52 protein-coding genes and 1 pseudogene (1 of these 53 cut by a window edge) are annotated in these 55980 nt (G+C 63.4%); 31 read left to right on the forward strand and 22 right to left on the reverse strand.

From position 1 onward, the window contains the following. Positions 1-82, reverse strand: the start of a protein-coding gene (locus V1292_RS19670; protein WP_334374356.1) for a histidine kinase. Its footprint begins 1289 nt before the window's first position; the window shows 82 of its 1371 coding nt (coding positions 1-82); the start codon lies at positions 80-82; its stop codon lies beyond the left edge, outside the window. 204 nt (positions 83-286) lie between these two features. On the opposite strand from V1292_RS19670, the gene V1292_RS19675 reads away from it, so the two are divergent. The 5 genes from V1292_RS19675 to V1292_RS19695 all read left to right on the forward strand — a co-directional run bounded on the left by V1292_RS19675 (position 287) and on the right by V1292_RS19695 (position 5277). After that, a complete protein-coding gene (locus V1292_RS19675) occupies positions 287-1054 on the forward strand; it encodes a MotA/TolQ/ExbB proton channel family protein (protein WP_334374357.1) in 768 nt (255 codons plus the stop codon). Continuing rightward, positions 1051-1725, forward strand: a complete 675-nt coding sequence (locus V1292_RS19680; RefSeq protein ID WP_334374358.1) for a hypothetical protein — start codon at positions 1051-1053, stop codon at positions 1723-1725. Before V1292_RS19675 ends, V1292_RS19680 begins: the two co-directional genes overlap by 4 nt. Further along, positions 1718-2326, forward strand: a complete 609-nt coding sequence (locus tag V1292_RS19685; RefSeq protein WP_334374359.1) for a hypothetical protein — start codon at positions 1718-1720, stop codon at positions 2324-2326. Before V1292_RS19680 ends, V1292_RS19685 begins: the two co-directional genes overlap by 8 nt. A gap of 358 nt (positions 2327-2684) precedes the next feature. Beyond that, a complete protein-coding gene (locus V1292_RS19690) occupies positions 2685-3281 on the forward strand; it encodes a TetR family transcriptional regulator (protein WP_334374360.1) in 597 nt (198 codons plus the stop codon). A gap of 325 nt (positions 3282-3606) precedes the next feature. Then, entirely contained in the window at positions 3607-5277 is a 1671-nt protein-coding gene (locus V1292_RS19695; RefSeq protein ID WP_334374361.1) for a helix-turn-helix transcriptional regulator, read from the forward strand. Positions 5278-5322: 45 nt separating this feature from the next. Here V1292_RS19695 and V1292_RS33895 read toward each other — a convergent pair whose 3' ends face one another. Beyond that, a complete protein-coding gene (locus tag V1292_RS33895; RefSeq protein ID WP_442895537.1) occupies positions 5323-5769 on the reverse strand; it encodes a GFA family protein in 447 nt (148 codons plus the stop codon). Positions 5770-5939: 170 nt separating this feature from the next. On the opposite strand from V1292_RS33895, the gene V1292_RS19700 reads away from it, so the two are divergent. After that, complete coding sequence (locus V1292_RS19700) at positions 5940-7139, forward strand: NAD(P)/FAD-dependent oxidoreductase (RefSeq protein ID WP_334374362.1); 1200 nt, start codon at positions 5940-5942, stop codon at positions 7137-7139. Between the two features lie 37 nt (positions 7140-7176). On the opposite strand, the gene V1292_RS19705 is transcribed toward V1292_RS19700, so the two are convergent. Both V1292_RS19705 and rpe read right to left on the reverse strand, forming a co-directional pair. Further along, positions 7177-7554 (reverse strand): DNA-directed RNA polymerase subunit N, encoded by a 378-nt coding sequence (locus tag V1292_RS19705; protein ID WP_334374363.1) that lies wholly within the window; start codon positions 7552-7554, stop codon positions 7177-7179. Positions 7555-7753: 199 nt separating this feature from the next. Next, positions 7754-8455 (reverse strand): ribulose-phosphate 3-epimerase, encoded by a 702-nt coding sequence (rpe, locus tag V1292_RS19710; protein WP_334374364.1) that lies wholly within the window; start codon positions 8453-8455, stop codon positions 7754-7756. Between the two features lie 259 nt (positions 8456-8714). Between rpe and V1292_RS19715 the strand changes: the two genes are divergently transcribed. Continuing rightward, a complete protein-coding gene (locus V1292_RS19715) occupies positions 8715-9461 on the forward strand; it encodes an EF-hand domain-containing protein (RefSeq protein ID WP_334374365.1) in 747 nt (248 codons plus the stop codon). 12 nt (positions 9462-9473) lie between these two features. On the opposite strand, the gene V1292_RS19720 is transcribed toward V1292_RS19715, so the two are convergent. Both V1292_RS19720 and V1292_RS19725 read right to left on the reverse strand, forming a co-directional pair. Further along, positions 9474-10469: a P1 family peptidase gene (locus V1292_RS19720; RefSeq protein ID WP_334374366.1), complete on the reverse strand. Its 996-nt coding sequence runs from the start codon at positions 10467-10469 to the stop codon at positions 9474-9476. 215 nt (positions 10470-10684) lie between these two features. Beyond that, the gene (locus tag V1292_RS19725; RefSeq protein ID WP_334374367.1) at positions 10685-13078 is read right to left on the reverse strand and encodes an MASE4 domain-containing protein; all 2394 of its coding nucleotides are present in this window, start codon (positions 13076-13078) and stop codon (positions 10685-10687) included. A gap of 302 nt (positions 13079-13380) precedes the next feature. On the opposite strand from V1292_RS19725, the gene V1292_RS19730 reads away from it, so the two are divergent. After that, positions 13381-13779 carry a response regulator gene (locus V1292_RS19730; protein WP_334377098.1) on the forward strand — a complete coding sequence of 133 codons (399 nt, stop codon included), beginning with the start codon at positions 13381-13383 and terminating at the stop codon, positions 13777-13779. A gap of 5 nt (positions 13780-13784) precedes the next feature. Here the strand turns inward: V1292_RS19730 and V1292_RS19735 are convergent, their stop codons facing one another. The 7 genes from V1292_RS19735 to V1292_RS19765 all read right to left on the reverse strand — a co-directional run bounded on the left by V1292_RS19735 (position 13785) and on the right by V1292_RS19765 (position 27099). Beyond that, positions 13785-15278 (reverse strand): HWE histidine kinase domain-containing protein, encoded by a 1494-nt coding sequence (locus V1292_RS19735; RefSeq protein WP_334377099.1) that lies wholly within the window; start codon positions 15276-15278, stop codon positions 13785-13787. 16 nt (positions 15279-15294) lie between these two features. Beyond that, complete coding sequence (locus V1292_RS19740) at positions 15295-21585, reverse strand: HAMP domain-containing protein (protein WP_334374368.1); 6291 nt, start codon at positions 21583-21585, stop codon at positions 15295-15297. Between the two features lie 266 nt (positions 21586-21851). Then, entirely contained in the window at positions 21852-22970 is a 1119-nt protein-coding gene (locus V1292_RS19745; RefSeq protein WP_334374369.1) for a branched-chain amino acid ABC transporter substrate-binding protein, read from the reverse strand. A 307-nt stretch (positions 22971-23277) separates the two neighbouring features. Continuing rightward, on the reverse strand, positions 23278-24018 hold the full coding sequence (locus V1292_RS19750; protein WP_334377100.1) for an ABC transporter ATP-binding protein: 741 nt from the start codon (positions 24016-24018) through the stop codon (positions 23278-23280). A gap of 2 nt (positions 24019-24020) precedes the next feature. Then, a complete protein-coding gene (locus V1292_RS19755; RefSeq protein WP_334374370.1) occupies positions 24021-24854 on the reverse strand; it encodes an ABC transporter ATP-binding protein in 834 nt (277 codons plus the stop codon). Beyond that, positions 24851-26182, reverse strand: a complete 1332-nt coding sequence (gene livM / locus V1292_RS19760) for a high-affinity branched-chain amino acid ABC transporter permease LivM (protein ID WP_442895538.1) — start codon at positions 26180-26182, stop codon at positions 24851-24853. Before livM ends, V1292_RS19755 begins: the two co-directional genes overlap by 4 nt. After that, positions 26182-27099, reverse strand: a complete 918-nt coding sequence (locus V1292_RS19765; RefSeq protein ID WP_028349939.1) for an ABC transporter permease subunit — start codon at positions 27097-27099, stop codon at positions 26182-26184. Before V1292_RS19765 ends, livM begins: the two co-directional genes overlap by 1 nt. A gap of 275 nt (positions 27100-27374) precedes the next feature. On the opposite strand from V1292_RS19765, the gene V1292_RS19770 reads away from it, so the two are divergent. Continuing rightward, positions 27375-27542 (forward strand): hypothetical protein, encoded by a 168-nt coding sequence (locus V1292_RS19770; RefSeq protein WP_334374372.1) that lies wholly within the window; start codon positions 27375-27377, stop codon positions 27540-27542. A gap of 219 nt (positions 27543-27761) precedes the next feature. Here the strand turns inward: V1292_RS19770 and V1292_RS19775 are convergent, their stop codons facing one another. The 3 genes from V1292_RS19775 to V1292_RS19785 all read right to left on the reverse strand — a co-directional run bounded on the left by V1292_RS19775 (position 27762) and on the right by V1292_RS19785 (position 30439). Continuing rightward, positions 27762-28154 (reverse strand): carboxymuconolactone decarboxylase family protein, encoded by a 393-nt coding sequence (locus V1292_RS19775; protein WP_334374373.1) that lies wholly within the window; start codon positions 28152-28154, stop codon positions 27762-27764. Between the two features lie 129 nt (positions 28155-28283). After that, positions 28284-29066, reverse strand: a complete 783-nt coding sequence (pcaD, locus tag V1292_RS19780; RefSeq protein WP_334374374.1) for a 3-oxoadipate enol-lactonase — start codon at positions 29064-29066, stop codon at positions 28284-28286. A 17-nt stretch (positions 29067-29083) separates the two neighbouring features. Further along, the gene (locus V1292_RS19785) at positions 29084-30439 is read right to left on the reverse strand and encodes a 3-carboxy-cis,cis-muconate cycloisomerase (protein ID WP_334374375.1); all 1356 of its coding nucleotides are present in this window, start codon (positions 30437-30439) and stop codon (positions 29084-29086) included. A gap of 166 nt (positions 30440-30605) precedes the next feature. Here V1292_RS19785 and V1292_RS19790 point away from each other — a divergent pair, with 166 nt between their 5' ends. From V1292_RS19790 to V1292_RS19845, 12 genes and pseudogenes are all read left to right on the forward strand, one after another. Then, positions 30606-31052, forward strand: coding sequence for an SRPBCC family protein (locus V1292_RS19790; protein WP_334374377.1), 447 nt, complete (start codon positions 30606-30608; stop codon positions 31050-31052). Between the two features lie 193 nt (positions 31053-31245). Continuing rightward, a complete protein-coding gene (locus tag V1292_RS19795; protein WP_028349934.1) occupies positions 31246-31725 on the forward strand; it encodes a (2Fe-2S)-binding protein in 480 nt (159 codons plus the stop codon). A gap of 69 nt (positions 31726-31794) precedes the next feature. Continuing rightward, a complete protein-coding gene (locus V1292_RS19800; protein ID WP_334374378.1) occupies positions 31795-32598 on the forward strand; it encodes an FAD binding domain-containing protein in 804 nt (267 codons plus the stop codon). 37 nt (positions 32599-32635) lie between these two features. Continuing rightward, positions 32636-33544, forward strand: coding sequence for an AAA family ATPase (locus V1292_RS19805; protein WP_334374379.1), 909 nt, complete (start codon positions 32636-32638; stop codon positions 33542-33544). Positions 33545-33641: 97 nt separating this feature from the next. After that, entirely contained in the window at positions 33642-34847 is a 1206-nt protein-coding gene (locus V1292_RS19810; protein WP_334374380.1) for a vWA domain-containing protein, read from the forward strand. 11 nt (positions 34848-34858) lie between these two features. Beyond that, positions 34859-35188: an XdhC family protein gene (locus V1292_RS19815; protein ID WP_025589337.1), complete on the forward strand. Its 330-nt coding sequence runs from the start codon at positions 34859-34861 to the stop codon at positions 35186-35188. Next, on the forward strand, positions 35185-35889 hold the full coding sequence (locus tag V1292_RS19820) for an XdhC family protein (RefSeq protein ID WP_334374381.1): 705 nt from the start codon (positions 35185-35187) through the stop codon (positions 35887-35889). The genes V1292_RS19815 and V1292_RS19820 overlap by 4 nt, the downstream gene beginning before the upstream one ends. Next, a complete protein-coding gene (locus V1292_RS19825) occupies positions 35886-37490 on the forward strand; it encodes a molybdopterin-binding/glycosyltransferase family 2 protein (RefSeq protein WP_334374382.1) in 1605 nt (534 codons plus the stop codon). Before V1292_RS19820 ends, V1292_RS19825 begins: the two co-directional genes overlap by 4 nt. Before the next feature lie 204 nt (positions 37491-37694). After that, the gene (locus V1292_RS19830) at positions 37695-38084 is read left to right on the forward strand and encodes a DUF4189 domain-containing protein (protein WP_334377101.1); all 390 of its coding nucleotides are present in this window, start codon (positions 37695-37697) and stop codon (positions 38082-38084) included. Positions 38085-38209: 125 nt separating this feature from the next. Next, complete coding sequence (locus tag V1292_RS19835) at positions 38210-38620, forward strand: DUF2000 family protein (protein WP_334374384.1); 411 nt, start codon at positions 38210-38212, stop codon at positions 38618-38620. 217 nt (positions 38621-38837) lie between these two features. Next, on the forward strand, positions 38838-39704 hold the full coding sequence (locus V1292_RS19840) for an SMP-30/gluconolactonase/LRE family protein (RefSeq protein ID WP_334374385.1): 867 nt from the start codon (positions 38838-38840) through the stop codon (positions 39702-39704). Positions 39705-39769: 65 nt separating this feature from the next. Then, positions 39770-39903, forward strand: a pseudogene (locus V1292_RS19845) (DUF2000 family protein); the annotation flags it as partial. 63 nt (positions 39904-39966) lie between these two features. On the opposite strand, the gene V1292_RS19850 reads toward V1292_RS19845, so the two are convergent. Both V1292_RS19850 and V1292_RS19855 read right to left on the reverse strand, forming a co-directional pair. Further along, a complete protein-coding gene (locus V1292_RS19850; RefSeq protein ID WP_334374386.1) occupies positions 39967-40152 on the reverse strand; it encodes a hypothetical protein in 186 nt (61 codons plus the stop codon). A 154-nt stretch (positions 40153-40306) separates the two neighbouring features. Continuing rightward, a complete protein-coding gene (locus V1292_RS19855; RefSeq protein WP_334374388.1) occupies positions 40307-40624 on the reverse strand; it encodes a hypothetical protein in 318 nt (105 codons plus the stop codon). 375 nt (positions 40625-40999) lie between these two features. Here V1292_RS19855 and V1292_RS19860 point away from each other — a divergent pair, with 375 nt between their 5' ends. Next, complete coding sequence (locus V1292_RS19860; protein WP_334374389.1) at positions 41000-42298, forward strand: sulfite oxidase; 1299 nt, start codon at positions 41000-41002, stop codon at positions 42296-42298. Further along, positions 42295-42645 carry a hypothetical protein gene (locus tag V1292_RS19865; RefSeq protein ID WP_334374390.1) on the forward strand — a complete coding sequence of 117 codons (351 nt, stop codon included), beginning with the start codon at positions 42295-42297 and terminating at the stop codon, positions 42643-42645. Before V1292_RS19860 ends, V1292_RS19865 begins: the two co-directional genes overlap by 4 nt. Positions 42646-43390: 745 nt before the next feature. Here the strand turns inward: V1292_RS19865 and V1292_RS19870 are convergent. Beyond that, positions 43391-44344, reverse strand: a complete 954-nt coding sequence (locus tag V1292_RS19870; RefSeq protein ID WP_334374391.1) for a cyclase family protein — start codon at positions 44342-44344, stop codon at positions 43391-43393. 207 nt (positions 44345-44551) lie between these two features. Between V1292_RS19870 and V1292_RS19875 the strand changes: the two genes are divergently transcribed. Then, the gene (locus tag V1292_RS19875; protein ID WP_334374392.1) at positions 44552-45640 is read left to right on the forward strand and encodes a TRAP transporter substrate-binding protein; all 1089 of its coding nucleotides are present in this window, start codon (positions 44552-44554) and stop codon (positions 45638-45640) included. A gap of 88 nt (positions 45641-45728) precedes the next feature. On the opposite strand, the gene V1292_RS19880 is transcribed toward V1292_RS19875, so the two are convergent. After that, positions 45729-46457, reverse strand: a complete 729-nt coding sequence (locus V1292_RS19880; RefSeq protein WP_334374393.1) for a CPBP family intramembrane glutamic endopeptidase — start codon at positions 46455-46457, stop codon at positions 45729-45731. Between the two features lie 1067 nt (positions 46458-47524). Between V1292_RS19880 and V1292_RS19885 the strand changes: the two genes are divergently transcribed. The 6 genes from V1292_RS19885 (at position 47525) to V1292_RS19910 (ending at position 53464) form a co-directional block, all read left to right on the forward strand. After that, complete coding sequence (locus tag V1292_RS19885; RefSeq protein ID WP_334374394.1) at positions 47525-48232, forward strand: TetR/AcrR family transcriptional regulator; 708 nt, start codon at positions 47525-47527, stop codon at positions 48230-48232. Further along, positions 48229-49014, forward strand: a complete 786-nt coding sequence (locus tag V1292_RS19890; protein WP_334374395.1) for an HlyD family secretion protein — start codon at positions 48229-48231, stop codon at positions 49012-49014. Before V1292_RS19885 ends, V1292_RS19890 begins: the two co-directional genes overlap by 4 nt. Next, on the forward strand, positions 49011-49958 hold the full coding sequence (locus tag V1292_RS19895; protein ID WP_334374396.1) for an ABC transporter ATP-binding protein: 948 nt from the start codon (positions 49011-49013) through the stop codon (positions 49956-49958). Before V1292_RS19890 ends, V1292_RS19895 begins: the two co-directional genes overlap by 4 nt. Continuing rightward, positions 49955-51121: an ABC transporter permease gene (locus V1292_RS19900; RefSeq protein ID WP_334374397.1), complete on the forward strand. Its 1167-nt coding sequence runs from the start codon at positions 49955-49957 to the stop codon at positions 51119-51121. The genes V1292_RS19895 and V1292_RS19900 overlap by 4 nt, the downstream gene beginning before the upstream one ends. Before the next feature lie 106 nt (positions 51122-51227). Next, positions 51228-52538: an adenylate/guanylate cyclase domain-containing protein gene (locus V1292_RS19905; protein ID WP_334374398.1), complete on the forward strand. Its 1311-nt coding sequence runs from the start codon at positions 51228-51230 to the stop codon at positions 52536-52538. Between the two features lie 11 nt (positions 52539-52549). Continuing rightward, positions 52550-53464 (forward strand): PhzF family phenazine biosynthesis protein, encoded by a 915-nt coding sequence (locus tag V1292_RS19910; RefSeq protein WP_334374399.1) that lies wholly within the window; start codon positions 52550-52552, stop codon positions 53462-53464. Between the two features lie 87 nt (positions 53465-53551). On the opposite strand, the gene V1292_RS19915 is transcribed toward V1292_RS19910, so the two are convergent. Continuing rightward, entirely contained in the window at positions 53552-54016 is a 465-nt protein-coding gene (locus V1292_RS19915) for a DUF488 domain-containing protein (protein ID WP_334374400.1), read from the reverse strand. Between the two features lie 144 nt (positions 54017-54160). On the opposite strand from V1292_RS19915, the gene V1292_RS19920 reads away from it, so the two are divergent. After that, the gene (locus V1292_RS19920; protein ID WP_334374401.1) at positions 54161-55132 is read left to right on the forward strand and encodes a Bug family tripartite tricarboxylate transporter substrate binding protein; all 972 of its coding nucleotides are present in this window, start codon (positions 54161-54163) and stop codon (positions 55130-55132) included. Positions 55133-55135: 3 nt separating this feature from the next. On the opposite strand, the gene V1292_RS19925 is transcribed toward V1292_RS19920, so the two are convergent. Beyond that, a complete protein-coding gene (locus tag V1292_RS19925; protein ID WP_334374402.1) occupies positions 55136-55960 on the reverse strand; it encodes a DUF72 domain-containing protein in 825 nt (274 codons plus the stop codon). Positions 55961-55980 lie beyond the last annotated feature (20 nt).

The raw sequence follows: 55980 nt of genomic DNA on the forward strand, positions 1-55980 counted from the left end.
TCGTCGCCCAGATAGTCGCCGCTCCCAGGCACAGGATGACCACGAGAAACAAGCGGGCGACGAGCTGAAGCACGAGGCGCATGCGATCACTCCCGAACGTGCGGATAAGCGTAACAGCACCGCCAACCCGTGCCAATGCAGTGGGTTCTAATTCGGGAAAATTTCCCAACCAACCGTGGGCATATGTCTTTGGACGCGGTCGTGACCGCTGATCTATCAAAGCCAAGGGACGTGTTTGCAGGCGGCTTTCCGGCCGCAGCGCGCCATTCCAGGGAGCTGACGCAGCATGAGTGCAACGGCTGGCGGGAAGACCGCATCATCCGGCGCGGATACGTCGGAACGCAGCGTACTCCTGCTATGGATGATCTTCACCGGGCTCTCCGTTTTCGCCGTGGTCGTCCTATGGCGATACGGTCTGCTCCATCTCATGATCATTTCAGACCGCACCTACATTTCGAGCGTCATTGCCGTCCTCTATATCGTCACTTGCTTCCATTGCTTCTGGCGGACGCGCGCGATCGCGCGGGAAGGCGAGATCACGCGACGCTGCCGCGCGATCCTGTCGGTCCCGGGCGGCGCAAGGGGGCTGGACGAGGATGCACGCGCCTTGCCGGGCGGGCTGGTGACGGATCACATCCGCAGCCTGGTGCAGAAGGCCAGCGCACAGGACGCCGGGCGCATCGACCAGACGCTGCTGCTCCGCTCGCTCGCCGACCGGCTGCGTGGCTCCAACGGATTTGGCGCGTTCGTGTCCGACACGCTGATGAAGCTCGGGCTGCTCGGCACCATCATCGGCTTCATCATCATGCTGGCGCCGATCGCCACCCTCGATGCGGCCGACAAAGTCGCGATGAAATCATCGATGGGCCTGATGAGCGACGGTATGGCGGTGGCCATGTACACGACGCTGGCCGGCCTGATCGGCTCCATCCTCGTGAAGATCCAGTACTACATGCTGGATGCCGCGACCCAGCGGGTGTTTTCCGATGCCGTCATGCTGACCGAGACGCACGTCACCCCGGCGCTGGAGCGCCATCCTGGAACGCCGGCATGATGGATGATTTCGGTCTCTATCCGCGCGAGGAGGCCTTCGATCCGCTCGGCGTCATGCTGTTCAAGGCGCTGCAGGTGATTGCGTTCCTGTTCTTCCTGGCGCTGCTCGCAGTCTCGCCGGACGCGAAGGACGGCAAAATCGATTCCAAGGCCGAGTTCATCATCACGATGGACTGGCCGGACAATCATCCCGACGATCTCGACCTGTTCGTGCAGGATCCCGCCGGCAACATCGCCTGGTATCGCCACCGCGAAGCCGGTTTCCTCACGCTCGACCGCGACGACCGCGGCGGCGCCAACAATTTCATCATCGTCAACGGCAAGAAGATTGCGTCGCCGATCAGGGAAGAGATCGTCACCGTGCGCGGCATCGTCGCCGGTGAATACACCGTCAACGTCTCTCACTTTCAGGCGACGACCGGCCAGCCCGTCGCGGTGAGCGTGAAAGTCCAAAAACTCAATCCGACCGCACAGGTGATCTTCGACAACAAGCTGACGCTCGACCACACCGGCGAGGAAAAGACCGCGCTGCGTTTCTGGCTCGATGCCGAAGGCAAGGTGCTCGACGTCCAGCAGCGGCCGAAGTCGCTGATGGAGACGTTCCGTAACGTCCGCGCCAATGGCGCGGATCTCGATCCGAAAACCGGCGTCAGGGTGCCGCGTCGTGAATAGCCTGCAATCGGTCGTCCTCACGCTCTCTCTCAGTTACGCGCTGATCGGCGCGCTGTTGCTGATTGTCCTGGTCTATGCGCGCTTGCCCTGGTCAGCCAAGGCAGTCGCCGTGGTGGTGACGAGCGCGTTCTACATTGCGAGCTTCGCGGGTGTGCGCGGCCTGTTGGGGTGGGCCAGCATCGACAGGCTGCCCGCAAGCTTCAAGCTGTTGCAGGCCCGGATCGTGGAGCCGCACTCGCTGGAAGGCGACCCGGGCTCGATCTATCTTTGGGTCGAAACCCTCGACGACGGCAACCGGCCGAGCGGTGTGCCAAGGGCCTTTCGCATTCCCTATAGCGACAAGCTCGCGCAGAAGACCGACAAGGCGGCCAGTGAGATCGCCGCCGGCCGCCCGCAGGGCGGTCGCGCCGCCGATTTTGGCGATGGCGGGGGCCGCCTGCTCGAGGCCGCCCGGGAGTACATCATGCCCACGGCGATCATCGATACGTCGGGAGGCGACCCCTCCACGGGCGGGGGATTGGCCGCCGCGCCCCGCGACGGCGACGGGGTGTCGTTTGCGCCGCTGCTCCCGCCGCGGATGCCGCCCAAGGACGAGCAGTAGGCTTGGGGCGCGGGGAAGCGGCGGGCCCGGGAGGTCGGTCAATCACGGATTATTGACTGACAGATATCGAAATCTGTCAGCGAGAGATGCTATATCCATTGCTGACGCCGGTACGGGGCGTCACCCGGCTCGTTGGCCCTGAGCCGGGGACTTGCAAAGGACTACGCCATCATGACTGCCCATCTCATTCATCTCACCGCCCAACTCCAGCGCTGGCTCAATCAGAGCGTCGCCCGCCATCTGGCCGCCCAGGCCGAGCGGTTGGAACCGGTGAAACATTAATCCGCCAAAGGATTTACAACGCGGATTGCAAGGGGATTAGAATGACCACCCGTCCCATCGTTTCGCAGGTGCGCGCATGAACGAAGTCGTGGTTTTGACCCCCGAACGAATCCTGGAGGTCACCGAGGACGTCTTGCGCCGCTATGGGCTCGCCAAGGCAACGGTGGTGGACGTCGCCCGCGCGCTGGAGGTCAGCCACGGCAGCGTCTACCGCCATTTCCCCAGCAAGGCTTCGCTGCGCGAGGCGGTGGCCAAGCGCTGGCTCGACCGTCTCAGCGCGCCGCTCCTGAAGATCGCTGAAAGTTCCGGCCCGGCGCCGGCGCGGCTGGATCAGTGGCTGCGCACGATGTTTTCGATAAAGCACAAGCGGCTCGGCGACGACCCCGAGATGTTTGCGACCTACCTGACGCTGGCGCGCGAGGCCTGCAAGTCCGTGAACTGCCACAAGGACTGCCTGGTCGATCAGATTGCGCTGATCCTGACCGATGGCGTGAAGCAGGGCGAATTCCAGGTCGCCGATGTCAAGGTGACGGCACGTGCCATTTTCGACGCCACCAGCCGCTTCCACCATCCCGCACATGCCGAGGAATGGAATGAGCCGGGCGCCCCGGCACGGATCGATGCGCTGCTGGCGCTGCTGCTTAAGGGGCTTGAAGCGCCGCGCAAGCACTGACGATCCTTCTGAAACCGACTTGCAGCCCGTTTTCCCGCGAGCCGTGAGGACGCCCTCTGTTGGCGGCACTTCCATTTCAAGCCGTCAGCGATGTCGCTATTGGTGGACCCAAGGCGGAATATTCGAGCAACGGACGTTCGGCTTTGGCTGAGCGGCGCCGGACGCGCAAGAAGCTGTAATCCGACGTTTTCTGGCAGATATCTGCTCAATTCTGTTCCCATCGGAAATCCACCCGCGCGAAAGGCATCCTGCTCGTCGACTGTTCCGCATATGATGCTTTGGCAATCTCATGGGTCCGCTTATCTCTTGGGACTGGAGCAAACGCATGAAGCGGTGTCCGGGCCAGCAGAAGCGCGGAGGTGCGAACAAATCCGGCGACCTCGATCTGGCCCGTGAATATTATCGACAGCGCGCCTGGGCCGATGCTTACCAGGCGTTCTTGCGCGCCGACCAGGAAGCCTCGTTAGCTGCCGAAGCTCTCGAACTGCTGGCGATGGCCGCATACCTGGTCGGCCGGGACGAGGATTATCTCAAGGCGCTCGAACGAGCCTACAATGCGCACCGGGATACTCCCCGGCGCCTTCGCGCCATCCGTTGCGCGTTCTGGCTCGGCTTTCGCCTGCTAATGCGCGGCGAGATGGGCCGTGCGAACGGCTGGTTTTCCCGTGCACAACGTTTGCTGGAGCGTGACACGCGCGAATGCGCCGAGCGGGGCTATTTGCTGCTGCCGGTCGTCGAGCAACGTCTCGGATCTGGTGAGCACGAGGCAGCGTTCGTCGCTGCAGCCGAGGCCGCCGCAGTCGGCGAGCGCTGTGGCGATCCGGACCTCGTCGCTTGTGCCCGCCACCAGCAGGGCCGCATACGACTGCAGCAGGCGCAGCTCGGAGCCGGACTCGCGCTCTTGGATGAGACCATGGTCATGGTCACTTCTGGAGAACTGTCGCCGCTGGTGACAGGCTTGATGTATTGCAGCGTGATCGCGGCCTGTCAGCAGGTATACGCACTCGACCGAGCCCGCGAATGGACAGGCGCCCTGGCGCGTTGGTGCGAAGGCCAGCCCGATATGGTCGCCTTCGCCGGGGTTTGCCAAGTGCATCGCGCGGAGATCCTGCAGTTGCAGGGCGCCTGGCCTGAGGCGATTGAGCAAGCGCGGCGCGCCTGCGCGCGGTCGCAGGGCTTCGACCGGCGGGCTGCCGCCGGAGCGCTCTACCAGCAGGCAGAGGTCCATCGTCTGAAAGGGGAGTTTGCAGCGGCTGAAGAGGCGTATCGAGGCGCGAGCCAGCTTGGCCTGGAGCCCCAGCCGGGCTTGGCGTTGCTGCGCCTTGTGCAGGGACGGCCCGACGCGGCCGTCACCGCCATCCGCCGCGTCGCAGGCACGACGGCGAGCCGCCTGAAACGCATGGGTTTGCTGCCCGCCTATATCGAGATCACATTGGCCGCCGGTGACGTTCAGGACGCACGCAACGCCTGCCGAGAACTCGAGGACATTGCGCGGAGCTTCGATATGAGCGTCCCGGATGCAATGGCCGCGCAGGCCTGCGGAGCGGTGGACCTCGCCGAAGGGGACGCGCGGGCCGCACTCGGTTCGCTGCGCCGTGCCTTCGAGGTGTGGCAGGGGATCCCGGCGCCCTACGCGGCTGCGCGCGTGCGCGTGCTGATCGGACGGGCCTGCCGCGCCCTCGGAGACGAGGACGCTGCCGATCTGGAGTTCGACGCGGCCCGGACCGTTTTCGAGCGTTTAGGTGCCGGCCCCGATCTCACACAGATCGGCTCACTGACGAAGGGCGTCGCTTCCAGCAATGTGCATCGCCTAACCCCGCGTGAGCTTGATGTTCTTCGCCTGGTCGCCGCCGGCGAAACCAACAAGGCGATTGCTGGCAGGCTCTCCCGAAGCGAGAAGACGGTCGATCGGCACGTCAGCAACATCCTCGCCAAGCTTGATGTCCCCTCGCGGGCCGCGGCGACGGCCTTTGCGTGCCGACACAAGCTGATCTGAACACTGAGATTAAGGTCGAAGGTTTCTTCGATCAGCTTCGGACGGTCAAACAGGCGAGCCGGACGCGGCTTCCGGGTGCAACCACGGGAGCCGTTCGCCTGCAAACGCCGCTCCCGTGGGCTTGAGCTTCTCGGGTTCTTCGAACGCGCCGAGATGAAAGTGCGTCTCATTGGGCCGTCGCTGGTTCGCGCAGGTCAGGGTCGAGCCGCACCTTGCGCAGAACCCGCGCTCCACGCCCGGCGATGAATTGTATTTGCTGATCGCTCCGCTCGTTACCGTGACGGCGGAGTCGTCGAAGGCAACGAAGACGGATGCCGGCGCTCCGGTATGGCGCCGGCAACTCTCGCAGTGGCACCACAGGACCCATTTCGGGCGCCCAGCCGCATGGAAGCGTACGGCACCGCAGAGACAACGTCCCTCGAATGTATCGCTCATATCGTTTCTCCTTCCCGGCGGCTTGCCGCCGGCTTCGACATGTCGCGATCGTGCCATACCTACGGCGCCCGCGAATGGGGAAGATCACCCATACGTCTGCAAGGGCCCGATTGGGCGTTCTCCCGAAGCGCCGGCTCCCGTTTCTCTCTAGCACCAGCCATGGCACGCCGCGGACCCGCGATGCGCCGAGCCCGCGTCTGATTTGTCAGTACAAGGAGAGAGCCGCGATGACCAAGGCATTCGACGCAATCGTAGTGGGCGCCCGCTGCGCGGGATCGCCGACCGCAATGCTGCTGGCCAGGAAAGGATATCGGGTTCTCGTGGTCGACCGCGCAACTTTTCCGAGCGACACGGTCTCTACGCACATCTTGCATCCCCTTGGCGTAAGTGCCCTGTCCAGTTGGGGCCTTCTCGATCGCCTGACTGTGACCGGATGCCCGCCGATCGACAGCTATGCTTTCGACTTTGGTCCTTTCACGATTGTGGGCGCGCCAGGCACGAGTGAAGCGCCGGTTGCGTACTGTCCGCGCCGCACGATACTCGACAAGCTGCTCGTCGATGCTGCGGCTCAGTCCGGCGCGGAAGTTCGCGAAGGCTTCGCCGTGGATGAAATCTTGATCGAGGACGGGCGGGCGGTCGGCATCAAGGGCCGCTCGAAGCATGGCGGCCCTATCACCGAGCGCGCTGAAATCGTCGTCGGCGCCGACGGCAGACACTCGTTCGTGGCCGAAGCGGTCCAGCCAGAGCACTATGACGAGAAACCCATTCTGCTCGTCGCGTATTACACCTACTGGAGCGGACTGCCGATGTTCGGCAAGTTTGAGCAATATATCCGTGACGGGACCGGATTTGCCGCCGCTCCAACCCATGACGGGCTGACGATGGTGATCGCCGGTTGGCCATACGCAAGGTTCGACGATTGCAAGAAGGACATCGAAGGGAATTACCTGAAGACCATCGCGCTGGCGCCGGCGTTCGCCGACCGCCTGCGCGAAGCCAAGCGGGAAGCGCGCTTCGCCGGTGCGGCGGTGCCGAACTACTTTCGCAAGCCCTACGGCCCCGGCTGGGTGCTCGTGGGCGACGCGGGCTACAACCGGGACTTCATCACTGGACAAGGAATCATGGACGCCTTCCATGACGCCGAGCTCTGCGCGGTCGCGCTCGACAGGGCCTTCTCGGGAGCGCAGCCGTTCGACGCGGCGATGAGAGACTACCATCGCGCGCGCGATTCACGGGTGGCGGCAATGTATGAATTCACCTGCATGCTGGCGACGCTGGAACCACCGCCACCGGATCTGCAGCGCCTCCTTGGCGCGATTCACGGCAACCAGAGAGCTATGGATGCGTTCGCGCGGATGAATGCCGGAACAATATCACCCGCTGAGTTCTTCGCGCCGGAAAACGTCAATGCGATTACGGCCGCTTAGGACGACCGATGCTGCAGACGTTGCTGGGCAACGCAGCTCAATCGAGAGTTTGGACCGGAGGCAGCGTTGTGCCGGAGCGCGGCGGGTTTGGCACGGGATAGCTGGTGACGCGGCCGCTCCGTTCGGCCTGACCGGCGGAGGATGCGGGGCCTACCGCTTCCGCCCTGGCGCCTCGCACGCTGTCCCTTGAGGTATGTCTGCGGTGCCGCGACGAGCGCGAGCCTTCCAGTCCCCACGAGCGCGATATCGAAGGCCCGGCCGTATAGCCGACGAAGGCGCCGGCGACAGCCCCAATCGGGCCCAGCACGACCGCGCCGGCCACGGCGCCGAGGGCCGCGTCGCCTGCGCGCTGCGCGAGCGCGGCAGAGGGCACGAGTACCAGGAGCATTGCGGCTGTGGTGAAGGCCTTGATCATATTTCTGTCCCGTCCGTGAAAGGCGGGATGCTGGTCCGCGTTTATGGCGAGATGCGTGAAGCTTTGTGGCTACAGCATGGACTTTCGGGTTCCATGGCCCGTCGCACGTCCCCTGTGGCTTTCCTGCCAGTTGTTCCCGCGACGTGCGCGCCCGACGGCATCGCCTGCGGGTTCGGCGCATGAGGGACGGACGATCGCGTCAGACCGCTTCGCCGCGCGCCAGCGCCGCCGCGTTGCGGATCGCGGAAATGTTGGCCTTGTAGCTGTCCACGGTGCCGCCCTTGAACACCGCGGAGCCCGCGACCAGCGCGTTGGCGCCGGCGGCGGCCAAAAGGCCAGCGACATCAGGACCGACGCCGCCATCGACCTCGATGTCGATCGGACGTCCCGCGGCCATCGCCCTGACGTCGCTGACCTTGCTAAGCGCGGATTTGATGAAGGCCTGGCCGCCGAAGCCGGGATTGACCGACATCACAAGCACCAGATCGATCAGGTCGATGACATATTCGATCGTGCTCGCCGGCGTGCCCGGGTTGAGCGAGACGCCGGCTTTCTTGCCGAGCGCGCGGATCGCCTGCAGCGAGCGATGCAGATGCGGGCCGGCCTCGGCATGGACGGTGATGTGATCGCAGCCTGCCTTTGCAAAGGCCTCGAGGTAGGGGTCGCAGGGCGAGATCATCAGATGCGCGTCGAAAATCTTCTTGGTATGCGGGCGCATCGCCTTGATGACATCGGGGCCGTAGGAAATGTTCGGCACGAAATGTCCGTCCATCACATCGAGATGGATCCAGTCGGCGCCCGCCGCGTCCACAGCGCGGACTTCCTCGCCGAGCTTGGCGAAATCCGCCGCCAGGATCGACGGTGCGATGACCAGGGGACGCGACGCAAATTGCTGGGACATGTGCGCTTTCCCGAAGGGCTTGCGAGAGGGCGGAATGGCCTCGCGTAACATGCAGCACGGCCGGGGGCAATGCGCGGCGCTGCCGTCTCCTGTGGGCGGAAAAATCTGCCGCGGCGGGCAGCTATTGCCGGGTTTGCCGATCGGACGGAGTGCGGAAAGGCCCGGTTTTATTGGGTTTTCTTCATGGCACGGCGCTTGCTGAGGAAAACGGAACACGAGCTGTGGGCCGCTTTGCGCGCGGCATTGTTGGAGTTCCGCCATGTTCTTTGCTCTGAGCGCCGCGTCATCGGCCATCGATGTCCTCAAGGCGCTGACGTCGTCCAAATCGTCTGCGCCAACCACCGGCCTCAGCCAGAACTTCGCAAGCTTCGGCCAGTCGTCCCCGACTGCGCCGGCTTCGATTGGTCCAGGGTCCGGCTCGGGCAACGGCTTTTCGACGATATCGCCGGAAACCATGAGCGCGCTGCTTGACGCGCAAAGCCAGTCCTCGACGGGATCGGCCACGGCTTCCAAGAGCCGTCACGCCGCGCTGAAGGACCTGTTCGGGCAGATCGATGGCGACGGTGACGGCAAGATCAGCAAGACGGAATTCGAAGAGGCGCTCGGCGCCGGTGGCACCAACCTCGCGCAGGCCGACAGCGTGTTCGGCAAGCTCGACCAGGACGGCGACGGCTCGGTCAGTCTGAAGGAACTGGCGTCGGCGCTCCGGCCCGACAAGGGCCATCATCGCGATCGCGATGAGGCGAGCGGTAGCGACGGATCAGGCTCCGATCCAGTCTCACAGGCACGGCAGGGCGCCACCACTACGACCGTCACCAACAGCGACGGTTCGGTAACGACGTCGCTGGCCTATGCGGACGGCTCGAAGGTGACGATGACGTCGCCGGCGTCGGGAAGCTCGTCCGCATCAGCGACATCGTCCTACAATTTCATCGAGCAGATGATTCAGCGCGAAGCCAAGGCAATCTCATCGAGCGCCACCGCGTCGCTCTCGGTCAGCGCCTGAGCGGACTATGCTCTAACCGAAACGATCGCCCCACGCCGGTAGCGCGCCGGCGAAGGGCAGCGCGGTCGCAGCATGGACGCCGCGCGCGATCGCGCGCGCGACCGTGTTGGCGGCCACCATGCCGAGTTCGGTGAGGCCGAACAATGGATCGATCGGCTTCTTGCCGGTCGCGGCGGCAAACACCACGTCGCCGTCCAGCGGCGCATGCACGGGATAGATGGCGCGCGCCATGCCGGTTTGCGCGATCATCGCGAGCCGCCTGGCCTGCGGTTTGGTCAGCACCGCATCGGTGACGACGACCACCAGCGTGGTGTTCTGCGACGGAGTAGCTGACGGCGCGCCCTTGAGGCGGGCTCTCAGCATATCGGGCGTAAACGAGGGCGGCAGTCCGTGCCCGCCAAACTCGTCGTCCTTCTCGAACGGCGCAGCCCAGAACCACGGGCCGTCGCCGACCGTCACGCTGCCCACCGCATTGACCACCGCGAGCGCGCCGACGGTCACGCCGCCGTCGGTCTGTGCCGAAGCGGAGCCGAGGCCGCCCTTGAAATTGGCAGTCGTCGCGCCGAGGCCGGCGCCGACGCTGCCGAGCGCGAAATCGACAGCCGCCGCACTGGCCGCGGCGTAGCCGAGATCGCGATAGGGGGGAAAGCGTCCCCATGCCTTGTTGCCGCCGTTGAGCAGATCGAAGCAGATCGCTCCCGGAACGATCGGGATGACCGCGTCACGGATGCGAAAACCGCGCCCCTGTTCGGCAAGCCAGGCCTGCACGCCGCCCGCGGCATCCAGTCCGAGCGCCGAGCCGCCGGCAAGCGCGATGCCGTCAATTGCCTCGACGGTGCTCTCAGGGCTGAGCAGCGCTTCTTCGCGGGTGCCGGGGCCGCCGCCGCGCACGTCGATCGAAGCCACGGCGGGCGAGTCGAACACGATCGCGGTGACGCCGGAGGCGACGCTTGCGTCATCGGCGTGGCCGACGCGAACGCCGGAAATATCTGTGAGCAGGTTTTTCAAAGCGCCGGTCCGTGAGGCTGCATCCGCCTTAATTCTACTGCGTCATTAGCCCCTCATGGTGAGGAGCGCGGAACGCGCGTCTCGAACCATGAGGCCCCGCCTGTGGCCTCCATCCTTCGAGACGCCCGCTCTGCGGGCTCCTCAGGATGAGGGTCGAAAGACTATGACGCAGTAAGACTAAGGCTTCCCACGGATATATCAGGCGCAGCGCTGCTTCAACTGGCCAGCGCCAGCCGGATCATCCGGGCAAGCTCGGACTTGCGATAGGGCTTTGCGAGCAGCAGCACGCCGGAATCCAGGCGGCCGTGATGGACGATGGCGTTTTCGGTATATCCCGAGGTGTAGAGCGTCTTGAGGCCAGGCCGGCGCTTCAGTGCTTCGTCGACGAGTTGGCGGCCGTTCATGATGCCGGGCATGATCACGTCGGTAAACAGCAGATCGACGTTCGAGACATCGTCGATGATGCGCAACGCATCGGAAGCGTTGGCTGCCTCCAGGGTGGTGTAGCCCAGGCTCTCGATCTGGGTCATCACATAGCGCCGCACCAGCGCATCGTCCTCGACGACGAGGACAGTTTCGTTGCCGCCCTCGATATTTCCCGAGACCAGCGCTTCCGCCGCGGTCTGCTGCAATCCCGTTGCCCGCGGCAAATAGATCTTGACGGACGTGCCGTGGCCTTCCTCGCTGTAGATCTTGACGTGGCCGCCCGACTGCTTGACGAAGCCGAACACCATGCTCAGCCCGAGGCCGGTGCCCCTGCCGACTTCCTTGGTCGTGAAAAAGGGTTCGAATACCCGTTCGAGCAGCGCAGGCGGGATTCCGGAGCCGGTGTCGCTGACTGCGATCATGACGTAATTGCCTGATGTGACCTCGCTGTGCATGCTCGCATAGTTTTCGTCGAGGAAGACATTGCTGGTCTCGAGCGCAAGCTTGCCGCCATTGGGCATGGCGTCACGCGCGTTGATGGCCAGATTGAGGACGGCCGTGGTGAGCTGGTTCGGATCGGCCAGCGCGGTCCACGCATCCTCGGCCAGTAGCGGCGTGATTTCGATGTGTTCGCCGAGCGTGGGGTGCAGCAGCTTGGCGGCCTCCAGCACCAGCGCATTGACGTCGACTTCGACGGGCTGCAGCGGCTGCTTGCGGGCAAAGGCGAGCAGATGTTTGGTCAAATTGGCCCCGCGTTCGGCGGCCTCATCGATCAGCTTGGCGACGGCGGCGAGCTGGGGCTGATCGGCGACCGCTTCTTCCAGAATGCCGATGGTGCCGGTGATCACGGTCAGGATGTTGTTGAAGTCGTGCGCGACGCCGCCTGTGAGCTGGCCGACCGCATCCATCTTCTGCACATGCCGCAACTGGGCTTCCGCGGCCTGCTTTTCGGTCAGGTCGCGGCCGATGAAGAAGTGGCGGCGGACTGGCTCCGACCACGTCCCGGTCCAGTTCAGCGCGACTGATTTGCCCTCCTTGCTGATATAGCGCGTCTCGAAATTGCGCTTGCTTTGTCCCCGTCGCCCCACCCGCATCTCCTTGCGGGTGTGTTCGAGGTCGTCGGGGTGGATGAACTTGATCGCGTTATGTCCGACCATTTCCGACGGCTGATAGCCGAGGATGTCGGTGACGCTCGGGCTGACCTGGATCAAATTCCCGACAGAATCGCTTACCAGGATGAGGTCGTTCGAAGATTCGAATATGCGCCGCCGCTCTTCCATCTCCTGGTCAAGCGCCTGCTCCGTTCGCTTGCTTTCCGTACGCGATGTTCCGAGCAGGCGCGCGAGCTTGGCTTGCAGGCCGACATTGTCGACGAGCAGCACGGCGAGCACGAAACTCGCGGCGCAGAGGCCGTAGATGCGGCCGAGATAGAAGCCGACATCGAACCGTGCCTCGTTCAGGATCGCCGAGAGGGCGATGTCGAACAACCAGGCGCTCATCACGACCATCAGCCAGACGTCGAGAACGAAGTGCGGCCTGCGAAGCCACAGCACGATCAATGCAGCGAAGCTCTGGCACCATACGGTCGAAACCACGGCGAGCATGACGGGCGTGTAATGACCGCCGCTCAGAAGAATCGGCAGACGATCGTGCTGCGCGGTGACGAGCCAGGTGAATGCGGTCATCGCGACACTGACCGCAACGATGCTCGTAACGACGGCCGCGCCGGCCGAGCCTCGCATCTTGTCGTTGTCGGTCGCCTTCAGTAGCGCGTAACCGAGCACCAATAGCGGGAATACGCCGTGCCAGACCATATAGAGCCAAACGGTGGTCTGCGGTCCCGCGCCGAGCAGCCCGCCGGGCGCAAACAGGCCGGGAAAGGTGAGGGCGTGGACGATCGCCGCCATCGCCGTGAACAAATATCCGCTCGCCAGCAACAGCAGCCCCCGTGAGCGGGTAATCGCGAACTGTGAAAACAGCAGGACAGCGGTGATCAGGTCGTTGATCGCCAATGCGGACTGGTAGCTCGCGACGAACGCCGGGACCGGGGCAAGCGGCACGCCGGCAAACGGCACGGCGCAGGCGAACAGTATCGCCGAGATGCCGACCACGGCCAGCGCAGCCATGCGATCGCTGCGCGTTGCCTTCATCGTGGAAAGAAAGATGTTGCGCTCGTCACCCATGTCGTCTTCCGGCCAAACTGGCAGCGCACGCGCCATCACAGAAGCTATGAGACCCGCAACAACAATGCATCCGATGCGGCCGGACATCCAGCCGATACCAGCAGGAATCGCACCGCCAAGCTACGCTAGCGGCGCCGCGGCGGGAATCAACCCAAGGTCACGTATCTATCACCTGAAGGAAACAGCAGGGGAAGCCGATTGGGGTAACCACCTCTTTACCGACCGGCTGAATAAAGACTGTGGAACTGCCGAAACCCACGGAGTCTCGTCGTAAGCTCGTGCGACCGACCCGGGAGGCTTCGATGCCCCGCGTGCTTGTTGTTGACGATCAGGCCGGCGTCCGCACGATGATTTCCATCGTGCTGCGTATCCATCGTTTCGAAATCGTCGAGGCAGACAGCGCCGCATCTGCATTGAAGCTGTTCGAAGATACGAGCTTCGACCTTGCGATCGTCGACATCTTTTTGCAGGGCACCAACGGCTCCGATCTGATTGCGGCGATGCGCGCCCGCGTGCCGGGCCTGCCCGTTATTGCGATTTCGGGAATGACCGCGCTGGACTTTCTGTCCGAAACGCCAGAACTTTCCGACGTCATCTGTCTGCAGAAGCCGTTTCGTCCGCTGGATTTGATGCGTGCAATCGAATTGGCGATGGGACCGGCCCGATCGCAGCGCGCTGCCGTTGCGGGGGCAATGCGTTAGCAGTCTTACCGCTCGGCGCGTCGCAGACCATTGCCATCGACAGTAACCTCGATGAGCGAAACCGGATCGGTGGCAAACTGCCGTTGCGACAACGGAACCGACAGGCGGCAAACGAGTCCTTCCGGGCGCCAGTCGAATTCCGCGCGGCCACCAAGCTGCGACTCGATGCTGGCGATGACGCTTCTGGTTCCGAACCCTCGCGACACCGGCTTCTCGACATGTGGCCCACCAGTCTCCGACCATATGATCTTGAGAAGGCCCGCCTGGTCTTCCCAACTCACCGACAGCCGGCCCGACAGCGCAGACAGCGCGCCGTACTTCGCCGAATTGGTGACGAGCTCGTGCAGCGCCAGCGCAACCGTCTGGGCCGTCGCCGGCTCGAATTGGACCTCCGGACCGGACAAGTCGATCTGCTCGCCGGTGGAATAGGGCGCCAGCTCCTCCGCGATCAATTTCCTTATCTCGGCGCCTTGCCAGCTCGACAACGAGAGCACGGTGTGCACACGCGCAAGCGCATTGATCCGTCCTTCGACGGAACGGACGTAGCTCTTCACATTCTCGCCGCGCGTCAGCCGGACGATGGATTGCGCGAGCGCCAGCGCGTTCTTGGCGCGGTGGTCGACCTCCCGGGCCAGCAGGCTTTGCCGCTCCTCGGCCTGCTTGCGTTCGGTGATGTCGACGGTGACGCCGCTGACGCGGATGACGCGGCCGCCCTTGTCGGTGCTTGCCGCCGCCGTTCCCGCGCACCAGCGCACCTCGCCATTCGGCCGGATGATGCGGAATTCCGCTTCGTATGACTTCGCGCCCCGGGCGAAGCTGGCCCACGCCTCGTGCAATTCATGAACGTCCTCAGGGTGAAGCAGCGCCTGGATATTGGCCGGCGTCAGTTCGAACTTGCCGGGATCGACGCCGAGGATCTGATACTGGCCTTCGTCCCACATGAAGTCGCCATTGACCCAGTCCCAGTCCCAGGAGCCCATCTTTCCGGCCGCGATCGCCAGACTGCGGCGCTGCTCGCTTTCCAGAAGCCTGGCATGCGATTCCTCGAGTTCAGCGGTGCGCGCGCGAACCCGGTCCTCGAGTTCGACGTTGAGCCGTTCGAGCTGGCGCGTTTTGCGATAGAGCTCCGCGAACACCTTGATCTTGGCGCGCAACACTTCGGGCACGACAGGCACCGGAACGTAGTCGACCGCGCCCATCTCATAGCCACGCAGCCGGTCGATATCGCTAACCTGGATCGCGGAGATGAAGATCATCGCCGTCTTCTGGAAGCGGGGATGTTCGCGGATCATGGCCGCGAGCTCGAACCCGTCGAGTTCCGGCATGCAGACGTCGACCAGGATGATGGCAACATCGTTCTTGAGCAGGAATTCGAGCGCTTCGCGCCCGGACGAGGCCTTGACCAGGTTCTCGCCGAGTTCTTTCAGGATGACCTCATAGGCGAGCAGCTTCGCCGGCTGATCGTCAACCAGAAGAATGTTTACCTTCTCTTGATCCATCATCTGTTTACGCCGGTCAGCGGTGTAACCACATTCGGATGGCGAGCAGCAACTGCTCGGTATTGACGGGTTTGGCGAGATAGTCCGAAGCGCCGGCTTCGAGGCATTTCTCGCGGTCGCCCTTCATCGCCTTGGCGGTCAGCGCAATGATCGGCAGGCGATTGAAGGATGGGTTTTGCCGGATGACGCCAATGGTCTGATATCCGTCCATTTGCGGCATCATGATATCCATCAGCACGATTGCGATATTGGGGGTGGATTCGACCAGCGCGATGGCCTCATGGCCGGTCGTTGCGGTCAGCACTTTCATTCCGCGCCGTTCGAGAACGCTCGATAGTGCGAAAATGTTGCGTGCGTCGTCGTCAACCAGAAGCGCGGTCTTGCCAACAAGATCCTCATCGGAGCTATTGAGCTTTTCGAGCATTCTCTGCTTCTCGACGGGCAATTCCGTGATCACACGGTGCAAAAACAGCGACGTTTCGTCGAGCAGGCGTTCCGGCGATTCGACGCCTTTCACCACGATGCTCCTCGCCATGGTGTGAAGTTCCGCATCCTCCTCGGCCGAAAGTTCCCGCCCCGTGAACACCACGACCGGAACGTTCGATAGCGCTTCGTCGTTGCGAAGCCGGTCAAGCACCTCGAAGCCGCTCATGTCAGGCAATCGCAGATCGAGCACGACGCAGTCGCAGGGCTGGTTCCGCAACGTCGACAACGCTTCGGCGCCAGTGTCGGCGGTGAGGATCTCGATGTCGTCATGGCCGAGCAATTCGGTGATGCTCATCTGCTCGGCGGCATTGTCCTCCACGATCAGCAGGCGCTTGCGGCGGGGCTTGGCGTATTCCTTGATCTGCGACAGCGCCGCGCTGACACCCTCGGTCGTCGTCGGCTTGTTGACGAAGGAAAACGCGCCGCGCGCCAGCGCATGCTGACGGTCTTCGTCGAGCGTGATGATCTGCACCGGAATGTGCCGCGTCAGCGGACTGTGCTTGAGTTGGCTCAGCACGGTCCAGCCCAGCATGTCAGGCAGGAAGACGTCGAGCGAAACCGCTGTCGGCTGGAACTGCTTGGCGAGCTCGAGCGCTTCGGCGCCGCGGCTCGCGACCAGCACCTTGAAGCCCTTGTCGCGCGCCAGATCGATCAGGACCCGCGCATAATGCGGATCGTCCTCGACGATCAGGAGGATGTTGTCTCCCGGCGCGAGATCGCGGCGGTCGTCCGGCAATTGCTCGACGACCCGCTCCTGCGTTGAGGTGGCTTGCAGCGCCGGCGCGGGCGTGAATGGCGACGGCGCAGCGATGCGCGGCGCGATCGTGGGGCCGGAATATTTCAGCGGCAGATAAAGCACGAAGGTGCTGCCCTTGCCGGGTGCGCTGCGCAGATGGATTTCGCCGCCGAGCAGGCTCGCGAGCTCGCGGCTGATCGCAAGGCCGAGACCGGTGCCGCCGTATTTCCGGCTGGTGCCGGCGTCCGCCTGCTGGAATGCCTCGAAGATCAGTTTCTGTTTCTCCAAGGGAATGCCGATGCCGGTATCCGTCACCTCGAAGGCGACAACGGCGGGCGCGTGATTGAGGATCGGGTGTTCGGCACTCCAGCCGCCGACGGCAGCCGACACGCTCAGCTTCACGCCGCCTTCCGCGGTGAACTTGAACGCGTTCGACAGTAGGTTCTTCAGCACCTGCTGCAGCCGCTTGGAGTCGGTGACCATGCTGCGGGGAAGGTTCTCGTCGACATTGATGTTGAACCAGAGTTGGCGGTTTTCGGCCTCGTGTTTGAACGGGCGGCCGACGGTTTCCAGCAGGCTCGACGTCATGATTTCCTCGGCATCGACCGTCACCGTGCCGGATTCGATCTTCGACAGGTCGAGGATGTCGCTGATCAGGTTGAGAAGATCGGTGCCGGCGCCGTGGATGGTGCGGGCAAACTCGACCTGCTTCAGCGACAGATTGCCGTCGGGGTTTTCGGTGAGCTGCTGGCCGAGGATCAGGATGCTGTTGAGCGGCGTGCGCAGCTCGTGCGACATGTTGGCGAGGAATTCGGACTTGTACTTCGACGTCAGCGCAAGTTCCGTTGCCTTTTCCTCAAGCGCGCGTCGCGCTTGTTCGATTTCCTGGTTCTTTCGTTCCACCTCGACGTTGCGTTCGGCGAGCTGCTGGGCCTTCTGTTCGAGCTGTTCGTTGGTCTGCTGCAATTCCTTCTGCTGCGTCTGCAGTTCACCGGCGAGCTGCTGGGATTGCTTCAACAGGCCCTCGGTCTGCATCGTGGCCTCGATCGAGTTGAGCACGATGCCGATGCTGTCGGTGAGCTGTTCCAGGAAGGTCATCTGTGACGTCGTGAAAGACGAGATCGAGGAAAGCTCGATCACGGCCTTCACCTGGTTCTCGAACAGCACCGGAAGCACGACGATGTTCTTCGGGATCGCGCGCAGCAGCGCCGAATTGATCGGAGCGGTGTCGCTGGGGATATCCGATACCAGCCGCTGCCGCTTGTCCATGGCGCACTGGCCGATCAATCCTTCGCCGAGCTGCACGAGCTGCGGATGCGGATTGGCGCCATCGCCGGCATAGGGGGAGAGCAGGCGCAATTGCGGCGTCTCGGCATTCTCCAGCTGGTAGATTGCGCCCATATGCGCATTGACGAGCGGCGCCAGTTCGGTCAGCAGCAGCCGGCCGACGGTGGACAGTTCGCGCTGCCCCTGCAGCATGTTGGTGAATCTTGCGAGGTTTGTCTTCAGCCAGTCCTGCTCGGTGTTCACCTGGGTGGTGAGGCGCAGGTTGCCGATCATCGTGTTGATGTTGTCCTTGAGTTCGGCCACTTCGCCGCGGGCGTCGACCTGGATCGAACGGGTCAGGTCGCCCTTGGTCACGGCGGTCGCCACTTCGGCGATCGCGCGCACCTGCGAGGTCAGGTTGGCGGCGAGCAGGTTGACGTTGCCGGTGAGGTCCTTCCACGTGCCGGCCGCGCCGGGCACGTTGGCCTGGCCGCCGAGGCGCCCCTCGACGCCGACTTCGCGCGCCACGCTCGTGACCTGATCGGCAAAGGTCGCGAGCGTCTCGGTCATGTTGTTGATGGTGTCGGCAAGGGCCGCGACTTCGCCCTTCGATTTCACCGTCAGGTTCTGCTTCAGGTCGCCGTTGGCCACCGCGGTCACCACCTTGACGATGCCGCGGACCTGTTCGGTCAAATTGGCCGCCATGAAGTTGACGGTGTCGGTGAGGTCCTTCCAGGTGCCGGCGACGCCCGGGACCTGCGCCTGACCGCCGAGCTTGCCCTCGGTGCCGACCTCGCGCGCCACGCGCGTCACTTCGCCGGCAAAGGCGTTGAGCTGGTCCACCATCGTGTTGATGGTGTTCTTCAGTTCGAGGATTTCGCCCTTCACGTCCACGGTGATCTTGCGCGACAGGTCGCCGCGCGCCACGGCGGTCGTGACTTCCGCGATGTTGCGCACCTGCGTGGTGAGGTTGGCCGCCAGCAGGTTGACGTTGTCGGTCAGATCCTTCCAGGTGCCGCCGACGCCGGGCACTACGGCCTGGCCGCCGAGACGGCCCTCGGTGCCGACCTCGCGCGCCACGCGCGTCACTTCGGCCGCGAAGGAGCGTAGCTGCTCGACCATTGTATTGAGGGTGTCCTTCAGCAGCAGGATCTCGCCGCGGACGTCCACCGTGATCTTCTTGGAGAGGTCGCCGCCGGCGATCGCGGTTGCGACCTCGGCGATGTTGCGGACCTGTGCCGTCAGGTTCGAGGCCATGAAGTTGACGTTGTCGGTCAGGTCCTTCCAGGTGCCGGCGACTTCAGGCACCTGGGCCTGGCCGCCGAGCTTGCCTTCGGTACCGACCTCGCGCGCCACGCGGGTCACTTCCGACGCAAAGGCGTTGAGCTGGTCCACCATCGTGTTGACGGTGTTCTTCAGTTCGAGAATCTCGCCCTTGACGTCGACGGTGATCTTCTTCGACAGGTCGCCCTTCGCCACCGCCGTGGTCACTTCGGCGATGTTGCGGACCTGGCCGGTGAGGTTGCCGGCCATCGAGTTGACGTTGTCGGTGAGGTCCTTCCAGGTGCCGGCGACGCCGGGCACGTTGGCCTGGCCGCCGAGCCGCCCCTCGGTGCCGACCTCGCGCGCCACGCGGGTCACTTCGCCCGCGAAGCGGTTGAGCTGGTCGACCATCGTGTTCAGCGTTTCCTTGAGCTGCAGGATTTCGCCGCGCACGTCGACCGTGATTTTTCGCGAGAGGTCGCCGCCGGCGATGGCGGTCGCCACTTCCGCGATGTTGCGGACCTGTGCGGTGAGATTGCCCGCCATCGAGTTCACGGAGTCGGTCAAATCCTTCCAGGTGCCGGCCACTTCAGGCACCTGTGCCTGGCCGCCGAGCTTACCGTCGGTGCCGACCTCGCGCGCCACGCGCGTCACTTCGCCGGCGAAGGCGTTGAGCTGGTCGACCATCGTGTTCAGCGTTTCCTTCAACTGAAGGATTTCGCCCGAGACGTTGACCGTGATCTTCTTCGATAGGTCGCCCTTCGCCACCGCGGTCGCGACTTCGGCGATGTTGCGGACCTGAGCGGTGAGGTTGCCGGCCATCGAATTGACGTTGTCGGTGAGGTCCTTCCAGGTGCCGGCGACGCCGCGCACGTTGGCCTGGCCGCCGAGCTTGCCTTCGGTGCCGACTTCGCGCGCCACGCGCGTCACTTCGCCGGCAAACGCGTTGAGCTGGTCCACCATCGTGTTGATGGTGTCCTTCAGCTCCAGAATTTCGCCGCGGACGTCCACCGTGATCTTTTTCGACAGGTCGCCATTGGCGACCGCGGTCGTCACCTCGGCGATGTTGCGGACCTGCGCCGTCAGGTTGGAAGCCATCGAGTTGACGCTCTCGGTGAGGTCCTTCCAGGTGCCGGCGACGCCGAGCACGTTGGCCTGACCGCCGAGCCGTCCCTCGGTGCCGACTTCGCGCGCCACGCGCGTCACTTCGCCGGCAAAGGCATTGAGCTGGTCGACCATGGTGTTGAGCGTTTCCTTCAACTGAAGGATTTCGCCCGAGACGTTCACGGTGATCTTCTTGGAAAGGTCGCCGCCGGCAATGGCGGTCGCGACATCGGCGATGTTGCGGACCTGCGCCGTCAGGTTGGAGGCCATGAAGTTGACGTTGTCGGTGAGGTCCTTCCAGGTGCCGGCCACACCAGGCACCTGGGCCTGACCGCCGAGCTTGCCTTCGGTGCCGACTTCGCGCGCCACGCGCGTCACTTCCGAGGCGAACGAGTTGAGCTGGTCGACCATCGTGTTGATGGTGTCCTTGAGCTCGAGGATTTCGCCGCGGACGTCGACCGTGATCTTGCGGGAAAGGTCGCCACGGGCGACCGCGGTAGTGACGTTGGCAATGTTGCGGACCTGTGCGGTAAGGTTGCCGCACATCGCGTTGACGGAGTCGGTCAGATCCTTCCAGGTGCCGGCGACGCCGGGAACGATCGCCTGGCCGCCGAGCTTGCCGTCGGTGCCGACTTCGCGGGCCACGCGCGTCACTTCGGAAGCGAAGGAGCGGAGTTGGTCCACCATCGTGTTGATGGCTTCCTTGAGCTGCAGGATCTCGCCGCGGACGTCGACCGTGATCTTCTTCGACAGGTCGCCATTGGCGACCGCAATGGTCACTTCGGCAATGTTGCGGACCTGGCCGGTGAGGTTGTTGGCCATCGAGTTGACGCTCTCGGTCAGGTCTTTCCAGACGCCGGTCACTTCCGGCACCTGGGCCTGGCCGCCGAGCTTGCCCTCGGTGCCGACTTCGCGCGCGACGCGCGTCACTTCCGAGGTGAACACGCCGAGCTGCTTGATCATCGTGTTGACGATGGTGGCAGACTGCAGAAATTCGCCGCCCAGCGGGCGGCCGTCGACGTTGAGTTGCACGGTCTGCAGCAGATCGCCCTGTGCCACCGCGGCAACCGCGCGCGTGACTTCGCGGGTCGGCCACAGCAGATCGTCGATCAGCGTGTTGACGGAGCCTTCCATGTCCGCCCACGAACCGCTCGAGAGGTCGAACTTGACGCGCTGGCGCGTCTTGCCTTCGCGGCCGACGACCTGGCCGACGTGCTCCAGTTGCTGCGCCATTCGTTGGTTGGAGGCGACGATTTCGTTGAAGGTGTCGGCAATCTTGCCCTCGATGCCGAGGTGATCGCCGGTCATGCGCACCGAGAAATCGCCGGCGCGCATTGCCTGCAAAGCGTGCAGCAGGTCCTGCATCGGATCGGACGTGCCGTTGGTGGGAGGTGGTTTGGGTTTTGCGACCCGGCGAGCGGAGGGAGATGCTCCAGGGGAAAGATCACTCATGGTGTCTCCTCGGCCAGTTCGCGCAAAAATCTCAAAATCTCATTGGCTGAGATGCAATTTCACGAATAGACCCGCTGCCCCGCGGCAGATCAAGCTGGAATAACGGTTAAGGTCGTGAAATCAATGACATGGAACTCAGCCCCAACTTTCCACAATGCCGTGGGAACCCAATTGTTCCGCCCGGTTAAAAATTATTTGGAACCAAAAATAAAAACGCCCCGGTAGGCCGGGGCGTTTGATGTTTTCGGTGCTGATCGTCGAAGGGATCAGGAGCCCTTCGGATTGATCTCGGCGTAGTTGCCCTTGGCGTCCCATTTGTAGACGACGTAGTCGATCACCTTGATGTCACCCTTGGCATCGAAGCCCAGCTTGCCGAGCACGGTATCCCATTCACCGGCCTTGATGGTCTCCATCACCTTCTTCGGATCGGTGGTCTTGGCCTTCGCCACGGCCTGCGACCAGACCTGCATCGCGGCGTAGGTGTAGAGGGTGTAGCCTTCGGGATCGATGTTCTTGCCCTTGAACTTCTCGACGATCGCCTTGGCGGTTGCCTTGTTGCGCGGGTCGGGACCGAAGGTGAACAGCGTGCCTTCGGCGGCGGGACCTGCGATCGAAGCGAACTCCTTGTCGTTCAAGGCGTCGCCCGCCATCAACACTGTCTTGAGGCCTTGGTCGCGCATCTGGCGCAGGATCAGGCCGGATTCCTGGTGGTAACCGCCGACAAAGACCAGATCGATACTGTCGCGCTTCAGGCGCGACACGATCGCGTTAAAATCCTTGTCGCCCTTGTTGTAGGACTCGAACATCTTCTCGGTGACGCCGGCCTTGTTGAGCGCCTTCTTGGTTTCGTCGGCAAGGCCCTTGCCGTAGGTGGTCTTGTCGTTGAGGATGGCGACGTTCTTGCCCTTGTAGTTCTTGACGATGTAGTCGGCGGCAACCAGGCCCTGCTGGTCGTCGCGGCCGCAGACACGCGCCACGTTCCAGAGCTTGCGCTCGGTGAACAGCGGGTTGGTCGAGGCCGGCGTGATCTGCAGCACGTTGCCGTCGGCGTAGGCTTCCGACGCCGGGATCGACGACGACGAGCAGAAGTGACCGGCAACGAAGGGAATTTTTGCGCTGGCGAATTTTTCCGCGATCGAGCGCGCCTGCTTCGGGTCGCAGGCATCGTCGCCGACCTGCAGCGCCAGCTTCTTGCCGAGCACGCCGCCGGCGGCATTGATGTCGGCCACCGCCTGTTCGGCACCGTTCTTCATCTGCCGGCCGAATGCGGATTCGCCGCCCGTCATCGGGCCCGCCACTGCGATGGAGATGTCCTGCGCCAGCGCCGTTGTCGATAGCGCCAGCGATGCGCCCAATGCCAGGCCGATGAGTTTCAGTGATTTCATGAGGTGTCCTCGCAGGTCAGTCGATTTCAGGAAGCACCCGGCAGGCCGGGTACCAAAATCACGCCTATTGTCGGCTGATTTTACGGCGAAGTCATCGGCAATTTTCGGGCAAATCCACGGTCCGTTCGCAGCATCTTGCCGCACTTCGTGTCCCGGACGCGGTGCAGCGCCCTTCAGCGCTGCTCCGCAGAGCCGGGACCTGTTAGGGATGGACCCCCGGATCAGCAGCGCACCGCCATAGCGCGTCGAAGACGCGCGTAAACGCGCTTATGGCGCTGCGCAGCATCCGGGGAACGCACTCGGAGCGTTACTCCCGCCGGCCGCCCTCCAGATAGGCGGCGCGGATTTCCGGGCGCTGCAGCAATTCGCTGCCGGTTCCGGACAGCGTAATCAGGCCGTTGACCATGACATAGCCGCGATGGGCCAGTTTCAGCGCGTGGTTGGCGTTCTGCTCGACGATCAGCACGGTCAGGCCGTCCTGCCGGTTCAGGGTCCGGATCGCATCGAAAATCTGCCGCGCGATCAGGGGGGCCAGCCCCAGCGACGGCTCGTCCAGCATCAACAGGCGCGGCCGGCTCATCAGGGCACGGCCGATCGCCAGCATCTGCTGCTCGCCGCCGGACAGCGTGCCGCCGCGCTGGGTCATGCGTTCCTTGAGCCGCGGGAACAACGCGAACACGCGTTCCAGCCCGCTCGCCCGATCGGCCTCGCTGCTGTCGGTCGCGTCAGCGCCCATCTGCAGGTTTTCCGCCACGCTCATGCGCGGGAAAATCCGCCGGCCTTCTGGGGACTGGGCGATGCGCAGCCGCGCAATCTCATGCGTCGGAACGTCGGTGATGTCCCGGCCGTCGAATTCGATGCGGCCCGCGCGGGCGCGGGGCCGGCCGAAGATCGTCATCATCAGCGTCGACTTGCCGGCGCCGTTGGCACCGATCAGAGCGACGATCTCGCCGGCATTGATGTCGAGATCGACGCCCTTCAGCGCCTCGATCTTGCCGTAGGCCGCCCGCAGCGAGCGGATCGCGAGCAGGGGAGTTGCGGGTGACACGCTCACGTCCCGCTCTCCATCACCGCGATGGCTTCCTCCTCGTCGGCGCCGAGATAGGCCGCGATCACCTTGGGATCGTCGCGAATATGCCGCGGCGTGCCTTCGGCGATCTTGACGCCATGGTCCATCACCACGACGTGGTCGGAGATTTGCATCACCACGCTCATGTCGTGCTCGATGAGAAGTATCGAGGTGCCCTGGTCGGCACGGATCGAGAGCAGCAATTCGCTCAATGCAGCGCTTTCGCGCGCATTCAGTCCCGCCGCGGGCTCGTCGAGGCAGAGCAGGGCGGGCTGGGTGCACATCGCGCGCGCGATCTCCAGGCGCCGCTGGTCGCCATAAGGCAGGTTGCCGGCGGCATCGTCGGCGCGATCCAGAAGACCGATGCGGTCGAGCCAGGTCCGCGCCAGATCGATCGCGGCCTGTTCGGCGTGGCGCCAGGACGGCGCGCCGATCAAGCCAAGGAACGTCAACCCGGAGGCGCGCATCAGCGCGTTGTGCTGTGCGACCATCAGGTTTTCCAGCGCCGTCATCCCGGGAAACAGGCGGATGTTCTGAAAGGTGCGCGCGACCTTGGCCAGTTTGGCAATCCGGAAATCGTTCAGCCGCTCGAGCCGGATGGCGCGGCCATCATCATGGGCAAGGCCGATGGCGCCCGAGGTCGGCTTGTAGAAGCCGGTGATGCAGTTGAACACCGTGGTCTTGCCGGCGCCGTTCGGCCCGATCAGCGCGGTGATCTTGCGCCGCTCGGCGTCGAAGGAGAGGTCGTTGACGGCGACGATGCCGCCAAAGCGCATCGACAGGCGATCGACGGAGAGAATCGGATCGCCGCTCATCCGTGTCCCTCCTTGACGAGGTCGGACGAGATCGCCTGGCTGCGCTTGAGGAACACGGTCGGCGCGCGATGGCCGATCAGGCCGCGCGGCCGCCAGATCATCAAGAGCACCATCGCCATGCCGAACACCAGCATGCGGTACTGGTCGAGCCCGCGAAACAGCTCGAAGCCGCCGATCATGGTGAGCGCGGCCAAGGCTACGCCGAGCTGCGAGCCCATGCCGCCCAGCACCACGATCGCCAGCACCAGTGCCGATTCATGGAAGGTGAAGGATTCCGGGCTGATGAAGCCTTGTCTTGTAGCAAAGAACGCGCCGGCAAAACCGCCGAACATCGCCCCCGTCGCGAACGCGGTCAGCTTGGTCGTGGTGGTGTTGATGCCCAGCGCGCGGCAGGCGACTTCGTCCTCGCGCAGCGCCTCCCAGGCGCGGCCGAGGGGCAGGCGGCGCAGGCGGATCGTGACCCAGTTGGTGAGCAGCGCCAGCGCCAGGATAATGTAGAACAGAAATACGATGCGGTGTGTCGGCGAGAATTCGATGCCGAGCAGGGCCGCCAGCCCGTCATCGGCCGGCGTCAGCGGAATGCCGAACAGGGTCGGGCGGGGAATGCCGGTGACGCCGTTCGGCCCGCCGGTCAGGGTCTGCCAGTTGATCAGGACGAGGCGGATGATCTCGCCGAAGGCCAGGGTGACGATGGCGAGATAGTCGCCACGCAGCCGCAGCACGGGAAAGCCCAGCAGCACGCCCCAGAAGGCGGCGAGAATGCCGGCCAGCGGCAGGCAGATCCAGAACGACAGCCCGAAATTGGTGGCGAGCAACGCATAGGAATAGGCGCCGACCGCATAGAACGCGACGTAGCCGAGGTCGAGCAGGCCGGCGAGCCCGACCACCACGTTGAGCCCCCAGCCGAGCATCACATAGGTCAGCACGAGGATGGCGAGGTCGAGAATGTAGCGCTCATCGTAGAAGAGGACCGGCACCAGGAACGTGAACACCAGCAGCACCGGCGCGATCAGGCGTCCGGCAAGCGACAGCGCGCTTTGCACCGAAGGTGGCACCACCCTGACGGTGTCGACCGGTCCCCACCAACGCCGCAGCAGCTCGACGAGGATGCTGCCGCCGAATACGGCCGCGACCATGATGGCGAGTTCGTCGAAGCGCGTCCAGTAGACCAATTGCCCTTGCGGGCCGGCCTCGGTGCGCACGCCGATCATCAGCGAAAACAGCACCAGCGCCACGAATGCGCTGATCAGCGCTTTCTTGAGGATAAAGGCGGCGCCTGGAGCGTGCGAGGTTTGGGCGGCGGGGGGTGCGCTCACGCTGCGGCCCATCAGACTTTTTCGACTTCAGGCCGGCCGAGCAGGCCGGTCGGAAGGAAGATCAGGACCACGATCAGGATCGAGAATGCGGCGACGTCCTTGTATTCGACCGAGAAATAGGCCGACCACAGCGTCTCGATCAGGCCGATCAGGAGACCACCGAGCATCGCCCCGGGCAGTGAGCCGATGCCGCCGAGCACGGCCGCGGTGAATGCCTTGATGCCGGCGACGAAGCCCATGAAGAAATCGACCAGCCCGTAATAGAGCAGGTACATCATGCCGGCCACTGCAGCGAGCGCAGCGCCAATCACGAATGTCATGGAAATGGTGCGGTCGACATCGACGCCGAGCAGGGAGGCCATGGTCTGGTCCTGTTCGCAGGCGCGCATGTCGCGGCCGAGCCGGGTGCTCGATACCAGCCAGGTGAACAGCGCGAGCAGCACGATGGTGGTGACGACGACGATGATCTGGATGTTGGAAAGCTGCACGACAAAGCCTTCAGAACCCTCATGCAGGGTATAGCCGCCGGTGATGATCGGCGGCACCGGTTTGACGCGCGCGCCCTGCGCGACCTGCGAATAATTGGTCAGCACGAATGACATACCGATGGCGGAGAGCATCGGCGCCAGGCGGAACGAGTGCCGCAGCGGCCGGTAGGCGATGCGCTCGACCGTCCAGCCATAGAGCGCCGTGATCGCCATCGATACCAGCAGCACGACCAGCAGGATGAGCGGGATGGCGGTAAGCCCGAACGAGACCAGGATCAGGAAGGTGATCAGGGCGATGAAGCCGCCGATCATGAAAATATCGCCATGGGCGAAATTGATCATGCCGACGATGCCGTAGACCATGGTGTAGCCGATGGCGATCAGGCCGTAGATCGAGCCGAGCACGAGGCCGTTGATCAGTTGCTGGGCGAAATAATCCATGCGCTGCCGTTTGTTGTATGAGGACGCGGCGAGAGCTCCGGCAGCCCATGACGACGCGTCGTGGCATTTTCTAACAGTGGGAACTGGGGGCGGCAACAGCGCCGGCTGCGGCTTATTTGGCTTGTACAGAGCTAGTTTTTGCGCAGGCGGTTCCGGCGCCACAGTCCGGACACGGCGTTGCCTTCCGATGATCCCACCGGAACCGCTGTTCCGCTGCAACCGACGCCGTGGCTCTCCGTTGGTTCAGGTTACGCCTCAGCAACGGAGATGTCTCGATGAGCATGAGCAAGATGAACCAGAACCCGGGCCAGCAGAACCAGAGCCCGGGTCAGAAGCCCGGTCAGCAGCAGCAGGGCGGCGGCCAGAAGCCGGGCCAGCAGCAGCAGGATCCGGGTCGTCAGGGCCAGAAACCCAGTCAGGATCCACGGCAGATGCCAGAATAAAAAAGTACATGCCAGACAGAAAAGGCCCCGCCGAAAAGGTGGGGCTTTTCTTTTTGTGCGCTGCCAACTTCGTGTCCCGGACGCGGCGCAGCGCCCTTGGCGGTGCGCCGCAGAGCCGGGACCCAGCCAACCGCTTGGGTCCCGGCTCTGCGTCGCGTCACTTCATGCCGCGCCGCGTCCGGGACACGAGGATGAATCCCGGGCTGACGTGGCGCCCAGCTAGCTCTTCAGCAAACCCAATTCAGCGATGATCGCGTTCGCCTCCTTGACGGCGTGGTTGGCTGCCGGCACGCCGCAATAGATCGCCTGCTGCAGCAGGATTTCCTTGATGTCGTCGGGCGTGAAGCCGCCCTCAGTGAGCGCTGCGCGCACATGCAGGCGGAATTCATCCCACTGTCCCAGCGCCACCATGGTGCCGATCACGAGCACGCGGCGGGTGCGGTGGTCGAAATGCGGCCGGGTCCAGATGTCGCCCCAGGCATAGCGGGTGATCAGGTCCTGGAAGTCGGTATTGAATGCGTTGCGGTTCTTGATCGACTTGTCGACCCATTCATTGCCGAGCACCTTGCGGCGCTGTGCCATGCCGTCGTCGCGGCGTTGGTTGTCGTCCATTGGTCTCTCCTCCAGAGCCGTCATTCCGGGGCGATGCGAAGCATCGAACCCGGAATCTCGAGATTCTCAGGTGCGCAATTGCGCACCATAGTTCGATGCTTCGCATCGCCCCGGAATGACGACGCACGTCTACCGTTGCGTCAGAAAACCGATCACCGCGTCGGTGAAGGCGTGCGGCTGCTCGACGTTCGAAATATGCGCGGCGTCGAGCAGCGTCATGCTCGCGCCGGGAATCCGGCTGCGCATGAATTCGGCATCTGCGACCGTCGTCGACATATCATGGCGGCCGGCGATCACCAGCGTCGGGCTCTTGATCTTCGGCAAGAGCTCGCGCTGGTCGAGCGTCGACAGCGCCTCGCAGCAGGCGACATAGCCCTCGACCGGCGTGGTCAGCATCATTGCCTTCATGTTGGCGGTGATCTGTGGCTCGCGCTCACGAAAGTCCGCCGTCAGCCAGCCGGCAATCACGGTATCGGCCACCGCGGCGATGCCGCCTTCCTTCACCGCCTTGATGCGCTCGTGCCAGCGCGTCGGGTCTGGATAATAGCAGGTGGTATTGGACAGGATGATCTTGCCGAACCTGTCAGGCGCGTTGGCGCCCAGCCATTGCCCGACCATGCCGCCCATCGACAGGCCGCACCAATGCGTCCGCGCGATGTTGAGATCGTCGAGGATCGCCAGCACGTCGCGGCCGAAGCGTTCCAGCGAGTAGGGCCCGGGCGGCACGTCCGACTTGCCATGGCCGCGCCGGTCGTAGCGGATGACGCGGAATACCTGGGTGAGCGCCTTCATCTGCGGCTCCCACATCTGCATGGTCGAGCCCAGCGAATTCGACAGCATCAGCGTCGGCCCGCCGTCGCGGCCTTCGACGGATACGTTGAGCAGGCAACCGTTGGCGTTGATCATCGGCATGGCAGTTCTCCGGCTTCTTATTTGTCGTCCAGCGAAGCGAGCAGGCGGTCGATCAGGGCTTGCGAGGCGCCCTGATAGGCCATCGGCTCGAACAGTTTTGCAATCGCGTCGGCATCAAGCTGTGCGGTGACGTTCGCATCCTCTAGCAGCACATCGCGTAGATGTTTCTTGTCCTTGACTGCCTTCCTGCTGGCAGCCTCGACCAGATGGTGCGCGTCGCTCTTGCCGATCTTTTCGGCCAATGCCATCGCCACCGCTTCGGCCATGATCAGCCCGTCGGTCGCGTCGAGATTGGCGCGCATGCGCGCAGCGTCGACTTCGAGCCCCTCCGCGATATCCACAACGGCCGCCAGCGCGCCCGAGGTGACCAGCAGCAGCGTCGGCAGCGTCGGCCATTCCGCGTGCCAGGGACCGGCGCTGCGCTCGTGATCCTGCACTTGCGCGGCAAATATCGTCGCTGCGAGATTGGGCGCCTGAGTGGCTGCCGCAAGCGCGCTGGCTGCCGCCACCGGATTGCGCTTGTGCGGCATGGTGGAAGAGCCGCCGCGGCCTTCGCCCGAGGGCTCGAACGCTTCGCCGACATCGGTCTGCATCATCAGCGACACGTCGCGCGCGATCTTGCCGCAGGTGCCGGCGATGATGGCCAATACAGAAGCCGCTTCGGCGATGCGGTCACGGTGGGTATGCCAGGGCGCGTCCGGCAGTGGCAGCTTCAGTTCCTCGGCCAGTTTTTCCGCGACCGCTAAACCCTTGTCACCGAGGGCCGCGAGCGTGCCGGCGGCGCCGCCGAATTGCAGGGCCAGCGCCTCGCTGCGCGCGCGCTGCAGGCGCAGCTTCGAGCGATGCAATGCAGCGGCATATTCGGCGAGCTTCAGTCCGAACGGCATCGGCAGCGCATGCTGCAGCCAGGTGCGGGCGACGACCGGCGTGTGGCGGTGCTGTCGCGCCAGTCCGGCAAAGCCTGCGATCGCGCGATTGACGTCGGCCAGCAGCGCATCGATGCCGGCACGAAGGCCGAGCATGGCGGCGGTATCGATGACGTCCTGGCTGGTCGCGCCCCAGTGCACATAGCGTGCAGCCGCCGCGTTCGATTTGGCGACATTTGCGGTCAGCGCCTTGACGAGGGGGATGGCGAGGTTGCCAGCCTTGGTCGCCGCCTCGGCCAATGCGGCGATGTCGAATGATTCGGCCCGGCACGCGCTGGCAATCGGGTCGGCCGCGCTTGCCGGAATCACCCCGGCTGCAGCCTCGGCGCGCGCCAGCGCCGCCTCGAAATCCAGCATGTTTTGCAGGCTCGCCATGTCGTCGCAGGCGGCGCGCATCGCCGCGCTCGACAGCATCGGGGCAAGCAGGGGAGAGAGGGACGTGCTCATTGACGCGACCTAACCATTCCGGCCAGTCAATGCCAATGCCCCTTGTCGGGTTCGCGCCTGCTGCGGTTGCGAATATGCATCGCCCATTGCGTCGGCGGCCTTCCTTTTGGCCCGGGCGTGCTTTACTTGGGGCTATCAGGTTTGACGCGATCCAGGAGGGCACCCCATGGCCATGACGATGAACGGCGAAGTCCAGCTTGCGGCGTCGCGCGAGGCCGTGTGGGCCAAACTGAACGATCCGGAAGTGCTGAAGGCCTGCATCCCCGGCTGCGAGGAGCTGGAAAAGACTGATGAAACTAGCTTCCGCGCCATCGCCAAAATGAAGGTCGGGCCGGTCTCCGCCCGCTTCAAGGGCAAGGTCATGCTGAGCGATCTCGACCCGCCCAACGGCTACAAGATCACGGGCGAAGGCGAGGGCGGCGTTGCCGGCTTCGCCAAGGGCGGCGCCACGGTGGCGCTGACCGAAAAGGATGGCGGCACACTCTTGAGCTACAACGTCGAAGCGCAGATCGGCGGCAAGCTGGCCCAGCTCGGACAGCGCCTGATCAACGGCGCGGCCAAGAAGCTGGCCGACGAATTCTTCACCAATTTTGGCAAGGCCGTGCAGGGCTGATTCTGGCGAGGCTGATTCTGGCGAGTCCGATCCCGCGAGCCCCCTCCGATAGCCCCGTCAAGTCACTCAGGCCATGCCCCAGAAGAGGGGCTCCTGAGGTTGCTCATTATCGGGATGGCCCATATTATGGGCTTTGGAATGAGTATAAACGTCTGCGTTGCCCGCTCCGGCAGTGCGGCCCAAGAGAGTGGTGATGGCCAAGATTTCCCTGATCGTGAACGGTAATCCCGTAAACGCCAACGTCGATCCCCGTACCCTTCTGGTCCAGTTTCTGCGGGAAAATCTCCGGCTGACGGGCACCCATGTCGGCTGCGACACGTCGCAGTGCGGCGCCTGCGTCGTGCACCTCGACGGCAAGGCGGTCAAGTCCTGCACCACGCTCGCGGTGATGGCTGACGGCCATGAGGTCAAGACCATCGAGGGCCTGGCGCCCGACGGCGCGCCGCTGCACCCGATGCAGGAAGCTTTTCGCGAGCATCACGGATTGCAGTGCGGCTTTTGCACGCCCGGCATGATCATGACCGCGGTCGATCTGGTCAACCGCAAGGGCCACGACCTTTCGGACCATGTCATCCGCGAGGAGCTCGAAGGCAATCTGTGCCGCTGCACCGGCTATCAGAATATCGTGACCTCGATCGCCGCCGGCGCCAAGGCAATGGCCAAATCCGCGTAACCGACATGCCCGCTCAATCGACAAGTTCGCCTAATCGATTTCATCGCGAGTAGCGATCAGGAAGTTCTCATGTACGAATTCAAATATCATCGGCCGGCGACCGTGCGGCAGGCCGCCAATCTCCTGGTGAAGAACGAAGACGCCAAGGTGATCGCCGGCGGCCACACGCTGGTACCGGTCATGAAGCAGCGGCTTGCCAGCCCGCCGCATCTCGTCGATCTCTCGCACATCGAAGGGCTCGATGCGATCGAGATGAAGGGCCGTTCGCTGGTGATCGGCGCGACCGCCAAGCATGACGATGTCGCGACGTCGCCGATCGTCGGCGAAGCCATTCCGGCGCTCGCCGAACTCGCGGGCGGAATCGGCGATCCCGCAGTGCGTCACAAGGGCACGCTCGGCGGCTCGCTCGCCAATAATGACCCGACGGCGGATTATCCCGCCGCCGTTCTCGCGCTTGGCGCCACCATCGTCACCAACAAGCGCCGGCTGAAGGCGGAGGAATTCTTCCAGGGCCTGTTCACGACGGCGCTCGAAAGCGACGAGATCATCACCAAGGTGATGTTCCCGCTGCCCAAGAAGGCGGCTTACGTCAAATTCCGCAACCAGGCCTCGCGTTATGCGTTGGTCGGCGTGTTCGTTGCCAAGCGGCCGTCGGACGTGCGCGTTGCCGTCACCGGCGCGGGCTCGGAGGGCGTATTCCGCGCTACCCAGTTTGAGGAAGCGCTGAAGAAGCGTTTTTCGCACAAGGTGCTCGACGGCATTTCGGCTTCGCCCGAAGGGCTGAACAGCGATCTACACGGCAGCGCTGAATATCGCGCGCACCTGATCGGCGTGCTGACGCGCCGCGCCGTCGAAGCCGCGACGGCGAAGTGAGTTTGCCGGTTCGCGGCCCATCAAGACTGGTTTTGCCATGAGTGCATCGGCGCTACCCAAATCCGTCGATGGGATGCTGGAGCTATTGACCTCGCGCGGCTATCTCGCGGAGCGGTCGCTGGCGACGGTCGCCTATCTGTCGCTGCGCATGGGCCGGCCCTTGTTTCTCGAAGGCGAAGCCGGCGTCGGCAAGACTGAAATCGCAAAGGTTCTGTCGGCCGCGCTCGGGCGCAAGCTGATCCGCCTGCAATGCTACGAAGGCCTCGACGTCGCCTCCGCGGTCTACGAGTGGAGCAGTGCGGCGCAGATGATCGCGATCCGGCTTGCTGAAGCCGCCGGCGATACCGATCGCGAGCAGTTGTCGTCGGATATCTTTGCCGAGCGCTTTCTGATCAAGCGTCCGCTGCTGCAGGCGCTGGAGCCGGACGTAGCCGGCGCGCCGGTGCTGCTGATCGACGAACTCGACCGCGCCGACGAGGCGTTCGAGGCGTATCTTCTGGAAATCCTCAGCGACTTCCAGGTCACGATCCCTGAATTCGGCACCATCAGGGCGCCGCATCCGCCGATCGTCATCATCACCTCGAACCGCACCCGCGAGATCCACGACGCGCTGAAGCGCCGCTGTCTCTATCATTGGGTGGATTACCCCGAAGCCGAGCGCGAACTGGCGATCGTCAAGTCGCGCGTACCAGGCATTTCCGCAAAGCTGTCGCAGCAGGTCGTCCGTTTCGTGCAGGCGCTGCGCGACCAGGATTTTTACAAGTCGCCGGGCGTTGCCGAGACCATCGACTGGGCGACTGCACTGACCGAGCTCGACGCCCGCTCGCTGACGCCGCAACTGGTCGGCGATACGCTCGGCGCGCTGTTGAAATATCAGGACGACATCGCGCGCATGCAGGGCGATACGCTGCAAAAGGTTTTGAAGGACGCGACGAGCGAGACATAGTTGTCGTCATTCCGGGGCGTGCGAAGCACGAACCCGGAATCTCGAGATTCCGGGTTCGACGCTGGCGCGTCGCCCCGGAATGACGGCGGAGGCTACCATGACCACCATCGACCACCTCAATCCCCCGACCGGGTACATGGCCGACAACGTCGTCGGCTTCGCCCGCGCACTGCGCGCCGCCGGCATTCCCGTGGGTCCCGGCGCCGTGATCGACGCCCTCAACGCGCTGCAGGCGATCGAGATCGGCAACCGCGCCGATGTCTACGCCACGCTGGAGGCGATCTTCGTCAAGCGCCACGAGCATATGCTGATCTTCGCGCAGGCCTTCGATCTGTTCTTCCGCGCCGCCGAGGATTGGAAGCACATGCTGGATTCGGTGCCGTTGCCCGATCACGCCAAAAAGAAGCCGCCGCCGGCCTCGCGCCGCGTGCAGGAGGCGTTGGCGCAGCCCTCGACGCGCGAAGAGGCTCAGCACGAGCAGCAGCAGGAACTGAAGCTGTCGGTCTCCGACAAGGAGATCCTGCAGAAGAAGGACTTTGCCCAGATGAGCGCGGCCGAGATCGCGGAAGTGACCCGCGCCATTGCCAATATGAAGCTGCCGCAGGCCGAGCTGCGCACCCGCCGCTATCGGCCCGATGCAAAAGGCCTGCGGCTCGACATGCGCCGAACCTTGCGCAGCTCCTTGCGCACCGGCGGCGAGATCATCGATATCAGAAAGCTCGGCCGGATCGAAAAGCCGGCACCGATCGTGGCGCTGCTCGATATATCCGGCTCCATGAGCGAGTATACCCGCCTGTTCCTGCATTTCCTCCATGCCATCACCGACGCACGCAAGCGCGTCTCGGTGTTCCTGTTCGGCACGCGGCTCACCAACGTGACGCGGGCGCTGCGGGCGCGCGATCCAGACGAAGCCTTGGCGAGCTGTTCGTCTTCGGTGGAAGACTGGGCCGGCGGCACCCGCATCGCCACCTCGCTGCACTCTTTCAACAAATTGTGGGGTCGCCGCGTGCTCGGGCAGGGCGCCATCGTGCTCTTGATCTCCGACGGGCTGGAGCGCGAGGCGGATGCCAAGCTCGCCTTCGAGATGGACCGGCTGCACCGCTCCTGCCGCCGCCTGATCTGGCTCAACCCGTTATTGCGCTTTGGCGGATTCGAGGCCAAGGCGCAGGGCATCAAAATGATGCTGCCGCACGTTGACGAATTCCGCCCGGTGCATAACTTGACGTCGATGGAAGGGCTGATCGAGGCGCTTTCGGCGCCGCCTCCGCCCCACCACATGAGTCGCATCCGCTCAGCAGCTTGAAAGGGCATCCCATGCTCAATCGCGACGAAGACATTCTGCAGGCCGCCGAAAATTGGCAGAAGGCCGGTCACGGCGTGGCGCTGGCGACCGTGGTCGAGACCTGGGGCTCGGCGCCGAGGCCGGCCGGCTCCAGCCTCGTCATCAACGACGACGGCACGTTTTTAGGCTCGGTCTCCGGCGGCTGCGTCGAAGGCGCCGTCGTCACCGAGGCGCTCGACGTGATCGCAAGCGGCAAACCCAAAATGCTGGAATTCGGCGTCGCCGACGAGACCGCCTGGAACGTCGGGCTGTCCTGCGGCGGCACCATCCGTGTGTTCGTTGAAAAGGTGGGGCAGTCGTGAAGCTGGAAACCCTCACACAGGTCAATGCCGAGCGCGCCGCGCGCCGACCGGTCATCGTCGTCACCGATGTCTCCAATGGCGACCAGCGGCTGGTGAAAGCCAAGGACATCGCCACCGATCCATTGAGCGCCGAACTTTCAAAACAGCTCCGCATGGGCAAGAGCGGCATGGTCGAGTCCGGCGGCAAGAAGCTGTTTCTCAACGTTTATGCGCCGACCGCACGGCTTGTTATTGTCGGCGCAGTCCATATCAGCCAGGCACTGGCGCCGTTGGCGCGTTCGCTTGACTACGACGTGACGGTGGTCGATCCGCGCACGGCGTTCGCAAGCCCCGAGCGCTTTCCCGATGTGCCGCTGATCGCGGAATGGCCCGATGTGGCGCTGCCCCCGCTCAATATCGATCACTATACGGCGTTCGTCGCGCTGACGCATGATCCGAAGATCGACGACCCGGCGCTGCTGCACGCGTTCGAGCGCGACTGTTTCTATATCGGTGCGCTCGGCTCGCGAAAGACCCACGCCAAGCGCGCGGAGCGGCTGAAGGCGCAGGGCGCTGCGGATGCCGACATCGCGCGCATCCACGCGCCGATCGGCCTTTCGATCGGCGCGGTGTCGCCGTCGGAGATCGCGGTCGCGATCATGGCCGAGATCACCGCCGAGCTGCGGCTGCCGAAAGAAACCGCGAAGGTGCAGGCGGCATGAAGTTCGGTCCCGCCAGTCCGGCCGATGCGATTGGCGGCGTCACCGTGCACACGCTGCGGCAGGGTTCGCTGGTGCTGAAGAAAGGCACCACGATCGGGCCTGCCGAGGTCGAGGCGCTCGACAAGGCAGGCGTCAAGGAAATCGTCGTGGTGCGGCTGGAGGAGGGCGACGTCTCCGAAGACGAAGCCGCCGCCAGCATCGCGCAGGCGGTTGCGGGCGAGGGCGTCAATGTCGAGCGCGCCTTTACCGGCCGCGCCAATCTGTTTGCGGCGCAAGCCGGCGTGCTGGTAGTCGACCGCGCGGCGGTTGACCGTATCAACGGCGTCGACGAAGCCATCACCTTTGCGACGCTGTCCGCCTTCAAGCCGGTGGTCGAAGGCGAGATGATCGCCACCGTAAAACTCATTCCGTTCGGCGTCGAGGCGAAGCTGCGCGATGCGGCCGTGGCCGCTGCAGGCCGCGACGTGCTGCGAATTGCGCCTTATGTCATCAAGCGCGTCGGCGTGGTCTCGACCATGCTGCCGGGACTCTCGCCAAAAATCATCGACAAGACCTTGCGGGTGACGGCGGAGCGACTGGCCCCGGCCGGCGCCAGCATCATCGCCGAGCGGCGCGTTCCGCACGATGAGGCGACGCTGGCGTCCTCGATCAAGGAATTGCTCGCCCTCGGCGCCGAGCTCGTCATCGTGTTCGGCGCCTCCGCCATCGCCGACCGCCGCGACGTGATCCCGGCCGCGATCAGCGAAATCGGCGGCGCCATCGAGCATTTCGGCATGCCGGTCGACCCCGGCAATCTGCTCCTGATCGGCAGCGCCGGCGGCGTGCCAGTGTTGGGCGCGCCGGGCTGCGCGCGCTCGCCGGTCGAGAACGGCTTTGACTGGGTGCTGATGCGGCTTCTCGCCGGGCTGAAGGTCACGCGCGCTGAAATCACCGGCCTCGGCGTCGGCGGCCTGCTGATGGAAATCGTCACGCGGCCGCAGCCGCGCACGGTTGCCGATACCGAAGCCAACCGCAACGTCACGGCCATCGTGCTTGCCGCCGGCCGCTCGACCCGCATGGGCGGTCCCAACAAGCTCTTGGCCGAAATCGACGGCAAGAAGCTGGTGCGCATCGTCGCCGAACAGGCGCTGGCCTCGAAGGCAACGGACGTGATCGTCGTGACCGGCCACCAGGCCGAATTGGTCGAGCAAGCCTTGGCAGGCCTCAATGTAAAGTTCGTCCGCAACCCGGATTTCGGCGGCGGGCTGGCCTCATCGGTGAAGGCTGGCATCGCGGCGGTGCCCGACAGTGCCGACGGTGCCGTCGTCTGCCTCGGCGATATGCCGCTGATTGATGCGAAGCTGATCGACCGCTTGATCGAAACCTTCGCGCCGGATCGCGGCCACCTAATCGCCGTCCCCGTCAGCGACGGCCGCCGCGGCAATCCCGTGCTGTGGTCGCGCCGCTTCTTCAAGGAGCTGATGACGCTGGAAGGCGACGTCGGCGCCCGCCACTTGATCGCGAAGCACACCGAGGCGGTGGCCGAAGTGCCGGTCGAGGGCCAAAGCGCGTTCCTCGACATCGACACGCCGCAAGCGCTGGAGGCCGCCCGAAGGGGATAGCTTGGGACAGCGCCGATCTCAGACCTCATCCTGAGGAGCATCGCGAAAGCGATGCGTCTCGAAGGATGAATGGCACTAGCCGGGCCACATGGTTCGAGACGGCGCTTGCGCGCCTCCTCACCATGAGGGCGAGTAGCATTCATTCACCAACTGGAAACTCCCCCGGCTTAGATTCTACCCGTTACCTCGGGGGAGGGGATTTTGATCGTTTCGACTGTCGCGGCACAGCGCCGCGCGCTGTTCGTCGTTGCATTGACGCTGATACTGGCCGTTTCGAGCTACATCACCAAGGCATGGGCGGCCGGCGCGGTCGCGATCGGCAAGTGCGGTGCTTACGGCCAGGCCTATGATTATGCCGCCGAGGCCGACGCGCGCACCGCGGCGCTGAAGCAGTGCAAGGGCACCTGCACCGCGATTACCATGAAACGCGCCTGCGCCGCGTTCGCCGTCGACATGACCAATCCCTGCGGTCCCCACGGCTACGCGGTAAAGCCGAAGATTTCGAGCTCGCTCAACGCCGCAACAAAGAAATGCTATGAATTCGGCGGCAAGGAATGCGTGATCCGCGCCTGGGCCTGCGACGCCAAGGGGTGATTATTGCTATTGTCATTCCGGGGCGGCTCGCAGAGCCGAACTATGGTGCGCAATTGCGCACCTGAGAATCTCGAGATTCCGGGTCTGGTGCTGGCGCACCATCCCGGAATGACAGCGGAGACCTCATGCAATTCGACACCAAGATCGCGGTCGTGATCCGGACCGATCTCGAAGCCTGGCAGAAGCTCAACGTCGCGTCTTTTCTGGCCGGCGGCATCGCCGCCGCTTTCCCCGAATGTATCGGCGAGCCCTATGGCGACGGCTCAGGCACCAGATATCTGTCGCTGATCGGCCAGCCGATCCTGATCTACGGCGCCGACCGGCCGGCGCTGTCCCGCGCGCTGGAGCGCGCGCTCGCCCGCAACGTCACGCCCGCCGTTTATACCGAGGACATGTTCAAGACCGCGCATGACGCCGCCAACCGCGAGGTGGTTAAGGGCGTGATCCGCGCCGAACTCAATCTGGTCGGCCTCGCGATGCGCGCCGAGCGCAAGGTGATCGACAAGATCATCGACGGCCTGAAGTTTCACGGCTAGGCGTTTTCGAAAGCCTGAGCTATTGGCCCGGCGTTGCGCCAGGCCGGCCTCGTTGAAGAGGTAATAGAATAACGAGTGACCTCAAGGCAGCCACTGCGATTGACCAAGTCAGACTGCATCTACCCGACTAACCCGGCGGCGCAATTTCAAAGAAGAGCCGAGGAACATCTGCCGTAACAGGCTTGTTCGTTCGTCGGGGCAGCACGAGGAGGCTACCATGAGGACACCTCAGCTCTCCGCATTAATGTTAGCTGTTCTTACCTTCAGCGCCGGCGCCGCGGAACCTCAGAAGCTGTGGGAGGCGAGTGGCTTCAAGAACCCCGAATCGGCGGTCTTCGACCGAGCTGCGGGGGCCGTCTATGTGTCGAACGTCAACGGCGATCCGATGAAAAAGGATGGCAACGGCTTCGTTTCAAAGCTCGGGCCGGATGGGAAGGTCGTAACAATCGAGTGGGTCAAGGGACTCGATAGTCCGACCGGGCTCGCGCTTGCCAATGGCAAGCTCTACGTCGCAGACGTGGACCGGATTGCGGAAATCGACCTCGCCAAGGGCGAAGTCGTAAACCGGTTCGAGGCACCCGGATCCAAGTTTTTGAACGACCTCGCCGCTGACAAGAGTGGACGGATTTACGCTTCCGATATGGTGTCAAACAGCATTTGGGTGCTCGACGGCAGCAAGCTGTCTCTCCTGATGCAGGATGACGCGCTCGAAAATCCAAACGGGCTCCTCGCCGAGGACGGCCGGCTTGTGGTCGCGTCGTGGGGCAAAATGGCTCCCGACTTCTCGACGAAGGTGCCCGGCCGCATGAAGACGGTCGATCTCGCGACGAAGAAAGTATCTGATCTAGGAAGCTCGGCACCAGTCGGCAATCTCGACGGCGTCGAACCCGATGGCAAGGACGGCTATCTCGTCACCGATTGGATGACCGGCGGGTTGTTCCGCATCGCGAGCAATGGCACAGCGACGCGCCTCCTTCCGCTTGCGAAGGGGAGCGCTGATCTCGGGATGGGGCCGGATGGCATCGTCATGATCCCGATGATGATGGAAGGCACTGTTGTGGCTTACAGGGTCGATACACGCTGAGAACAGGCGTGCGCCTGGGCTGAGCCGGGCGTGGCTTCTGATGAAGTGCGCTTCGGACACGATGGTCAACGCATGACGCTGCCAACCGCGGGTGGTTAAGGGCGTGATCCGCGCCGAGCTCAACCTCGTCGGCCTCGCTGTTCGTGCCGAGCGCAAGGTGATCGACAAGATCGTCGACGGGCTGAAGTTTCATATCTAGAGCAATCGACCGGTAAGTTCAGAGCGGTCGGCGGGCGTTCGTTTTGATGTGCAAGTATCCTGCTTAGTCTTCGTCCGGCTCGCGTATGACCGGCGCTTCGTCTGCGCCCTCTTCTTCGTCCTCGTCCTCTTCCTCTTCGTCCTCGTCGTCTTCATCAGGATCTCGAGGCGGCATCGTGTTGCCCGCGATCACGAAGGGATTCCAGTCGATCAATCTGGTAGAAAGTTCCTCGGGGATGTGTGGGGTCATGTTGTTGCTCCTTGGATGTGACCGTGTGACCAGCGGACACCCATCGGGAGCGATGACAATGTCAGCTTGTCCCAATGGCAGAAATGGTGCCGTCAGACATCGCCCCGTCGTGTCCGCACAAGAGCGGACACCGGAGCGGCAACCGTCCTGCGCCTCAGCTCTGCAGTCCGACAAATCCGCGCAGCTTCTTGACCGTCTCGGCAGCGTCGTTGGCTTCCTCGGTGGTCAGGACGGTGATCTCGCCATTGCGCCTGTGCATGACGCTGTGGTGGATTGGTGCGCCTGAAAGGCTGTCCACGTCGGACTTCACCGCGATGTCGTCGATTTCGGAGAGCGGGAACTCGACGGGCTTCTTGTTCCACAGCAACATTTTCTGCTGCAGGATCGCCTTGCCGGAATCCTTGTCGAACGTAAGCGTGGTCGAGCCTGCTTTCAGAACGAGCTTGCTCGGAGCTTCTTGGATACTAGTCATGGCAGGTCTCCGCTGTTTCCAACTTTGACTTGGCGCCATCGGGCGATGCCTCGATAGACGACGATACCTGCCCCCTCAGCGACCGGTGATGATGATTGCTGCCAGCACAGAAGTTGCGAGACAATGCATGTTTGACGACACGCATGTCCCGCCGTTCTTGTGCGGCGGTCGCATTTTTTGCGAATCTCGCAAGGTTTGTGGGCCGTGTCGAGCGGCAAATTGACGCCAATGCCGGACGCCTCGAAGCACGATCCTGCGCGGCGGCTCCAGGCCGTCTTGCGGCAAGGCCGCAAAACGCGAATACTCCCGCCAGCCGGGTTTCCTGAAGGGAACTGCGGCCAAAAAGCCCGGCATAGGGCAATGAGGGAGGATATCATGGCGCGGGAGTCCGGGCGCGATACGCCCAACGGCAACAATTTCAGTACCAGCCGGCGCAGATTTTTGGGCAGTTCAGGACTGGCTGCGATCGGCGCCGTCATCGGAGGCGCGATGCCGCTCTCACGCAACGGCGGCGGAATCCCTCAGGCCCATGCGCAGGCCGCTCCGGGCGCGCCCCCTCCGGCCAAGGGACCGCAATACCTGAAATATCCAGGCAAGCACGAAGGCCTGGTCGTGCTCGGCGAAAAGCCGCTGGTTGCCGAGACGCCCGAAAGCCTGCTCGACGACGACACCACGCCGATCGAGAAGTTCTACATCCGGAACAACGGGCAGATCCCCGAGGAGGCGAAGGATCCCGACGCCTGGAAGATCACCATCGATGGCGAGGTCAACAACAAGATCGAGATCACGCTCGGTGAGTTGAAATCGAAATACAAGGCCGTGACGCGGCGCATGGTGCTGGAATGCGGCGGCAACGGCCGTGCCGGATTCTCGCCGCCGGCGCGCGGCAACCAGTGGACCAATGGCGGGGCGGGCTGCGCCGAATGGACCGGCGTGCCGCTCGCCGATCTGCTCAAGAAGGCGGGCCTGAAGCCATCAGCAAAATACACCGCTCATTATGCGGCCGATCTTCATCTGTCGGGCGATGCCAATAAGCCGAGCCTCTCGCGCGGCGTGCGGCTGGAGAAGGCGATGGACCCCAACACGATGATCGTCTGGGCCATGAACGGCAAGCCGCTGCCGAACATCCATGGCGGGCCGGTGCGCCTGATCGTCCCGGGCTGGTCGGGCTCGGCCTCGCAGAAATGGCTGACGCGCATCACCATCCGCGACCGCGAGCATGACGGCCCCGGCATGACGGAGTTTTCCTATCGCACCCCGATCAAGCCGATGGTGCCCGGCGGCAAGGCCGATCCGGCAAACTTCCGCATCCTGGAATCGATGCCGGTACGCTCGATCATCACCAATCCGGCCAACGGGGCGAAGTTCGCGGCCGGCACCAAGGAGCTGAAGCTGCGCGGCGCGTCCTGGGCCGGCGATCTCACCGTCAAGCAGGTGGATATCTCGACCGATTTCGGCGCGAGCTGGCAGCGGGCCACGCTTGAGAAGCCGAAGAACAAATATGACTGGCAGCGTTGGACTGCGACCTTGAAACTGCCAAGTGACGGCTATTTCGAGATCTGGGCGCGCGCAACCGATTCCAAGGGTGCGATGCAGCCGCATCAGGCCGGCTTCTGGAATCCGCAAGGCTATGGCGGCAACGCCATGCACCGCATCGCCGTGCTGGTCGGATGATGCAGCGCTTGGTGTGGTTCGCGATGGCCGGCGCGCTCTGGATCGTGCCGGCCATGGCGCAGACAAGCTTTGCGCCACGCGAGGAAAGTCCGGAGGAGTTTCCCGCAGGTCCCGGTCGCGACGAGACCTTCTACGCCTGCACCGCCTGCCACGGTTTCCGCCTGGTGGCGCAGCAGGGCATGACGCGCGCGCGGTGGGAGGATTCGATCAACCTGATGATCCGCCGCCACAACATGCCGCCGCTCGACGACAAGGATCGCGAAAAGGTCCTGAGTTATCTCGAGACGGCCTATCCGCCCCGCGCGCCCACGGGCCGGGGAGGCTGGGTGAACCCGTTCGCGAAGTGAGCGCTCGCGGCTCACACTCCGCCCGATGATCTCGCAGATCAGATGATTCGCCTGGGTCGGCGGACATGCGTATTTGATATTGCAGCCATGTGATCGCGCCGGGCATTTTGTGCGGCGAGGTGCAAAATTGATGCATGCGTGCGAGGTATTTGGTCTCGCATTTGTTGGCACCAATACCTATCTCTCGGATCAGGGAAGGAAATTCGCCCAAGGACAACTCCGATAAAGGAGCCATCCATGGCGAACGCACTCACCACTGGCCTGGTTTTCTGCCCCGACCGGAAAGCCCTCGTTCTTCACCCGATTGTTGCGCGTTCAAATCGAAGCCCGTCAGCGGCGGGCTGACCGTGTCGTTGCGCAGTACCTTGCCGCCCGCGGGTTCAAACCGACTGACGACGCCGGGCATCAGGCCGGGCGTCTGCTTGCTAAAGCGGGGCGGCATCCATGATCACACTCATCCTCGTGCAGTTGGCAACCAGGCTCGCTCGCCTTGGGAAGGAGGGTCTTGCGGCGTGGCACGAAGCCCAGCGCCTTCGCCGTCTCCTTCCGGGCCCGACCGAGGAGTAGCCCGGTTGGCGTGAACAGACGCGCCACGACAAAATCCTGAGCTTCGGTTCTGGTTTGATCAGAACCGAAGCAGGCGTAGCCCGCATGAGCCAACGGGTCGCGCGAATGCGCGCCCGATAACAGGCTCCGCGGGCCGGCCCCGCATATCGCGTTGCTCATGCGGGCTACTAGCTACTTGCTATCTCACCGCGATCGGCGACACCGTAGAACCGGAGCCGCCCTGAATCTTGAGCGGCTGCATCACAAAGGCGAACTCGCCGACGCCCTTTTGCGTGAGCTCGTCGAGCTTGAGATTCTCCAACAGATGGATCCCGTTCACTACGAGCGCGATCTGGTGCACCGGAAGCGACAATTGCTTGTCGGGGTTCGGTGCCACTTCGACCGGCCAGTTGTCCGCGCCGAGCAGCATCGGGTCCTTTGCGGCTAGCCAGAGCGCGGCCGGCACGCCGATGCCGGGGCAGGATTTCACGTAGCGCGGGTTGTCCTTGCCATAGAGCTTGCCCCAGCCGGTGTGAATGAGCACGGCGTCGCCGGGCTGCAGCGTCAGGTTTTGCTTCTTCAGGGCGCCCTCGAGATCTTCCACGGTGATTTCGTAATTGTCGCCCAGCATCTCGACGCCCTTGAAGCCCGCGACGTCGATCAGCACGCCGCGCGTGAACAGCGTGCCCACATTGTGGATTCCGAACTTCTTGAATCCGGTGCGATCCGAGTTCTCGTCGACCTTCTGGCAATTGTACCAGCTATTGAGATGGGTCTGGTGCGCAAAGCCGTCGAACTGCGTGCCGACCTGGCCAAGCTCGGTAATGATGATCTCTTCGTTCGAGCCGCGCATGTTGGAGAACTGGTTCATGAACGTGCGCTTGGTATGCATGTCGAAGCGCCGCGTTCCGAAGAACGCCATGCTGGGACCGAGCACGTGCGCGAGCTCGATCACTTCGCCGGTCTTGATCAGCTTCGCTGCGTTCATCACGGCCGCGGGCTTCTGGTGATTGGCCGCACCGCGTTCGTCGGCCGCGCCCCATTTCGACGGACAGCGTTGGCTTTCGGACGGAACGGTCCAGGTTGGTGCTTGCGCGTAGGCAGCGGCGGAAAACGCAAGCGCGATCGCCGCACCCAATGTGAATGCTTTCATCGGTAACCTCCCAGGAGAGGGCGCTCTGGAGACGGCACCCCCTGAGATAAATAATGCTGGTCCGATTGAGGCGGTTCAAGCGGCAATTCGCCTGATAACGGTGAGGTTGTGCTTCCACGCATGCCTCGAAGTCCGTTATGATGAGGTCAAACGGACGGGGAAGGCTCTTTGCCTTCCGCTAATCGACTTTCATTGAGGGAGCACATCATGAAACGCCGTACGTTCCTCAAAGGCAGCGCCGTGGTCGGCGCGACGACGCTGGTTGCGGCACCTGCGATCGCGCAAGCAGCGCCCGAGATCAAATGGCGTTTGACCTCGAGCTTTCCGAAGTCGCTCGAAACCATCTTCGGCACGGCGCAGACTTTCGCGAAATACGTGGCTGATGCCACCGACAACAAGTTTCAGATTCAGACCTTTGCGGCAGGCGAGATCGTGCCCGGCCTGCAGGCGCTTGATGCGGTGAGCTCCTCGACCGTCGAGATCGCGCAGACGCCGCTCTATTTCTACATCGGCAAGGAGCCGGCGCTGACCTATGCGACGGGCGCGCCCTTCGGCATGAACCATCGCCATCAGCACTCCTGGTGGACGTTCGGCGGCGGCGCTGATCTCTGCAACGAGGCGCTGAAGCCTTTCAAGGCGCACGCGATTCTCTGCGGCAATTCCGGTACGCAAATGGGCGGCTGGTTCCGCAAGGAGATCAAGACGGTCGACGATCTCAAAGGCCTGAAATTCCGCATCGCAGGCATGGGCGGCCATGTGCTCGCAAGGCTCGGCGTCGTGCCGCAGCAGATCGCGGGCGGTGACGTTTATCCGGCGCTCGAGCGAGGAACGATCGATGCCGCGGAGTTCGTCGGTCCCTACGATGACGAGAAGCTCGGCTTCTACAAGGTGGCGAAGTACTACTATTTCCCCGGCTGGTGGGAAGGCGGGGCCATGCTGCACATGGCCGTGAACGACGAGAAGTGGAATGCGCTTCCCAAGCCATACCAGGCGATCGTCAACCAGGCCGCTTCGGCGGCCGGCGCGTGGATGATCGAAAAATACGACAGCGTCAATCCTGCGTCGCTGAAGCGGCTTGTCGCCAACGGCGCGGAGCTGCGCGCGTTTCCGCAGCCGGTCCTGGAAGCCTGCTACAAGGCCACGCAGGACCATCTGAACGAGATCGCCGAAAAGAGCCCGCTGTTCAAGAAGACCAAGGAGAGCCACGACGCGTACATGAAGGAAGTGCTGTTCTATACGCAGATCGCGGAAAATTATTACGACAACTACCTGCTCAGCAAAATGCGCAAGGGGTGAGGGCGCGCCACGATGAAGCGTAGCCTGGATGAGAGTTAGCGACATCCGCCGCCGGGCGCGATGGACTACTTTGTCCGGTCGCTAGCGCTCAACCTGGCAGCAGGCCAAGATTTATCGCCAGGAAAGCAGGTCCATTGATACTGCCATGCACCACGATGCCCACGCACGTATTTTGCGAGCGTTGGACCGACCACGGAATAACAAACACAACGGGCAAGAGAACCAACAAGACTCCGGGGCCAAAACTGAAATGGAACGCTCCGTGAAGCACGCCTTGAACGATCCAGGTGTTAGCCCCGAATACGGGCTCCTGGCGCGGTTGGATAAACCCGCGCCACCATAACTCTTCTCCGATGATATTGACCGCGAAGAATGGCAGCCATACCGCAAGCAGGTAAAGCTGGTCCGTCGCGAGCGGCTTAAAGTGTATGAAATCAGGCTGGGTTGGCAGTTGCGGCCACACCAATACATTCAACGCCTGTAAGCCCGCAATTGCAGCAATTGTGCCACCTATGGCCAGCCCGGTCAGCCGCCAATCGCTCGATGTCATCTTGCGAACCCGCAAGTGTTCGAGGAGTCTTGCCAGTGAGGTGGATTGGATAGTCATTGCTCCGCCAACGAGGGCGGCAGCCAGGAGGGAGGCCAATACAAGTCCACCGGCAAAAAACCACGCCAGCAACGGTTCCCAGCCGCGAGCTAACAGGCGCGGCATCAACGCGTGAGTTGCAAGCCAGAGCAGGGCCGCCGGTATGCCAAACAACACCACCGATGGTGCAATTCCGATCCGATCCGGAATCTTTGCCTGTTTGATGTCCATTCGATTTTATCGGCGTTTTAGCCTTCGTCTCGCTAGGTAGGTCGGTTCGGAAAGTATGTTACTGCGGCTCGGGCAGATATGCGGCACGTTCTGATATTGGCCACCCTGCCTGCGATTGGTTCGATCCGGACGGCTCTCTTCAACGGCAGGTTATCGGCCCAGTCGCGCAAATATGCATCAGAGGTGCATTTGCAACTTGCGCGAGCGCTTGCGCGCAAAATCTAATTTGCTGAACAGATTCAAGCTGATTTGGGTGGTCCAGCCGTCCGCGCAAAAATACTTTGCTTCCCTTTCACCCCAAATCAGTGGCTATTTCCGCGCTGTCCCGCCTCGGCAAGAGGGGCGTATCGCGGTCGTCACGAACGCGAGGCGGGATGCGGTGGACGCGAGGGCGTCGGCGCGCAAAGTGGTCGCAGGGCGAGATCAAAACTCGTGAGCGGCTCGCGGCGCGCAAGATGAACGACGTCATTGCGTACGGCAAAACCGTGTGGTCCTGACACCCGTGGCTGGTGCCAAGCTGCCGGTGGCGAGTTCGATCCAACCGGATCGACGAGCCATCAAGCCGGCAGCGATGGAGGCAAGAGGAATTCGTCTCCAGGGAGAGCACGGCATAAGCCGTCAAACCATTGCGCAGGGAATGCCGGAGTGCCTCGGCTGTACCTGTATGCTCGTGTGCGCATCTCTTAGCGCTACTTGCACACGAGACCGCGGGTGCAGCAAGCACCCGGCATTCCCTGCACCCTCTCGTTTTGAGGGAAAAGGTTAGACAAACCTCGGGCGCAATTCGCGTCGCGAGAACGCGAAACTGTATCCACCGTCATTGCGAGCGCAGCGAAGCAATCCATTATCACCGCGAATGCCGAAGGATGGATTGCTTCGCTGCGCTCGCAATGACGCGGGGAAGGGCGGCGGCCCTAGCGGATACCCCACATATGCGGGATGTGATGCTTCCTTGGTCACACGCAAAATCCTTGCGCCGGCATTTCGCGGACTTCGGTCACGTCCATGTGAAAGCCTCGGCTCTGTTCGAATTTGACAATGACTGACCAGTCAGTCACAAACGAAGCATGACAAATGAAGCCGCCAAAACCGCCAGGAAATCGGCTCCGAAGCCGGTCAATCGCCGGACCGGGGCGAAAGCGTCGGCGTCCTCGAAACCGCTGCCGGCTTCCAGCCGCGCCGAACGCGCGGCCGAGCGGCGCGGGGCCATCATCGCGGCGGCGATGGACGAATTCATCGCGCGCGGCTTTGCGGCGACACGGCTCGACGACATCGCCAAACGCGCCGGTGTCGCCAAGGGCACGATCTATCTGCACTTCAAGGACAAGGAATCGATGTTCGAGGAATTGATCCGGACCGCCATCGTACCGCTGGTCACCCGCCTCTGGGCGACGCCCCCGCAACCCGGAGCATCGGTGCGCGACATGGTGGAGGGCTTTGCCAAAACCTTCATCGAGGAGGTGGCCGCCACGCGACGCGGCGACCTTGTGCGGCTGATCGTTGCCGAAGGCCCGCGATTTCCTGAGGTCGCCGACTTCTATTACCGCGAAGTGGTGTCGCGAGGCCTCGCGGGCATGCGCGCGCTGATCGAACTCGGCATCGCGCGTGGCGAGATCCAACACAAGAACCTGGCGCGGTTTCCGCAAATCATGGTCGCGCCCGCGCTCATCGCCGTGATCTGGCAGAGCCTTTTCAGCAGACATGCGCCACTGGATGCCCTCGAAATGTTTCGGGTGCATCTCGATCTGATTTTTGGCGAACGGAGAACAGCATGACTTCGTCGCGAACGATAGCGATCCTGGCCGCGCTGGCGCTGGCCGCCGTGCTCTCCGGTTGCCAGGAGCGCAGGGATCCGGGCTTTCAGGGCTGGGTGGAGGCCGACATGATCTTTGTCAGCCCCGACGAAAGCGGACGCGTCACCAAGCTCAATGTGCGCGAGGGTGACGAGGTGAAGCCCGGCATGCAGCTTTATACGGTCGACGACGATTTGCAGCAGGCCGACCTCAATCAGAACAAGGCGACGCTCGCCAATGCGCAGCAGACCTATGATCGCGCGGCGTCGCTGAGCAAGACCGGCTCCGGCACACAGGCCAACCTCGATTCGGCAACCTCGGCGTTGCGCGTCGCGGAAGCCCGCGTCAATACTTCTCAGACTCGCCTCGCGCGGCGGAGCGGCTTTGCGCCGGTCGGCGGCACCATCCAGCAGATCTATTTCCGCGAAGGCGAAATGGTGCCGGCGCAGCGGCCGGTACTGTCGATCATGCCGCCCGGCAATATGAAGATTCGCTTCTTCGTGCCGGAGACAGAACTGCCGAAGCTTGCGATCGGCGACGAGGTGAAGGTGACCTGCGACAATTGCGCGGCCGATCTCACCGCAAAAATCTACTTCATCGCGACGACGGCGGAATACACCCCGCCGGTCATCTACAGCCTCGATGAGCGCAACAAGCTGGTCTACCTGATCCAGGCACGGCCGAGCCGGCCGGACGTCTTGCGCGTTGGCCAGCCGATCAGCGTATTCCTCAACGCCCGGACGCCGGTAGCGGAGAAGAAATGAGTTCGGTTTCGACGACATCTGCCGCGGATATCGCCATCAAGGTCGACGGGCTGTCGAAATCGTTCGGCGGCCGCGAGGTCGTGCATGACCTCTCGATGCAGGTGAAGCGCGGCTCGATCTACGGCTTTCTCGGGCCGAACGGCTCCGGCAAGACCACCACCATCCGCATGCTGTGCGGGCTGTTGACACCCGATGCCGGCGAGGGCACCTGCCTCGGCTACGACATCCGCCGCGACGCCGACAAGATCAAGCGCCTGGTCGGCTACATGACGCAGCGCTTCAGCCTGTATCAGGATCTGTCAGTGCGCGAGAACCTCGAATTCGTCGCACGGCTCTACGGAATGCGCGACGCGCGGGGCGCCGCGGCCGACATGATCAGGCGGATCGGCCTGAGCGGCCGCGAGGAGCAGCTTGCCGGCGAGCTGTCCGGCGGCTGGAAGCAGCGCCTGGCGCTCGGCGCCTGCACGCTGCCCAATCCGCAATTGCTGCTATTGGACGAGCCGACCGCCGGCGTCGATCCCAAGGCGCGGCGCGATTTCTGGAACGAGATCCACGCGCTCGCCGCCGAAGGCCTGACGGTGTTGGTCTCCACCCATTACATGGACGAGGCCGAGCGCTGTCACGAGATCGCCTATATCGCCTATGGCCACCTGCTGGCGCACGGCACGGTCGACGAAGTGATCGAGAAATCAGCGTTGTCGACCTACACGGTTTCCGGCGACGATCTCAACGGGCTTGCGGCCGAGCTCGCCGGCAAGCCCGGCGTCGACATGGTGGCGCCGTTCGGCACCAGCCTGCACGTCTCGGGGCGCGACAAATCCGCGCTGGAGACAACCATCGCACCTTATCGCGATAAGAGGGGATGGCGCTGGGAGGACAGCGAGCCGTCGCTGGAAGACGTGTTCATCGATCTCATGAACCGCTCAAAGGACAATTTCCAATGAGTGCAACCGATGCTGCCAGCCAAAATCGCGACGTGCCGGAGCCTGCCTTCGGCTTCTGGCGGCGCAGCTATGCGATGCTGGTCAAGGAATTCATCCAGCTCCGCCGCGACCGCGTCTCGTTCGCGATGATCGTGATGATCCCGGTCATGCAGCTACTGCTGTTCGGCTATGCCATCAACACCACGCCGCGTCATCTGCCGACGGCGGTGCTCATTCAGGAAGATAGCGATCTGGCGCGCTCAGTGCTGAAGGCGCTGGAGAATACCAAATATTTCCGCTTCACCCGCGAAGTACACAGCGTCGCCGAGTTCGACGATCTCCTGCAGTCGGGCAAGGTGCTGTTCGGGGTCGAGATCCCGCGCGGCTTCGAGCGCGCGGTGCGGCGCGGCGATCGACCGGCGCTATTGGTCGCGGCCGACGCCACCGATCCGGTCGCGGCCGGCTCCGCGCTGGGCACGCTCGGCGCAGTGGTGCAGACCGCGCTCGCGCACGACCTTCACATCGGCGATCCGCCCGCGATGCCGTTCGAGATCAGGGCACATGCCCGTTACAACCCGGCCGCGGAATCGCGGCTCAACATCGTGCCAGGCCTTGTCGGCACCATCCTGACCATGACCATGCTGATCTTCACCGCGTTGTCGGTGACGCGCGAAATCGAGCGCGGCACCATGGAGAGCCTGCTGTCGATGCCGATCAGGCCGGTGGAGGTGATGTTCGGCAAGATCATTCCCTATGTGATCGTCGGCTTCATCCAGGCCTCGCTGATCGTCGGCATCGGGGTCCTGCTGTTCGGGGTACCGATCCTCGGCAGCGTGGCGCTGCTGGCGGCGCTGACGACGCTGTTCATCACCACCAACCTGTCGATCGGCTATACCTTCTCCACCATCGTGCAGAACCAGTTGCAGGCGATGCAGATGTCGATGATGTTTTTCCTGCCGAGCATTCTGTTGTCCGGATTCATGTTTCCATTCGCCGGCATGCCGGTCTGGGCACAGTATCTCGGCGAGGGACTGCCACTGACCCATTACATCCGCATCGTCCGCGCCATCATGCTGAAGGGCGCGGCTCCTTCCAACCTGCAATACGACACGATTGCACTCATTGTACTGATGCTGGTGGCGATGACGATCGCCGTGACACGCTTCCGTCGCACGCTCGATTGAGGGTATATATTTTGCAGTCATTCCGGGGCGCCTCGAAGAGGCGAACCCGGAATCTCGAGATTCCGGGTTCACGCTTGCGCGTGCCCCGGAATGACAAGGGGCTTCGATGGTAGGGTTCTGGGGCAAGGGGAAGAGCGACCAAGAGCCGGCGGTGTCGGCCGACTTCCAGCGCGCGCTGATGCAGGAAGTGATGAAAACCGAGCTGCTGCGCATCAAGGCGCTGATCGCAACCACCGCACTGCTCGCTATCATCCTCTGGACAGTCTACCTGGTTGCGCCCGAGGCGGTGAGCCGCGTGTGGCACGGCAATCTCAAGCCGCATTATCTTTATTCGATCATCGTGCCGTTCATCCTGTTCGAGTTGTGGGTGCATGGCGCGATCACCCGCCATATGCGTCAGGGTCGCGACCTGCCGATCTTCCGGCGCTACCTCGGCGCGCTGATCGAAACCTCGATGCCGACGATCGCGCTGGCGCTGCACATCAACAGCATGGGATCGGTCGCGGCGCTCGGCTTCGTGGTGCCGATGACCTATTTCATCTTCATCATCCTCTCCACGCTGCGGTTGGATTTCTGGCTCTCCACCTTCACCGGCGCGGTCGCCGCCGTTCAGTTGTTTTGCATGGCGATCTTCTATCATCCGCCCACGGGCGACGCCGAGCCCAGCATTTACTATCACGCCGCGCGCAGCCTGATCCTCCTGATCTGCGGCTTGCTGGCTGGCGCCGTCGGGCACCAGTTGCGGCGGCAGTTCGAGGCGAGCATCAAGGCGGCGACCGCGCGCGACCGCATCACCAATCTGTTCGGCCAACACGTCTCGCCGCAGGTGGTTGAACGCCTGATGGCAGAAGGCGCCAAGACTGACAGCGACATCCGCCGCGTCGCCGTCATGTTCGTCGATTTCCGCAGCTTCACCGCCGGCGCACGCACTCGCACGCCGCAGGAGGTGGTGGAGCGGCTCGATGGCGCCTTTGCCGTGCTGGTTGACATTCTCGATCGCCACGGCGGCATCGTGAACAAGTTCCTCGGCGACGGATTTCTGGCGCTGTTCGGCGCGCCGCTGGAAGCGCCGGACCCGGCGCACCGGGCGGTTGCCGCGGCGCGCGAAATGCTGGAGGCCAATGCGCGGGTTAATGAAGCGACGAGCTGGCCGCTGCGCATCGGCATCGGCATTCACCTCGGCGAAGTCGTCGCTGGCAATATCGGGTCGCCGCGGCGCAAGGAATACACGGTGATCGGCGACACCGTGAACTTCGCCTCGCGGCTCGAAGCGCTCAACAAGGATTTCAATTCGCAATTCCTGATCTCCGAAGCGGTTCGCGACGCGCTGGGCGAAGCGTGCCGCGATGCCGTCTCGCTCGGCGAGGTGGAGGTCAGGGGCTATGAGCGGCCGATGGCCGTGTGGCGGTTGGCATAGGGAGAGAAAGAATGCAGAGGCGTTATATCACTGTAGACGTTTTCACCGACCGCGCCTTCGGCGGCAATCCGCTCGCCGTCGTGCTCGATGCCGGCGGGCTGTCGACCGAACAGATGCAGGCGATTGCCACCGAGTTCAACTATTCGGAGACGACCTTCGTGCTGCCGCCGCGCGAGAGCGCGAACGACGCGCAGGTTCGCATCTTCACCGTGAACAGGGAGTTACCCTTCGCGGGTCATCCCAATGTCGGCACCGCCTTCGTGCTGGCGATGCTGGCGGCCAAGCCGCCGGCGCGATTGCTGTTCGAGGAGGGGGCAGGGATCGTGCCGGTCGAGATCGTGACCGAGCAGGGCAAGGTCGTCAGCACCGAATTCACGGCGCCGCAGCCGCTCAAGCGGATGTCCCATGTCAGTGTCGAACAAGCGGCGGCCTGTCTCTCGTTGTCGGCGAATGACGTCAAGAGCGACCGTCATCCGCCGCAGGTCATCTCGGTCGGCCTGGCCTTCCTCGCGGTGGAAGTTGCCTCCCGCGAAGCGCTGCGGCGAGCGAGGCCCGATGCCGCTGCGTTCGCAAACACTTTCCCGTGTGACGGGAGCGACGCCGTCTATTTCTATACGCGCGATGTGCCGGCCGGTGAAAGGCCATGCGACTTGCAGGCGCGGATGTTTCATCCGGGCGCCAGTGGACTATCTGAAGATCCCGCGACCGGCAGCGCGACGGCCGCCTGCGCAGCGCTGCTTGCCGATCTCGACCCCACCAAGGACGGCGAACTGAGATTGCGGATCGGGCAGGGCATCGACATGGGGCGGCCGAGCCTCTTGCTGACGCGCGTCCGCAAGAAAGATGGCGCGGTCGCTTCGATTCATGTCGGCGGCAGTAGTGTGAAGATGATGGAGGGAACGTTCCGGCTGGATGGCAAGGGGTGATGTTCTCGTAGCCCGGATGAGCGAAGCGATATCCGGGGGCGGTGTTCGTGTTGACCCGGATGTCGCTGTGCTCATCCGGGCCACGTTCTACACCTGCGGCGCGACCAGATTCTCCACCTTCACGCCATCGCGCTCCTCGATGATCTCCGCGATCCATTGCCGATGGCAATGGGCGTGGTCGCGCTCATAACAGAGAATGCACACCGGCCCCGATTGCTTCACCAGCGCCGACAGCTCGTCGAGCTCCTCCTTCGCCTGCGTCGTCTTCAGATGCGCCGAATAGATTTTATGCAGCAGACCGAACTTGCCGCTGCGCGCGGCCTCGCGGCCGCTCTTCGGCGTCCCGAGGCCTTTGAGGTGCAGATAGGAAATGCCGCGCTCGTCGAGGCCGGCCGCGAGTTGAGTTTTGGAGAAGCCCGGCCGCCGCGAGGAAGCAACGGCGCGCACGTCCACCAAGAGTTTGACGCCCGACGCTTCTAGCTCGTCGAGCACGGCCTTCGCCGGCGTTTGCTCATAGCCGATGGTGAAGAGGCGTTGGGTCTTGCGGGCCATGTCGATATCCGGTGCGTTGATCTGTCATCGGGAAAGCTAGGGTCGTGCGCGGATGATTTCCATATGCCGCGTTGCCGCCGGGCGCGGCATGTCGCATAGTCCCTGCAAAGAGCCTGTCGAAGGCCCGCATGCACGGGGGACACGATGAACCGATTTTGCCGGACGCTGGCAGGGCTGCTCGCGCTTGTCGTTGGCGGCATTGCGGCAGCGCACGCCCAGACAAGCTATCCCGATCGCCCGGTGAAGATCATCGTCCCGATCGGGCCCGGCGGCAGCTACGATCTGGTCGGGCGGTATGTGGCGGACGCGCTGTCGAAGCGGATGGGGCAGGCGTTCGTGGTCGAGAACAAGCCGGGCGCCGGCACCGTCGTCGGCACGCAGGCCGCAGGCCAGAGCGAGCCGGACGGCTACACGCTGGTGGTCGGCGGGCTCTCCAACATGGCGTTTAACTCGGCGCTGTATTCGAAGCTCGGCTACGATCCGCGCAAGGATTTCGTGCCGGTCGCGCTGGTCTATAAGTTCGGCTACGTCATGGTCGGCCGCAAGGATTTGCCGCACGGCAAGCTGGCGGACATCGTGGCTGCCGCAAAGGCCAATCCTGGCTCGATCTCGGTCGCAACGGCAGGCGTCGGCACTGGTCAGCAACTGGTCGCGGCTGCCTTCATGAAGGCTGCCGGCGTCAAATTCCTGGAGGTGCCCTACAAGGGGTCACCGCCGGCCTTCACCGACCTGCTGGCCGGCCGCATCGACCTGTTCTTCGACTCGATGGCCGCCGGGCTGCCTTACGTGCAGTCCGGGCAGGCGCGGGGCATTGCAGTGCTGTCGTCGAAACGCAGTCCGCTCGCGCCTGATGTGCCGACCATGTCTGAGGCGGGCGTGTCCGGCCTCGATGTCGATTCCTGGCTCGGGATATTTGCACCTGCCAAGACCCCGCCGGAGGTCATCACGAAATTGCGCCGGGAAATCCGTGCCTCGCTGCCCGAACTCAAGGAGCGTTTCGAGAAGAGCGGCGGGGAGCCGTGGGATCTGCCGGACGACAAGCTCGATGCGTTCGTCGCGTCCGAATACGAGACCTGGACGAAACTGATCCGCGAGGCCGGCATCAAGCTCGACTGAGGATCACTTCACCCGCTCGATCAGCTCCATCGCACCCGCGGGCGCACGCACCTTGCCCTCGTGGATCACATAGGCGAACACGTCGCGCGGCATCTTCTTCGGCTCGGCCTTGTCGAAGCGCGGCAGGTCGTCGGGCTCGCCGCCGGCGGCCCAGGCCTGAAACCGCTTCGCCCAGGCGTCGAGCTGCTTCGGCGGATAGCAGGTCTTCAATTCGTCATTGCCCTTCTGCAGGCGCGCATAGACGAAATCGCTGACGACGTCGGCGATCGCGGGATATTTGCCGTGCTCGGCGAATACGACCGGCGTCTCGAATTGTCGCAGCAAGGCGATGAACTCCGGCACACAGAAACTGTCATGCCGCACCTCGACCACGTGGCGCAGCGCGCGACCGTCGAGTTTGCGCGGCAGCAGTTCGAGGAATTTGCCGAAATCGGCCCCGTCGAATTTTTTGGTCGGCGCGAATTGCCAGAGCACCGGGCCGAGCCGGTCGCCAAGCTCCATCACGCCGGAATCGTAGAAGCGCTTTACGGAATCGCCGGCCTCCGCCAGCACACGACGATTGGTCGCGAAGCGCGGTCCCTTCAACGAGAACACGAAGCCGTCGGGCACTTCACGCGCCCATTTGCGAAAACTTTCCGGCTTCTGCGATCCGTAATAGGTGCCGTTGATCTCGATCGAGGTCAGCTTCGACGCGGCGTAAGACAGCTCCTTCGCCTGCGCCAGCTTCTCCGGATAGAACACGCCGCGCCACGGCTCGAAGGTCCAGCCGCCGATGCCGATATAGATGTTGCCGCTGCTGGTTGCGGTCGACTTCGAGGGCTTGCTCACTGGAGGACTCTTCGGAAAGG

This window comes from Bradyrhizobium sp. AZCC 1719 (genome assembly GCF_036924525.1).
Classification (GTDB): Bacteria; Pseudomonadota; Alphaproteobacteria; order Rhizobiales; family Xanthobacteraceae; genus Bradyrhizobium.

Excerpts from the sequence above, each read along its gene's own strand:
- V1292_RS19675 (WP_334374357.1), top strand. The coding sequence starts at position 287 with ATGAGTGCAACGGCTGGCGGGAAGACCGCATCATCCGGCGCGGATACG.
- V1292_RS19680 (WP_334374358.1), top strand. The coding sequence starts at position 1,051 with ATGATGGATGATTTCGGTCTCTATCCGCGCGAGGAGGCCTTCGATCCG.
- V1292_RS19690 (WP_334374360.1), top strand. The coding sequence starts at position 2,685 with ATGAACGAAGTCGTGGTTTTGACCCCCGAACGAATCCTGGAGGTCACC.
- V1292_RS19695 (WP_334374361.1), top strand. The coding sequence starts at position 3,607 with ATGAAGCGGTGTCCGGGCCAGCAGAAGCGCGGAGGTGCGAACAAATCC.
- V1292_RS33895 (WP_442895537.1), bottom strand. The coding sequence starts at position 5,769 with ATGGCACGATCGCGACATGTCGAAGCCGGCGGCAAGCCGCCGGGAAGG.
- V1292_RS19700 (WP_334374362.1), top strand. The coding sequence starts at position 5,940 with ATGACCAAGGCATTCGACGCAATCGTAGTGGGCGCCCGCTGCGCGGGA.
- V1292_RS19705 (WP_334374363.1), bottom strand. The coding sequence starts at position 7,554 with ATGATCAAGGCCTTCACCACAGCCGCAATGCTCCTGGTACTCGTGCCC.
- rpe (WP_334374364.1), bottom strand. The coding sequence starts at position 8,455 with ATGTCCCAGCAATTTGCGTCGCGTCCCCTGGTCATCGCACCGTCGATC.
- V1292_RS19715 (WP_334374365.1), top strand. The coding sequence starts at position 8,715 with ATGTTCTTTGCTCTGAGCGCCGCGTCATCGGCCATCGATGTCCTCAAG.
- V1292_RS19725 (WP_334374367.1), bottom strand. The coding sequence starts at position 13,078 with ATGGGTGACGAGCGCAACATCTTTCTTTCCACGATGAAGGCAACGCGC.
- V1292_RS19730 (WP_334377098.1), top strand. The coding sequence starts at position 13,381 with ATGCCCCGCGTGCTTGTTGTTGACGATCAGGCCGGCGTCCGCACGATG.
- V1292_RS19735 (WP_334377099.1), bottom strand. The coding sequence starts at position 15,278 with ATGGATCAAGAGAAGGTAAACATTCTTCTGGTTGACGATCAGCCGGCG.
- V1292_RS19740 (WP_334374368.1), bottom strand. The coding sequence starts at position 21,585 with ATGAGTGATCTTTCCCCTGGAGCATCTCCCTCCGCTCGCCGGGTCGCA.
- V1292_RS19745 (WP_334374369.1), bottom strand. The coding sequence starts at position 22,970 with ATGAAATCACTGAAACTCATCGGCCTGGCATTGGGCGCATCGCTGGCG.
- V1292_RS19755 (WP_334374370.1), bottom strand. The coding sequence starts at position 24,854 with ATGAGCGGCGATCCGATTCTCTCCGTCGATCGCCTGTCGATGCGCTTT.
- livM (WP_442895538.1), bottom strand. The coding sequence starts at position 26,182 with ATGGGCCGCAGCGTGAGCGCACCCCCCGCCGCCCAAACCTCGCACGCT.
- V1292_RS19765 (WP_028349939.1), bottom strand. The coding sequence starts at position 27,099 with ATGGATTATTTCGCCCAGCAACTGATCAACGGCCTCGTGCTCGGCTCG.
- V1292_RS19770 (WP_334374372.1), top strand. The coding sequence starts at position 27,375 with ATGAGCATGAGCAAGATGAACCAGAACCCGGGCCAGCAGAACCAGAGC.
- V1292_RS19775 (WP_334374373.1), bottom strand. The coding sequence starts at position 28,154 with ATGGACGACAACCAACGCCGCGACGACGGCATGGCACAGCGCCGCAAG.
- pcaD (WP_334374374.1), bottom strand. The coding sequence starts at position 29,066 with ATGCCGATGATCAACGCCAACGGTTGCCTGCTCAACGTATCCGTCGAA.
- V1292_RS19785 (WP_334374375.1), bottom strand. The coding sequence starts at position 30,439 with ATGAGCACGTCCCTCTCTCCCCTGCTTGCCCCGATGCTGTCGAGCGCG.
- V1292_RS19790 (WP_334374377.1), top strand. The coding sequence starts at position 30,606 with ATGGCCATGACGATGAACGGCGAAGTCCAGCTTGCGGCGTCGCGCGAG.
- V1292_RS19795 (WP_028349934.1), top strand. The coding sequence starts at position 31,246 with ATGGCCAAGATTTCCCTGATCGTGAACGGTAATCCCGTAAACGCCAAC.
- V1292_RS19800 (WP_334374378.1), top strand. The coding sequence starts at position 31,795 with ATGTACGAATTCAAATATCATCGGCCGGCGACCGTGCGGCAGGCCGCC.
- V1292_RS19805 (WP_334374379.1), top strand. The coding sequence starts at position 32,636 with ATGAGTGCATCGGCGCTACCCAAATCCGTCGATGGGATGCTGGAGCTA.
- V1292_RS19810 (WP_334374380.1), top strand. The coding sequence starts at position 33,642 with ATGACCACCATCGACCACCTCAATCCCCCGACCGGGTACATGGCCGAC.
- V1292_RS19815 (WP_025589337.1), top strand. The coding sequence starts at position 34,859 with ATGCTCAATCGCGACGAAGACATTCTGCAGGCCGCCGAAAATTGGCAG.
- V1292_RS19825 (WP_334374382.1), top strand. The coding sequence starts at position 35,886 with ATGAAGTTCGGTCCCGCCAGTCCGGCCGATGCGATTGGCGGCGTCACC.
- V1292_RS19835 (WP_334374384.1), top strand. The coding sequence starts at position 38,210 with ATGCAATTCGACACCAAGATCGCGGTCGTGATCCGGACCGATCTCGAA.
- V1292_RS19840 (WP_334374385.1), top strand. The coding sequence starts at position 38,838 with ATGAGGACACCTCAGCTCTCCGCATTAATGTTAGCTGTTCTTACCTTC.
- V1292_RS19850 (WP_334374386.1), bottom strand. The coding sequence starts at position 40,152 with ATGACCCCACACATCCCCGAGGAACTTTCTACCAGATTGATCGACTGG.
- V1292_RS19855 (WP_334374388.1), bottom strand. The coding sequence starts at position 40,624 with ATGACTAGTATCCAAGAAGCTCCGAGCAAGCTCGTTCTGAAAGCAGGC.
- V1292_RS19860 (WP_334374389.1), top strand. The coding sequence starts at position 41,000 with ATGGCGCGGGAGTCCGGGCGCGATACGCCCAACGGCAACAATTTCAGT.
- V1292_RS19865 (WP_334374390.1), top strand. The coding sequence starts at position 42,295 with ATGATGCAGCGCTTGGTGTGGTTCGCGATGGCCGGCGCGCTCTGGATC.
- V1292_RS19870 (WP_334374391.1), bottom strand. The coding sequence starts at position 44,344 with ATGAAAGCATTCACATTGGGTGCGGCGATCGCGCTTGCGTTTTCCGCC.
- V1292_RS19875 (WP_334374392.1), top strand. The coding sequence starts at position 44,552 with ATGAAACGCCGTACGTTCCTCAAAGGCAGCGCCGTGGTCGGCGCGACG.
- V1292_RS19880 (WP_334374393.1), bottom strand. The coding sequence starts at position 46,457 with ATGGACATCAAACAGGCAAAGATTCCGGATCGGATCGGAATTGCACCA.
- V1292_RS19885 (WP_334374394.1), top strand. The coding sequence starts at position 47,525 with ATGACAAATGAAGCCGCCAAAACCGCCAGGAAATCGGCTCCGAAGCCG.
- V1292_RS19890 (WP_334374395.1), top strand. The coding sequence starts at position 48,229 with ATGACTTCGTCGCGAACGATAGCGATCCTGGCCGCGCTGGCGCTGGCC.
- V1292_RS19895 (WP_334374396.1), top strand. The coding sequence starts at position 49,011 with ATGAGTTCGGTTTCGACGACATCTGCCGCGGATATCGCCATCAAGGTC.
- V1292_RS19900 (WP_334374397.1), top strand. The coding sequence starts at position 49,955 with ATGAGTGCAACCGATGCTGCCAGCCAAAATCGCGACGTGCCGGAGCCT.
- V1292_RS19905 (WP_334374398.1), top strand. The coding sequence starts at position 51,228 with ATGGTAGGGTTCTGGGGCAAGGGGAAGAGCGACCAAGAGCCGGCGGTG.
- V1292_RS19910 (WP_334374399.1), top strand. The coding sequence starts at position 52,550 with ATGCAGAGGCGTTATATCACTGTAGACGTTTTCACCGACCGCGCCTTC.
- V1292_RS19915 (WP_334374400.1), bottom strand. The coding sequence starts at position 54,016 with ATGGCCCGCAAGACCCAACGCCTCTTCACCATCGGCTATGAGCAAACG.
- V1292_RS19920 (WP_334374401.1), top strand. The coding sequence starts at position 54,161 with ATGAACCGATTTTGCCGGACGCTGGCAGGGCTGCTCGCGCTTGTCGTT.